Source organism: Kitasatospora sp. NPDC057692, assembly GCF_042799475.1.
Classification (GTDB): Bacteria; Actinomycetota; Actinomycetes; order Streptomycetales; family Streptomycetaceae; genus Kitasatospora.
On sequence record NZ_JBHVIV010000002.1, the window covers coordinates 160,445 to 214,961 of the forward strand.

The following is a 54,517-nucleotide window of genomic DNA, read 5'->3' on the forward strand; positions in this document are numbered from 1 at the left end:
CCCGGGGCGGGGGGCGGCGCCCCGGGGGCGGGGGGGCGCGCCGCCCGGGGGGGGCCCTGTGGGGGGGGGCGTTGGCGGCCCCCCCACCTGTTGCTGTCGGCCGACAACGACCGCCGGTAGCCTGGCGCCATGCTGAAGATCGGACTGACGGGCGGCATCGGCGCGGGCAAGAGCGAGGTGTCGCGGCTGCTCGCGGCCCACGGCGCGGTGATCGTGGACTCCGACGTGATCGCCCGCGAGGTGGTCGCCCCCGGCACGGCGGGCCTGGCGGCCGTGGCCGAGGAGTTCGGCGCGGGCGTGCTCGCGGCGGACGGCTCGCTGGACCGGCCGGCGCTCGGCGGGATCGTCTTCGCCGACCCGGAGCGGCTGCGGGCGCTGAACGCGATCGTCCACCCGCTGGTCCGGGCGCGGTCCGCCGAGCTGGAGGCGGCGGCCGCGCCGGACGCGGTGGTGGTGCACGACGTCCCGCTGCTCGCCGAGAACGGGCTCGGACCGCTCTACGACCAGGTGATCGTGGTCGACGCGGCGGACGAGGTGCGGGTCGAGCGGCTGGTCCGGCTGCGCGGCATGACCGAGGAGGAGGCCCGGGCCCGGATGGCCGCCCAGGCGAGCCGGGCCGACCGGCTGGCGATCGCCGATCTGGTGATCGACAACAGCGGCCCGCTGGAGGAGCTCGCGCCCCGCGTCGCCGAGGTGTGGGACCGGCTCACCGCCGCCCGCCGCTGACCCCGGTGGTCGCCGCCGCGGAGCGGGTGGCCGCGGTGGCGAAGGCGCGGATCATCGGGTGGGCCCGGGTGCCGTCCCCGGCCAGCTCCGGCTGGAACAGCGAGGCCAGGAAGAACGGGTGCACCTCGGTCGGCAGCTCCAGGATCCGCTGCTGCCCGGAGTCGTCCGCGCCGCTGAACCGCAGGCCGCCCGCGCGCAGCCGCGCCAGGTAGGCGTCGTTCAGCCCGTACGCGCAGTGGTAGCGCTCCACCGTGCGGGGCGCGCCGAGCACGCGTTCGGCCAGCGAGCCCGGCGTCAGGCGCACGGCTCCCTCGTGCCCCACCAGGGAGCAGCTGAGCGGGACGATCACCAGGTCCGCCTCGCCGGGCCGGTTCTCGCCGGGCGGGTTCTTGCTGGTCCGGTTCTCGCCGGGCAGGTTCTCCCCGCGCAGGTTCTCGCCGTGCGCGGCGGAGCCGATGCCGCAGACGTTGCGGGCGTACTCCAGCACCGTGTGCTGGAAGCCGGCGCAGGTGCCGAGGAAGGGGATCCGCCGCTCGCGGGCGGTGCGGACGGCGGCCACCGCGCCGTCCTCGCTGCGGTACGGGCTGCCGGGGAGCAGCCAGACGGCGTCGAAGCCGTCCAGCGCGCCGGGGGCGGCGGCGTCCTCGGTGGGGATCCAGTAGGCGTCCAGGACGAGGTGGTCGCGGTCGGCGAGCGCGTCCAGCAGGACGGGGACGCGGGTGTGCGAGCGGACGGCGGCCGAGCGGTCGGCGACCAGGGCGAGGCGGGGAACGGGATGTGTCATGCGGCTATCCTGACCGGCGGCGCGGGATCAGCGCCAACGATGATTCCTTACCCCTCGATCAGTGGAGGTGATGGTGCGTGGAGCCGCAGCAGCTGCGCACCTTCGTGACCGTGGCCCGGCTGGGCTCGTTCTCCGAGGCGGCCCGGGTGCTCGGTTACACCCAGTCCGCGGTCTCCCAGCAGATCGCCGCGCTGGAGGCGGACCTCGGGGCGGCGGTGCTGCACCGCCGTCCGGTCGGTCCGACCGAGGCGGGCGCGCGGCTGCTGGAGCACGCTTCCGGCCTGCTGCTGCGGATCGACGCGGCGCGCGCCGACATCGCGCGCCTGTCCAGTGCGCCCGGGGCCCGCCTCATCGTCGGGGCCACGCCGCTGGCGCTCGGGGCGGAAGTGGGGCGCGCGCTCGCCGAGGTGCGCCGGGTGTTTCCGGCGGTGGACCTGACGGTCCGGGTGCTGGGCCAGGACGCCCTGCCCGCCGAGGTCGCCACCGGCGCCGTCGACCTCGCGCTCGTCGACGGCCCGGCCGCCCCCTCCGATCCGCTCCCGCTGCCCGACGTGGGCCCGCTCGTCACCGTCGTCGTCGCGGAGCAGCCGCTCGCCGTCGCCCTGCCGGACGGCCATCCGCTGGCCGGGCGCCGCGGGCAGGCGCTCGCCGACCTGTCCGCCGCCCGCTGGCTGGATGCCCCCGGTCTCGCCCCGACCGGGGCCCGGCTGCGCGCCGCCACCGCCGTCGACGGCTACCGGCCGACCGTCCGCTACCTGGGAACCGACGTCCGCGGGCTGCTCGCCCTGGTGGCCGCCGGGCACGGGCTGGCCCTGCTGCCCGCCGCGGTCGTGGCCGATGCGCCGGGCGTGGTGGCCGTCCCGGTCCGCGAACCCCGGCTCGTGCACCGCACCGAGCTCGTCCACGGCGCCCTGCCGGAGGGGCCCGCCGCGCTGTTGGCCCGTCTGCTGACGGGGGAGCGGGTGGGGGAGGCGGTCGACGGTGCGGACCGGGGGCCGGGCGGGGATCAGCCGACGATGCGCGCGTCCGGGCAGCAGGGGCCGTCGACCCGGTAGCAGACGTAGCGCAGGCAGCCCAGGCAGATCGAGATGTTCTCCAGCCGCCAGCTCTGGCCGTGGCAGGTGCAGTCGGCCCGTTCCCGCAGCAGCGCGTCCCAGCCGTCCGCGCCCCCGTTGGCGGCGAAGGCCGCGGCGATGTACGCCGTGGTGGCCGGGTCGCCGTCGGCGGTGCCGCGCCGGGCGGCGTCCAGGTGCCAGCAGTAGAGGGCGAGCAGCGCCCGTCCGTCGACCAGGCGGTAGCCGGCCCGGCCGTCGTCCTCCCAGTCCTGGACCAGCCGGGCGACCCGTTCGGTGAACGGGTGCGCGGGGTCGAGGAGACGGCGGTTGCCCTGCAGCCGTGGTGGGTTGGCGGTCATGTGGTCCCCTTTCCGGGGCCCACGGTAGGGCGTCGCGCTGTGAAGTCCCCGACCGGGGTGGGAGGTTGGTGACGGCTTGTTACGTGCACGTGGTGCCGTCGGGCGGCACCACGCCGTCCAGCAGGTAGTGGTCGACGGTCTGCTTGAGGCAGGCGTTGCCGGTGTCGTAGCCGCCGTGGCCCTGACCGCGCAGGGTGACGGTGACGCCGACGCCGGGGCCGAGCTGCCGCGCCATCGCGCGGGCCCCCTCGTACGGGGTGGCCGGGTCGCCGGTGTTGCCGATGACGATGATCGGCGCCGCGCCGGGGGCGTCGACCTCGGGGTGGTCGGTCCGGCCGGCCACCGGCCAGCCGGTGCAGGCGGCCAGCCCCCAGGCGGCGAACTCGCCGAACACCGGGGAGGCCTGGCGGAAGGCCGGAAGCTGCTCCCGCACCTCGGCCTCCGTGTAGCGCTGCCGGTCGTCGACGCAGGTGACGGCCCGGTTGGCGGCGGACAGGTTGCTGTAGCGGCCCTGCGCGTCGCGGCCCAGGTAGGCGTCGGCGAGGGCGAGCAGGGTGGTGCCGGTGCCGCCCTGCATCGCCTCCTGGAGGCCGACGGCGAGGGCGTTCCAGCTCGCCTCGCTGTAGAGCGCGGCGGCGATGCCGGTGACGGCGAGGTCCTGGGTGAGCGTGCGGCCGCCGTCGGCGGGCAGCGGGGCGGCGTCCAGGCCCCGCAGGAGGGTGGCGATCCGCTCGGTGCCCTGCGCGCCGCCCGATCCGGTCGGGCAGTCGGCGCCCGCCTGCTCGGCGCAGGCCGTCATGAAGTTCTCCAGGGCGAGCTGGAAGCCCTTGGCCTGGCCGAGCGCGGTCTGCACCGGGTCCTGGGTCGGGTCGACGACCGCGTCCATCACCATGCGGCCGACGTTCCCCGGGTACAGGTGGGCGTAGACGCCGCCGAGTTCGGTGCCGTAGGAGAGGCCGAAGTAGTGCAGCCGGTCGTCCCCGAGGACCTGGCGCAGCAGGTCGAGGTCGCGGGCGGCCGAGACGGTGTCGACGTACGGCAGGACGCCGCCCGAGTTGGCCTGGCAGGCGGCGGCGTAGGCGGCGACGGCCTCGCCGAGCGCCCGTACCTCGGCCGTGTCGTCGGGCGAGCCGTCGACGGTGGCCGAGGCGTCGGTGGCGGCGTCGTCCAGGCAGCGCACGCCCGCGCTGTCGCCCACCCCGCGGGGGTCGAAACCGACCAGGTCGTAGCGGGTGTTGAGGTCGGCGTAGTCCTGGGCGAGGGCGGGCAGGGTGACCACGCCGGAGGCGCCCGGGCCGCCGAAGTTGTAGACCAGTGAGCCGATCCTCGGCTCGCCGCCGCCGGCGGCCCGGATCCGGATCAGCGCGAGGTCGACGGTCCGGCCGCTCGGCGCGGCGTAGTCCAGCGGGGCCTTCAGGGTGGCGCACTCCCACGGCGCGTCCGGGGCCGGGCCCCTGCCCTGGGCGGCGGACGGCGCGGGGCAGGCCTGCCAGGCGAGCCGCTGGCCGGTGAGCGCGGCGGGCAGGGCCGGGGTGGTCGCGGCGGAGGCCGCGGTGGTGGCCGGTGCGGAGGCGGCGGTGGTCGCGGGGGTGGTCGGGTCGACCTTGGCGGAGCTCGCCGGGGAACCGCTCCGGCACGCGGTGGGGCCGCCGACCAGCGCCACGGCCAGGCCCAGGGCTCCGGCGCCGCGTACGACAGGGTGCATGGGGTTCCGTTCCGAGGCCGCCGGGTGGTTCCGTTCCGGAGCCTAGGCCGGGGCCCGGTGTGCCGCCCGCCGGATTGGTCCGTCCCGGCGGTGCGCTCGACGAGGTCGGCGTCGCGCGGGTGATCGGCCGGCGTCGCGGGTTGCCGAATCGGAGGTGGCTCGTTGTTCCTGCCGTGAGCCCTGACCTTGCCGCCCGTGGCGGTTGTGAAGAAACGATTCTGCGAGCCCGGGGGCGGTCATGACGAAGGAGATCCCGCGCGTTCCCGTCCAGCGCGCCGCCGACGGGGGCTGCGCGGTCGCGTTCCACCTCCGGGTGGTCGTCCACCCCGGCCTGACCCTCGCCGTCCCCGCCCGGCTGCGCTACCGCACCGCCGACCCGTACGCCGTCTTCCTGGACAGCCACACCGACCTCGCCACGCCGATCACCTGGGTGTTCGCCCGCGAGCTGCTCGCCGCCGGCCTGCGCGGGCGGTCCGGCCTCGGCAGCGTCCGCGTCCGGCCCGGCGCCGGCGATCGGGCCGGGTCCGTCCTCATCACCCTGACCGGCGAGGACGGCAGCGTCGACCTGCACGCCCCGGCCGACCGGGTCCGCGCCTTCCTGGCCCGCACCGAGAGCCTGGTGCCGACCGGCCGGGAGCGCACCCGCCTCGACCTGGACGGGCTCCTGCGCCGGCTGCGGGACGGCGGCGCCGCCCCGCCGGGGCCGTGAAGGGTCGGGTCGGGCCGGTTTCTTTCACCTGTCCGTGTGTCGGCGGGTCCTTGGCCCGCCGTAGGCGAACGAATACCGTGGGTACCCGTTTGGCTACGCGCGGGAGGCGATGCCCCCGCCGACATCCGTGAGTGCGGGGCTGCGGCCGCGCACCGACATGCCGGGAGACGAAGTGGCGGACAAGCGGCTCAAGGCCTGGGGCAACAACCGGGCCGGTCAGCTGGGCGACGGCTCCTGGGCGGCCCTGCACACCAGGGCCACCACCGTGCTCGGCCTGACCGGCGTCGACGTGGTCAGGACCGCCGCGGGCGGGGCCGGCCCGGCCACGGGGCACGGGCTGGCGCTGCTGGGCGACGGCAGTGTGCGGTCCTGGGGCGCCAACGCCTCCGGCCAGCTCGGCGACGGCTCGCTCTCCGGGCGCGGTGCGCCCGACTGGGTCGTCAACCTGGGCGACGCCACCGAGATCGCCGCCGGCGGCACGCACAGCCTGGCCCTGTGCGAGGACGGCACCGTGCTCGCCTGGGGCCAGAACACGTACGGGCAGCTCGGCAACGGCGGCACCGCCGACAGCAGCGTCCCGGCCCGGGTCAGACGCCTCGACGAGGTGATCGCGATCGCGGCCGGCCTCAACCACAGCCTGGCGCTGCGCGCGGACGGCACCGTGTGGGCCTGGGGCCACAACGCCAACGGCCAGCTCGGCGACGGGACGTCGACCGTCCGGAGCGCGCCGGTCCGGGTCGCCGGGCTGGACGCGGTCACCCGGATCGCGGCGGGCGCCCACCACAGCCTCGCCGTGGCCGGCGGGTACGCGGTGAAGGCCTGGGGCCTCAACGCCTCCGGCCAGCTCGGCGACAACACCACGATCAACCGCTACACCCCGGTCCGGAGCCGGGGCGGCTGGTCCGGCGGCGTCGCGTGGATCGCGGCCGGCAGCCACCACAGCCTGGCCGTCACCGGGGGCGACCACCGCCTCAGTTCCTGGGGGCAGAACACCTCGGGCCAACTCGGTGACGGCACCACGACCTTCCGGGTCACCCCGGTGGCGGTCCCGGGACTGACCGGGGTGCGGCAGGTGGCCGGCGGTCGCGAGCACACCGTCGTCCTGCTGGCCGGCGGCGAGGTCCACTCCTGGGGGGCCAACGGCTCCGGGCAGCTGGGCGACGGCGGCACGATCGACAGCAGCGCCCCGGTGCGGACCTTCACCGACCTGGTCGCCGCCGACACGATCGCCGCACCCGTCGGCGGCGACTTCAGCCTCGCCGACTGACCCGCCCCGGCGGGGTCCGCTCCGCCCGGTCGGCGGTCAGCGCGCCGACGGGGTCTCCGGGCGCAGGGCGCGGACGGCGAACAGCGTGGTGAGGTGCGGCGAGCCGAAGTACAGCGGGGCCTGCCCGAAGCGGAGGTGGCCGGCGGCGGGCCAGGAGCCGTCCGGGAGCTGGGCGTCGACGAGGCGTCGACGCAGCCCGGGCAGGTCCGCGTCGGCGCCGGTGTACTCGCCGGCGAGCACCAGCAGCGCGAGTTCGAGCGCGGTGTCGGCGAACTGGGTGGTCCCGTGCTCGACCGTCCGCCGGGTCGGCGCGGCGAGCGCGGGCACCAGGGTGGAGGCCCGGGCGGCGGCGTGCAGGAAGGCCTCGGGCGAGGCGTAGTACCGGGTGCCGGTGCGCGGGCCGGCCAGGTGCTGCTGGACGTACCGGACCGTCGCCTCGGCCGCCGGGTGCGGCAACCGGCTCGCCGGGCCCGGGAGGTGGAGCGCGAACAGGACGTCGGCGGCGATGACGGCGTCGTAGCGGCGGCCGTGCGAGGAGGTGCGGTCGGAGTCCTCCCAGTAGGCCGGTACCGGGCCGTTGTCCGGGCCGATCTGGGTGTCCAGCAGCTCGCGGGCCAGCGCGTCCTGCCGGTCCGGCGCGATCAGGCCGTGCCGGGCGAGCCCGGACAGCGCGAGCGCGGTGCTGCCGGTGTCGCCGGCGAACGGCACGCCGGCCGGGAAGATGCTGTACCGCGGCCGCCGCGCGTGGCCGTACCTCCCGATCTGCCCGGCCAGCGCGGCCACCAGCTCGCGCTCCTCGGGCCGTTCGGCGTCGGGCCGCAGCAGGGCGAGGCCGTACATGGCGGAGAGGCCCTCGTGGTCGGGGTCGAACCCGAGGTCCACCCCGTGCGTGACGAGCAGGTGCCGGCGGGCGGCGGCGCCGGTGAGCGGCGTACGCAGCTCCGGGTCGGTGCCGGGTCGGGCGGACGGCAGCCCGCCGGGCCCCAACGAACCGTGCAGGAAGGCCAGTCCGCGCCCTACGGCGGCGTCCCACGGTGTTGCGTCGGCGGACATCGCGTCCCGTCCCCTCTTGTCGCCTGCCCCGCTGACCGGTACGGCCGGCCACCCCCGCCCGTCCTCCTACCCCGCGCCGGCGCGGCTCTCACCCGATGGGCGGCCTGCGGAACAGCGCGGTGGTCAGCACGGGCAGGCCGAACAGCGGTGCGCCGGGCTCCTGCGGCACCATCGGGCGGATCTCCACCTCGGTGAAGTCGCCGAAGATCCAGCGGAGTTCGTCCGGGGTGAAGGCGAGGCCGCCGTCCAGCCGCCCGGTGCGGTACAGCTCGGCGTCGGGCAGTTCGGAGCCCATCGCGCCGGCCGCGAAGCAGGTGAGGCCGAAGTGCCCGCCGGGTGCCAGGACGCGCTCCAGCAGCCCGAGGTAGCTGATCCGGCGGTGCGGCGGCAGGTGGTGCAGGCAGCCCGAGTCGTAGACCAGGTCGTACCGGGGAAGGGGGAGTTCGACGGTGAAGATGTCGCCGTGGTGGAACCGCGGTGCGGCGCCCGCCGCCTGCGCGCGCTCCCGCGCCCAGGCGAGGGCGGTGGCGGAGAGGTCGACGGCGTCCACCTGGTGGCCGCGCGAGGCGAGGTGGACGGCGTTGCGCCCGGCCCCGCAGCCGAGGTCCAGCACCCGGGCGCCGGGGGCGAGCAGGCCGCGGTCGAGGTGGGCGACGAGGTTCTCGTCCGGGGCGTCGACGAAGAACGGCCGCCCCGAGGCGCGGTCGGCGTAGAAGTCGTCCCACCAGTCGGCGGCGCGGTCGGTCCAGCGGTCGGCGGCGGGCGCGAAGAGCCCGTCGAGCAGGGCGAGGACGTCCTCGGTGGAGCGGACGGAGCGGTTCAAGGGCGGCCCTTCCGGCGGGGGTTCGGTACCGTCGATCCTAGGAGTCCGGGGGCGTGCGTTCACCTCCGCACCGACCGCCGCGAACGGCCTGTGCGGGCTGCTCCGGGTGGGGAAGCGGGAGGTCCGGCGGCGTCCCCCGCGGGTAGGGTCGCGGAGCGGCGGCGCCGTCACGAGCGGCCGGGAAGGGGCCCCCTGGCGGTGCGGCGAGGCCGCCGGACGGGGCGTTCGAGGTCAAGGTTCGGTCTCGATCCGCGGACGGTTCACGGATGAGGGGAGTCGGCGGCGTGGCGGACGAGGTGCTGCGGGTGGTGCTGATCGGGGGGACGTCGAACACCGGCAAGTCGGCCGTCGCCGGGCGGGTGGCGGAGCGGCTCGGCTTCGAGTGCCGGTCGACGGACGCGCTGGCACGGCACCCGGGCCGTCCGTGGCCGGCGCCGGGGTGGGAGGTGCCGCTGCATGTCGCCGAGCACTACCGCGCGCTCACGGTCGAGGAGTTGACCGCCTCGGTGCTCGCCCACTACGCGTGGCTGCGGCCCCGGATCGAGGAGATCGTCGCCGAGCGGTCGGCGGGCGGCGGTGGGCCCGGCCTCGTCCTGGAGGGCTCGGCGCTCCGGCCCGCCGACATGGCGCGGCTGGTCGGCCCCGGCACCGCCGCGGTGTGGCTCGCGGCCGACGAGGCGGTGATCCGGGAGCGGATCCGGCGCGGTGGGCGGTACGCGGAGGCGGGTGAGGACGGGCGGTACCTGATGGACAAGTTCCTGGCCCGCAGCGTTCGTTACCAGGAGCTGATGTCGGCCGAGCTGGACCCCCTCGGGCCCGTCCGGTTCGACGCCGGGGACGGCCGGTCCGCCGATGAACTGGCGGACGCCGTCCTGGCGGCGCTCGCGGAGCGGTGGCCCGTCACAGGTGCAGGGTGAACGAACCCTCGCCGTGGCGGCGGCCGTTGACCTGGAGCTCCAGCAGGTGCACGCCCGGGTGGTAGCGCCGGGTGCTGATCGGCTTCACGGCGTGCCGGCGGGTGGCCCGCCAGGTCTCGCCGGGGGCGAGCGAGCGGGTGGTGAGCTTGAAGACCTTGGGCGTGCGGCCGCCGTTGGCCTTGACGTGGTGGACGACGTAGTCGATGACCACGCCGGCGCTCTCGTCGTGGGTGTTGGTCACCGCGTACTCGAACACCAGCTCCTCGCCGAGCGTGATCTCGGCGGTGCGCACGTGCGGTCCCTCGACGGTGACGGGGAGGTCGGGGCGGTGGCCGAGCAGGGCGAGCGCCTCGGGGCGGCCGGCCTTGACCAGGGTGCGCAGGCCGTGCCGGACCAGCGGGAGGGTGGTCGGCGCCGGGTCGGCGAGCCAGCGGGCGGCGGTCCCGACGGCGGTGGCGGGGTGGTCGCGGCTGATGTCGTTGAGGTGGTTGGCGACCGAGCGGCGGACGTACTCCGAGGTGTCCCGGTAAAGGGCGTCGAGGACCGGCACGGCGGGCGCCGGGTCGGCGATCAGGGCCGGGAGCCGCGGAGCCCAGGGCAGGCGCGGCCGGGTGCCCTCGCTGGCGAGGCGGCGGACGTGCGGGTCCGGGTCGGCCGTCCACCGCCGGACCACGGCGAGTGCGCGGTCCTGGTCGGCGCGGAGGAACGGGCGGACGGCGCTCTCGCAGGTCAGCCGCGGGGTGAGCGCGGCGAGCAGGTCGAGCGCCGGTTCGAAGGCGTCCAGGCCGCGGACGGCGACGGCCTCGCCGACGGGGAAGGTCATCCAGCCGGTGAACTCCTCGTCGTCCAGGGCCGCCCGCAGCACCCGCTCGAACGCGGGGTAGTCGGACGGGAGGTCGGCGAGCACGGCGTCGCGGACCGCGGCGACGCGTTCGCTGAAGCCGAGTCCGTCCAGCGCCGCGCCGCACCGGTCGAGGGCCTCCGTGGCGGCGCCCCGGCCGGTGCCGCGGCCGGCGCGGGCCAGGCAGCGGGCGAGTCCGGCGACGGTGTCCGGGGCGATCATCTCGGCTGCTGAGGGCACGGCGGAACTCCTGCGATCGGTGGCGGTCGCCGTGGACGCCTTCCGCTCGCCCCGGCCCGTGTAGCGTGGCACACCCCACTGACAACGAGCGGCCGCCGCGGGGCGGCGCGGTGGCCGCGGCCGGACGGCCGGAAGGGGTGGGGACGGTGCCGTACCGGGGCCTGATCGTCGACTTCGCGGGCGTGCTGACCACCCCGCTCGGAGAGGCCGTGCGCGGCTGGTGCGCGCGCAGCGGACTCGCGCCGGACACCTGGCGGCGCGCCCTGGTGGACGACCCGGCCGGGCGGGCGCTGTACGGGGAGCTGGAGCTGGGCCGGATCACCCAGCGGGAGTGGAACCGCCGTACCGCCGCGCTGATCGGCGTCGACCCGGACGACCTGATGGGCCGGGCGCACGCGGAGGTGCGGGCCGTCCCCGCGATGGTGGAGCTGGTGCGGGCCGCCCGTGCGGCGGGCCTCGCCGTCGCCCTGCTCTCCAACTCCTACGGCTTCGACCCCTACGACCCGTACACCGCCACCGGGGTCTGGGACCTCTTCGACGTCCGGGTGATCAGCGGCGAGGAGGGCCTGGCCAAGCCGGACCCGGACATCTACCGGCTCACCCTGGAGCGGCTCGGCCTGCCGGGCGAGGCCTGCGTCTTCGTCGACGACCGCGCCGTGAACCTCGGCCCGGCCGAGGCGCTGGGCATCACCGCCGTCCACGCGGACGGCCCCGGCACGGCGGGCGCGGTGGCCCGGCTGCTGGGCCTGCCGTAGCGCCCGCGGTCCGCGGCCCGCCCGCCGGAACAGGGGTGACAGCGGGACCGTGGGTGTGCGACGCTTCGCGCGCGTGCTCGAACGCGTGCGCGGGGACCGGGGGTTGCATGACCGAGGATGTGTCGCCGGACAGGCTGCGGCCCCGCCCGACGGGCGGGGGAGCCGCCGGCGGTCGGACGGTTCCGCTGCTGCTGGTCGGCGGCGGACTGCTGCTCGCCGCCGCGGCGCTGCGCCCGGGCGGCGGCGTCCTGGGGACGCCCGGCGACCCGGTGGTCGGCTCGACCGGCCTCGTGGTGCTGCTCGCCCTCGGCTGGGCCGGGCTGGTCGGACGGTTCGCGGCGCGCTTCCGTGCGGAGGTCCGCTCCCTGACCGGGCCGACGCCCCGGGCCGAACGCCTGCGGGAGGCCGCCGTGCTGCTGGTGGCCGGTGCCGCCGCGCTGGTCCCGCTGCTGGCGCTGCTGCTCCACAGCCGGGTGCGGGAACCGGCCGGGCCCGAGGAACGGAGGCCCGGGATCCCGCCGGAGGCGGCCCCGACGGAACCCCCGCAGGACGGCCCGCCGGCCGATGACGGCAATCTGCTCGCCCCGCTGCTGTACGTGCTCGTCGTGGTGCTCGCGGTCCTCCTGCTCGTGGCGCTCGTCCGGATGCTGCTGAGGCGGTACCGCGTCCCGTGGCGGGTGCGCGCGCTCCCCGGCGTCGTCATCGGCGGCGTTCCCGGGGAGGACGCGCTCGCGGCCGCCGTCGCCACCGGCCGGCGCTCGCTGCACGGTGCCGACGCGCGGGCCGCCGTGATCGCCTGCTACGCCGCGATGGAGGGCTCGCTGGCCGCCTCCGGCCTGGAGCGGCGGGTCAGCGACAACCCGGCGGAGCTGCTGGAGCGGGCGGTGGCGGACGACCGGGTCGACCGGGCCCCCGCGTACGCGCTCACCGAGCTGTTCCGGGAGGCCCGGTACTCCTCCCACCCGATGGACGACGGCCATGTGCGCCGGGCCCGCGCCGCCCTGGACGCCATCGCCGCCCGCCTGGCCGCGGCCGGGGAGCAGTCCGCGGCCGGGGATCCCGCCGCGGCCGGGGAGCCCGCCGCGTCCGACCGGACCGGGCGGCCCGCGCCCGACCGTACCGCCGCGCCCCGGAGCCACCGATGAGCAGTGCCCCCGCCCGCCGCCCCGGCGGGACCTCCGAGGAGGGCCGGACGCCGGCCTGGTCCGGCTCCGTCCGGCACAGCCTGCTCGAACTGGCCGTCGTCGCCGTCCTGGCCGAGCTGCTGCTCGCCCTGGTCGGCGGCCGGTCGGCGGCCGTCGCCGGAGCGGTCCTGCTCGGGGTCGCCGCACTGGTCACCGGCCGCTACGTGGCCGGCGCCGGGGCCCTGGACGTGGGCCTGCGCCGCCGGCCGCGGCTGATGGACTCGCACGAGCCCGGCCTCGCCGACTGGCGCTGGACCGTGCGGCAGGGGACGGCGCCGGACGGCGACGCCCAGCCGCTCCGCGGCCGGCTCCAACGGCTGTACGCCGCCCGGCTGTCGGAGGCCCACCAGGTCTCGCTCACCGCCGACCGGGAACGGGCGGCGGAGCTGGTCGGCGCCGGTCTCTGGCCCTGGATCGACCCGATCGGCGAGCCCCCGGCCCCGACCGTCCCGCCGGACGTCCTGCGGGCGCTCGTCGACCGGCTGGAGGCCCTGTAGCCGTCCGGTCGCTCCGCCTACCGCTCGTCGGATCATCGGCTCACCGGCATTGTCGGCCGGGACCGTCCGGTCGGGCGTCCTTCCCCCGGCAAACCCACCGCCGGGCCGCCCGCGCTCACCCGGCCCCACCGTCCCCACCGTCCCGTCAGGAGAACCATGACCTCCGCCGTTCCGGCACCCACCGCCCCCGACGGGCCCGGCGCGCTGACGCCCCAGCAGGCCGGGGAGCGCGCCCGCGCGGTGCTGAAGGAGATCGAACGCGCCGTCGTCGGCAAGCCCGACGCGCTGCGCCTGGTGATGCTGGGCATCGTCGCCGGCGGCCATGTGCTGATCGAGGACCTGCCGGGGCTCGGAAAGACGCTGCTGGCCCGCTCGTTCGCGACCACCCTCGGGCTGGACTTCCGCCGGATCCAGTTCACGCCCGACCTGCTGCCCTCGGACGTCACCGGCGCGCCGTTCTACGACCAGCGCAGCGGCGAGATGGTGTTCCGCCCCGGCCCGCTCTTCACCCAGCTGCTGCTGGCGGACGAGATCAACCGCACCCCGCCGAAGACCCAGGCCGCGCTGCTGGAGGCGATGGCCGAGGGCCAGGTCTCGGTGGACGGCGCCACCCGCCGGCTGCCGCAGCCCTTCGCGGTGATCGCCACCGCCAACCCGATCGAGTACGAGGGCACCTACGCGCTGCCCGAGGCCCAGCTGGACCGCTTCCTGCTCCGGGTGCGGATGGGGTACCTGTCCACCGGCCTGGAGGCCGCGATGCTGCGGGCCCGGCTGGACCGCTCCGCCCCCGAGGCGGTTCTCGACGCCGTCAGCAGCCCCGCCGAACTGCTCGCCGTGCGGGCGGCGGTGGAGCGCGTGGAGGTCGAGGACGACCTCGTCGACTACGTCATCGCGCTGGTCGACGCCACCCGCAACGATCAGCAGATCCAGGTCGGCGCCTCGCCGCGCGGAGGCCTCGCGCTGGTGCAACTCGCCCGCGCGCACGCGATGCTGGAGGGCCGCGACTACCTGATCCCGGAGGACGTCAAGGCGCTCGCCGTTCCCGCGCTCGCCCACCGCATCACGCTGAAGCCGGAGTTGTGGGTGCGCCAGGTCGAGGCGGACGAGGTGCTGGCCCGGGTGGTCGCGGGCGTCCCGGCGCCGCAGACCGTGCCACGGGCGGGGGCGTCCTCCGCCGGGGCGTCCGAGGGCGCCGCGCGGTGACCGTTCCGCCTCCCGCCGTCCCACAGCCCGCCGCCGACCCGGTGACCGCCCGGATCATCGTCCGCAGCACCCGGGCCACCGCGGACGGCCTGCCCAGCACCCCGCCCTCGCCGCACTGGACGGCCACCGAGCGGACCCTGCGGCTGCTCACCGTCGCCACCGTCGCCGCCGCGGCGGCCCTGGTCACCGGCCACGGCTGGCTGCTGGCCCTGGCCGCCGCCCCGGCCGCGCTGCTCGCCCTGGCCGCCCCGGGCGGCAGCCGGCCCGCCGACCTGGCCGCCACCGCCACCGTGGAGCCGCGCCGCTGCTTCGAGGGCGAGCGCATCACCGCCCGCATCGAGATCCGCCACGACGGCCGGACCGGCCCGCTCGACCCCACCATCGCCCTGGGCCCCGGTGTCGCCCTGGAGGGGCTGACCGTGCGCCCCACCGGTGTGGACCTCGCCCTGCGCGCCGACAGCTGGGGCCGCTGGAGCCTGGGCGCCGTCGACATCGACGTCCACGACGCGGGTGCGCTGGCACGCCGCACCGTGCGGACCGACCTCGGGACCGCGGACGTCTTCCCGGTGCCCGCGACGGCCCGCCTCACCCCGATCCCGGTCCGGCTGCCCGAGCGGCTCGGCGAGCACACCACCCGCCACGACGGCACCGGAGTCGAGGTGGTCGGCGTCCGCCCGTACGTCCACGGCGAGCGCCAGCGGCGCATCCACTGGCCCTCCACCACCCGCCGCGGCAGCATCCAGATCAACCAGTTCGCCGCCGAACGCGCCTCCGACGCCGTCGTCCTGCTCGACACCTTCGACGACGTCCACGACCCGGCGACCGGGCTGTCCAGCCTGGACGAGAGCCTGCGCGCCGCCACCGGACTGACCCGCGCCTACCTGCGCCGGCACGACCGGGTCGGGCTGATCGCGGTGGGCGGGCAACTGCGCTGGCTCGCCGCCGGCACCGGCGACCGCCAGCTCCACCGGATGGTCGAGAGCGTGCTGGAGGTCCGCCAGGACCGGGCCCGCCGCGGGCCCGCCGTGCCCCGGCTGCCGCTGTCCGCGCTGCCGGCCCACGCCCTCGTCTACGCGTTCACACCGCTCGCCGACCAGCGGATCCTGGAGGTGCTCGGCCGCATCGGCGACCACGGCAACCCGCTGGTCGTGGTGGAGATCCCGGTCGGCGAGCCCGTCGTCGAAGCGGACGACGAGACCGGCGCGCTGGCCCTGCGGCTCTGGCACGCCGAACGGGAGGCGATGCGCGCGGCCCTGCGCGCCCGCGGCGTCCCGGTCGCCCGCTACACCCCCGGCGAGGCGCTCGACCTCGCCCTCGCGCCGCTGCTGCGCCGCCGGATCGGAGGAGGCTCCCGATGACGGACACCGTGCTGCGGTGGGCCCCGAGGCTGGAGCGGGGACTGCTCCGCCTCGTGGCCGACGCCCTGCTGCTGGCCTCCGCCGGGGTGGGCGCCGAGGGCGGCGCGGCCGCCCGGGTCGGCCCGATCGGGGTGGCCGCCCTGCTCGCCCTGGCGACCTGGGCGGCGGCGCCGCCGCCCGAACCGCCGCGCCGCCCGACCACCTGGCCGGCCCGCCTGGCCACCCGCCGCACCACCCTGCTGGCGACCGGCTGCGTCCTGCTCGCCGCGGTCGGCGAGCCCGGCGCCTGGCGGGGCGCGGCCGTCGCCGTCCTGCTCACCGGCTACCTGCTCCTCCTCGACGCCTTCGGCCCCGAGCGCCGCCGCCCGCGGCCCACCCACGCGCTCGCCGCCCTGACGGCCTCGGCGCTCGTCCTCCCGGCGGCGTTCGCCGACACCGGGGCGGGCGAGTGGTCCCGCCCGGTGGCCCTGCTCGGCGTGCTGACGGCGGCCGTCGGCGTGGGCCTCGCCCTGCGGCCCCGCCGAGGGGAGAACTGATCGCCCCCGCCTGATCCGGCCAAGTTCCCGGTCGGCGGCTCCGGCGCGCCCTGTGCGCGCTCTGCACCCTTCCTCCGGCTTGCACACACCCCGTCCCGGTACCTGGTCATTGGCGCACTTTGTCCAGCGGTGATCGGGAGAATCCCGGGCCGCATCGTCGGAGATACCGGCAGGAATTGTTCCATTCATGTCCGATAAATCCGGATGGACCAATTCCAGGTGGCCGAACCCGGATATATCCGGAGATCCGGAAGTCCGAAGCAAGGGAATCCTTGGATAAGTTCGGAGCCGACCGGTCGAGGGACCGGTCGACACCGGGAGGAAATGCGATGAAGCTCGTCAAGCGCACCGCCGCCCTTGCCGCCACGACGGCCCTGCTGGCCGGCGGGGCGACGTTCCTGACCGCCGGCTCGGCCAGCGCCGCCTCCGGCTACGTCACCCTCACCAACCTCGCCACCAGCCGCGTCCTGGACAGCAACGGCAACGGCGACGTCTACACCCTGGGCGCCAACGGCGGCTCCTACCAGGTCTGGTGGGCCGAAGACCTGGGCGGCAACACCTTCACCTTCAAGAACCTGGCCACCGGTCGATGCCTCGACAGCAACGGCGCCGGCAACGTCTACACCCTCGGCTGCAACGGCGGCAACTACCAGAAGTGGGTCAAGGAGTGGGGTGGCAACGGCTGGTTCTACCGGGACGTCGCCACCGGCGGGTACCTGGACAGCAACGTCAACGGGAACGTCTACACCCTGGCTGGCAACGGCGGGAACTACCAGAAGTGGAACTGATCCCCGCATTCGCGAGGTAAAAGGCACCTGAACGGCCCTCCCCGGCGCCTCAATCGCCGGGGAGGGCGCTCGCGTTTTTCCGGAGAAAATCAGTGCACCCACGGTCGCGGCGGATCGGAAATCCGGATCGGCGCCGTACGCCGCGCGCCTCCGCGGTGCACGGCTCGCCCGATCCGGCCCGCCCGCCCGGCTGCGTCCGCCACGGGGACCGGGCGCTGAACCCTCCTCATGGGCCGTGAGGCTCAGTCATCAACCCTGGGCGGCATCGGTGTTGGCTCAGGTGTAGGGTCTCTAGCTGCGCTGGTGCGGACTCCGTCGACGCCGGAACGCATCGTGGTCGGCTCACTTTGGAGGACAGGTGCCAGCGGTCCAGCGGATTTCCTCTCGGAACGCCCGGTTTCAGCAGTGGGAGGCGCTGCTCACCAACCGGAAGAAGCGGAACCAGCTCCGCGAGTTCCTGGTCCAGGGAGTGCGGCCGATCTCGTTGGCGGTCGAGTACGGCTGGCCGATCAACGCCCTGCTCTACGACGATCGGCGGAAGCTGTCGGGGTGGGCGCAGGACGTGTTGCGGGCGGTCAAGGCCGAGCGGATCGCCATGGCCCCGGAGCTGCTGGCGGACCTCGGCGAGAAGGCCGAGGGTGCACCCGAGATGATCGCCGTGGTCGGTATGCCGGCGGACGACCTGAACCGGATCGCGGTCGGGCTGGACTTTCTGGGAGTCCTGTTCGACCGGCCCACCACTCCGGGCAACATCGGCAGCATCATCCGATCGGCGGACGCCTTCGGCGCGCACGGGATGATCGTCTCGGGGCACGCCGCCGACGTCTACGACTCGAAGGCGGTGCGGGCGACCACGGGCAGCTTGTTCTCGCTGCCCTCCGTCCGCGTCCCGGGGCCCACCGAGGTGGTGGCGTGGGTGGAACAGCAGCGGTCCGTCGGTCACTCGCTGGTCCTGCTGGGCACGGACGAGAAGGGCGATGCGGATGTCTACGACTTCGACCTCACCCAGCCCGTGCTGCTGCTCGTCGGGAACGAGACGACCGGGCTGTCCAGCACCTGGCGCGAGCTGTGCGACTTCACGGTGAGCATCCCGATGACGGGGGCGGCCAGTTCGCTGAACGCGGCGAACGCGGCGACTGCTGTCCTCTACGAGGCTTCCCGTCAGCGGATCGCCGCCGGGAAGCGCGCCCGCTGACTGCGGGCCTTTGAGCGGCTCCGGTTGCCGCAGGCCTGGACGAAGGCGATGCGGGAGGGGCACCTGTGGGTGGGGATTCCTGCTCCGCCTGGCGTTCTGCGCCCCGCCGGATGCATCCGGCGGGGCGCAGAACGGTTCAGGCGTGGTTGGGGAGTTCGCGGGTGCGGATGGCGGTGAGGAAGGACTGCCAGGCGGTGGTGGTGAAGGTCAGGGTGGGGCCGTCGGGGTCTTTGCTGTCGCGGACCGGGACGGTGGCGGCGGGGCCGTCGGCGACTTCGATGCAGTTGCCGCCTTCGCTATTGCTGTAGCTGCTCTTTCGCCATGCCAGGTCAGTTGACACGTCCGTACCCCTCCGTTGCCAGCTTCTGCATCCAGGACAGCGAGTCCTGGGGGTTCATTGCGGATTCCGAGAGCCGAGCGAACGCAAGTTCGTGGTGGGCGATGTCCGATTCCCGCTCCATAAAGAGGCTGCTGGTCAGTGCTTCGACATAGACCACGTCGCCCGGAACATCGGCGAAGGAGAGGATATGGAAAGCCGTGTTCATCGACGCATGCGCTCCTGTGGAGAAGGGCAGGACTTGGATCGTCACCTCGTACCTCTCCACCAGTTCGATGAGATGAAGGACCTGCTCCCTCATGACGTGCGGACCGCCGATCGGGCGGCGAAGCACTGCCTCGTTGAGGATCGTCCGGACGATCGGCGGGTCGGCGCGGTGGAAGATCTCCTGCCGCTGGATCCGAAGCTTGACTCGACGCTCGATCTCGTCCGAACTCGGGGCTGATGGCGAGATCCGGAAGATGGCGCGAGCGTAGTCGGCCGTCTGGAGGAGGCCTGGAACCAACTCGATCTCGTAGGCGCGGATGCGGGCGGCGTCGGACTCCATGCCGACGTAGGTCTGGAACCAGTCGGGGAGTGCATCGCCGTAGTCGTGCCACCAACCGCGCTGTGTGCTGCGGCGGGTGAGGGAGATGAACTGCCGCAGTTCGGCCTCGTCGGTGACGCCGTACAGTTCAAGCAGGGCGCGGACGTCCGATTCCTTGAGGGTGGTCTGACCGGACTCGATGCGCGAGATCTTGGTCGCGCTGAACCGCAGCGCGTCGGCGGCCGCCTTCGCTTGAAGCCCTGTCCGTTCGCGCAGTCGTCGCAGCTCGGAGCCGAGCCTACGCCGCAGCACCGTCGGACTGTCCACTCTGCTCGCTCCCTCTCGGTTGACGTCGAGTCACAGTCTGCCACCTCCCTCGGTGATCACAAGCCCCTTGCGGTGAGACGCAATTGCGCTGGGATGCGCTTGCGAAGTGAGGCCATTGCAGAGCATGCTACACGCGGTAACTCGACGGATCGTCTGAGTGATCGGGCGGCTGGTCGCCGGGCATTCCTATGCCCTCACCGGCCCGCCTCCGGTCGCACCACGCCTTCAACTCCCTGTACCTGGAAGGTGAATCCGCCATGTCCTCCTGCAACCCCCTCCCCTCCTCCCTCTCCATCTGGCTGCCGCGCAGCAGGCGCTCGCCGGGTGAAGCGCGCCGATTGCTCGAACGTCTGCTCGCCGATGCTCCCGGAGGCGAACGCTTCATCGAGGCCGGGCAGTTGCTCGTCAGTGAGCTGGTTACCAACGCTGTTCTGCACGGGACGCCGATGGGGCGGCAGGTTCAGCTCGTCGTCTCCGTCGACCGTCGGCGGCTCCGCATCGAGGTGCACGACGCCCGGGGTGAGCGGGGGTTGGTGCTCCGGGCCGCGAGTGGGGAGGACGAGTCCGGGCGGGGGCTGGCCCTGGTCAAGTTGCTGGCGCACCGGTGGGGTTGCCTCCCCCGGGAGGGCGGCGTGGGCAAGGTCGTATGGGCCGAGGTCGAGTCGCCCGTCGGGCGTGCCCGGTGACGCCGGCGCGGCTCGTCAGCGTCGAGGTCGCCGGCCTCGTCCCGCCCACGACCTACGTCCTCCTCTCCGAGGCCCTGGCCGATCTGTGGGCGGCCGTCCGCTTCCAGCCCATGAGCCGCTCGCAGTGGCAGCAGCTGGAGTGCTGCCTCGCCGGCCCCGGCGCAGAGCGCTTCGTTGCCGAACGCCTCGACAGCGACGGCGTGTTGGAGCTCCCCGCCGGAGAGGCCCGAATCCGGCTGCGCCGGGTCACTCCGTGAAGTCGTCCCCCGCCGGCTCCGGTCCGGTAGCGGGGTCGCGGGTCAGCAGGTAGCGGGCGCCCGGGCCGGCGGCGCCGGCGCGGTCGGCGGCGTTGTAGAGGCCGCAGCGGGTGAGGGACAGGCAGCCGCAGCCGATGCAGCCGGTGAGCTTGGCCTTCAACCGCTCCAGCTCGGCGATCTGCTCGTCGATCCGGCTCTGCCAGGACTGCGCGACGCCGTCCCACTCGGCGCCGCTCGGGGCGCGGTGCTCCGGGAGGCGGTCCAGGGCGACCTTGGCCTCGTCCAGGGACAGGCCGACCCGCTGTGCGGCCCGGACGAAGGCGATCCGGCGCAGCGTGCCACGGGTGTAGCGGCGCTGGTTGCCGGTGGTGCGGGTGGCGTGGATCAGCCCCAGCTTCTCGTAGTACCGCAGCGCCGAGGCGGCCAGACCGCTGCGGTCCGCGAGCTGGCCGATGGTGAGGAGGTCGTGTCGGCCGGGGCTGTGGGCGCTCATGACAGCCACTGTAACGCTTGACTTGAAGTCGACTTCAAGTAGCAGCATCGAGGGCATGACGACGACCACCCCCACTCCTCCCGGCCACGCCGGGCTGCCGGGCCTGATGGCCCTGATGACCGGCGACGAGAAGCACGGCCCGGCCGCCACCTCCACGCTGGACGCGCTGTGGGTGCTGTACGACCGGGTCCTGCGGGTCACCCCGGACACCGCCGACGACCAGGACCGGGACCGCTTCCTGCTCTCCAAGGGCCACGGCCCGATGGCGTACTACGCCGTCCTCGCGGCCAAGGGCTTCATCGACCCGGCGGTGCTGCCCAGCTTCGGCGCGTACGACTCGCCGCTCGGCCACCACCCGGACCGGCTGCTGATCCCCGGGGTGGAGATCAGCTCCGGCTCGCTGGGCCACGGCCTGCCGATCGGGGTCGGTACGGCGCTCGGCCTGCGTGCCCAGGGGCTCACCGGCCCGGCGGTCTGGGTGCTGCTCGGGGACGCCGAGTTCGACGAGGGCTCCAACCACGAGGCGGTGGCCTTCGCCGGTGCCTACGGGCTGGACCGGTTGCACGCCCTGGTGATCGACAACTCCTCCGCCACCCTCGGCTGGCAGGGCGGCATCGCCGCGCGCTTCGCCGCCGAGGGCTGGTCGGCGGAGACGGTGGACGGCCGCGACCACGAGGCGCTGTACGCGGCCTACACCGCCGAACACCCGGGCCGGCCCCGGGCCGTGGTGGCCCGTGTCGAGCCGAAGACCGCCTGAGCCGAAGACCGCCCGAGCCGAAGAGGGGACCGGAGAACCGTGGACACCATGCGCGACCGCTTCATCGAGACCACCGCCCGCCTGCTGGACGAGGACCCGCGCCTCGCCCTCGTCCTCGCCGACATCAGCGCCGCCGGCTTCAAGGAGGCCGCCGAGCGGCACCCGGACCGGCTGATCAACGTCGGCATCCGCGAGCAGCTGCTGATCGGCGCCGCCGCCGGCCTGGCCTTCACCGGGATGCGCCCGATCGCCCACACCTTCGCCAGCTTCCTGGTCGAGCGGCCCTTCGAGCAGGTGAAGCTGGACCTCGGCCACCAAGGCGTCGGCGCCGTGCTGGTGAGCGCGGCCGGCTCCTACGACTGGCCGGCCGGCGGCCGTACCCACATGGCGCCGGGCGACGTCGCGCTGCTGGACACGCTGCCGGACTGGACGGTGCACGTGCCCGGCCACCCGGACGAGGCGGAGCGGCTGCTGCGCCACGCGGTCGCGGACGGTGACCGCAAGGTGTACGTGCGCCTCTCCGTGCACGCCAACGAGAGCGCCGTCCCCGTCGAGCCTGGCCGGTTCACGGTCGTCCGGCGGGGCACCCGGGGCACCGTGATCGCGGTCGGCCCGATGCTGGACGCCGTGCTCGCCGCCACCGGGAACCTGGACGTCACCGTGCTGTACGCGGCCACCGTCCGGCCGTTCGACGGCGCTGCGCTGCGGGCCGTCACCGAGCGCGACGCCGATGTGGTGCTGGTCGAGCCGTACCTGGCCGGGACCTCCGCCAACGAGGCGCACGAGGCGCTCGCCGACCGTCCGCACCGGCTGCTGGCCCTCGGCGTGCCGCGGGCCGAGCACCGGCAGTACGGTTCGATCCCGGAGCACCTGGCCGCCTACGGCCTGGACGCGCACGGACTGCGGGACCGGATCGGGGACTTCCTCAAGTGACGGACCGTCAGAGGTGCAAGATGGCGACCGAGTCGGCTTCGAGGGCGAACCGCCCCCCGGTGGCGGAGTGTCCGCCGAACGCCGCCACCACCTCCCCCTCCATCGGCCATGAAGCGCGCCCCGCGCCGAGGTTGACCGCCACCCGGTAGGGCCCCCGGTGCACCACCAGCCACCCGGCGGCCTCGTCCACCTCGACCCGGACGGCCGCCAGGTCGGGATCCGAGAGCTCCGGGTGTTCCCGCCGCAGCCTGATCAACCGCCGGTGCCAGTCCAGCAGTTCGGAGTGCGGGGCGCGCCGCGGCTCCGTCCAGTCGAGGACGGAGCGCAGTACGGTGGCCGGCTCCTGCGGGTCCGGTACCGCGTCCGCCGACCAGCCGTGCTCGGCGAACTCCCGCCGCCGGCCCCGGCGGACGGCCTCGGCGAGATGGGGGTCGGTGTGGTCGGTGAAGTACTGCCAGGGCGTGGCGGCGGCCCACTCCTCGCCCATGAACAGCATCGGGGTGAACGGCGAGGTGAGCACCAGTGCGGCGCCGCAGGCGAGCCGGCCGGGGGAGAGGCTGGTGGAGATCCGGTCGCCGAGCGCCCGGTTGCCGATCTGGTCGTGGGTCTGCAGGTAGCCGAGCAGCCGGTGCCCGTGGGCGGGTGGGAACGGCCGGCCGTGGTGGCGGTCGCGGAACGAGGACCAGGTGCCGTCGTGGAAGTACCCCCGGGTGAGGGTCTTGGCGACGGCGGCGAGCGGGGCGGCGGCGAAGTCCCCGTAGTAGCCCTGGGACTCGCCGGTGAGGGCGGTGTGCAGGGCGTGGTGGAAGTCGTCGCTCCACTGGGCGGCGATGCCCTGTCCGCCGGCCTCGCGCGGCGCGGTGGTGCGCGGGTCGTTGAGGTCGGATTCGGCGATCAGGAACAGCGGGCGGTTGGTGGCCACCGCCAGCCGGTCGACCTCGCCGGCGAGTTCCTCCAGGAAGTGGACGGCCCGGTCGTCGGCGAGGGCGTGCACCGCGTCCAGCCGCAGGCCGTCGATCCGGTAGTCGCGCAGCCAGGCGAGGGCGCTGCCGATCAGGTAGGCGCGCACCTCGTCCGAGCCGGGCGCGTCGAGGTTGACGGCCGAGCCCCACGGGGTGTGGTGCCGGTCGGTGAAGTAGGGGCCGAACATCGGCAGGTGGTTGCCGGCCGGGCCGAGGTGGTTGTGGACCACGTCGAGGATCACACCGAGGCCCTTGCGGTGCGCGGTGTCGACGAAGCGCTTCAGCCCCTCCGGGCCGCCGTAGGGCTCGTGCACGGCCCAGAGCGAGACGCCGTCGTACCCCCAGCCGTGCTTGCCGGGGAACGGGCAGACCGGCATCAGCTCGACGAAGTCGACGCCCAGCTCCACCAGGTGGTCCAGCCGGGCGGCCGCCGCGTCGAAGGTGCCGGCGGCGGTGAAGGTGCCGATGTGCAGCTCGTACAGGACGGCGCCGGCGAGCGGGCGGCCGCGCCAGCCGGTGTGCGACCACAGGAAGGCGGCGTGGTCGACGGCCCGACTGGGGCCGTCGGGGCCGTGCGGCTGCCGGGGCGAGCGCGGGTCGGGCAGCGGGCGGCCGCCGTCCAGCACGAAGGCGTGGTCCCCGGCGGGCGCCTCGCCGTGCCACCACCCGGCGCGGGCGCCGTCGCGCGCCAGCGGGTGGTGCGCGCCGTCGACGGCCACCTCGACCCGCTCGGCGGCGTACGGCGCCCAGACCTCGTACCTCATGCGCCGCTCCTGGTCAGCAGGGCCACCGGAAGGTCGGCCAGCAGGTCCTTCACCAGCACGGGGCCGGACGGGACGGGGCGGCCGGTCAGTTCGTCGGTCCACCCGCCGCCGTCGGGCAGGTGCAGTTCGGTGCCGCGCCAGCCGCCCTCGCGGGCGAGCCCGTAGGGCAGGCGGGTGACGACGGTGAGGACGTCCGGTCCGCGCCCGAAGGCCAGCAGGTGGCCGGCGGCCGGGCCGACGGCGGTGAGCGGCCGGTGGGCGCCGAGTCGGCGGGTGCGGCGCAGGTGCAGGGCGGTCGTGGTGAGGTGCAGCTTCTCGCGGGCGAGGTCGCCCGGGCGGGCCACCGGCGAGTCGGTGAGCCGCACCGCCAGCGCCCCGAGGTCGACGGCGCGCCGGTTGTCCGGGTCGACCAGGGTGTACAGCGGCTCCTCGCTGCCCTGGTAGAGGTCCGGCACGCCGGGCACGGTGAGGTGCAGCAGCGCGGCGGCCAGCGTGTTGGACCGCGCGTACGGGGCGAGCGCGGCCACGTACCCCTCGATCCGGGGGAGCAGGCCGGGGTTGCCGAAGACGGCGTGGACGCGGTCGGCGAGGGCGCGTTCGAAGCGGACGTTCTGGGTGGTCCAGGAGGTGTGCACCTTGGCCTCCCGGGCGGCCTTGAGCACGGCGGCGACCAGCCGTTCGGGGGTGGCCGGCCAGGCGGCGACCAGGGTCTGCCAGAGCGGCCAGTCGCTGTCGGGGTCGAAGCGGGAGCCGTGTCCGGGCTCGTGCCCGGGCCCGGCCGCGGTGGACCAGGCGGCGGCCTCGGCGGCCCAGGCCTCGGGCTGCTCGGCCAGCACGGCGAGCCGGGCTCGGGCGTCGGCGCTCCGCTTGGTGTCGTGGGTGGAGAGCGCCGTCATGGTGTGCGGCCAGTGCCGTTCGACGTAGTGGCACCAGGCGTGGAAGTCCTCGGGCCGCAGCCCCGGCCGGGCCGGCTCGCCGCCGACCTCGTTGAGGCTCAGCAGCGCGTTCCACCGGTAGAAGGCGGTGTCCTCGACGCCCTTGGCGGCGACCGCGGCGGCGGTCTGGGCGAAGCGGACGGCGAACTCGTCCTGCTCGGGCCCGCGGCCGAGCGCGCCCTCGGCGAGGCCGGCGACGAAGCGGTCGGTGGCGTCGGTGGGCTCGCCGTCGGAGCCGAGCGCCTCGCGCAGCTGCGCGGCGGAGGCCTCCGGCAGCGGCTCCCCGGGCCGCGCGTACGGCCGGTACGCGGGGTAGCCGGTGAGCAGCCGGCGCAGTGCGGTGCGCAGCCGCCACGGCGGGTGGTCGGCGTGCGCGGGCTCGGCGGCGCCGAGCCGGACGGCCAGCCGGACCAGCCGCTCCACCTCGGTGGCCAGCTCGCCCTCGGGCCCGGTCATGTCGGCCCGCCCCCGCCGGGCGGCGGCCTGCGCCGGGTGCGGGTCGGCGCAGGGTTCGCCGCCCGGGGGCGCGCCGGTGAGGAAGGCCTCGTACGCCCCGGCCAGCCGGCAGGCGCCGGCGTGGTCGGTGAGCACCCCGTCGATCCGGCGCAGCGCGTCGTACCCGGTGGTGCCGGCGCACGGCCAGTCGGCGGGCAGCCGCTCGTCGCCGGTGAGGATCTTCTCGACGACCGTGTACGCGCCGCCGGTGGCCTCGGCGAGCCGCTCCAGGTAGCCGCGCGGGTCGGCGAGCCCGTCCGGGTGGTCGATCCGGAAGCCGTCCAGCACGCCCTCGCGGTGCAGCCGCAGCAGCACGCCGTGGGTGGCCTCGAACACCTCGGGGTCCTCGACCCGGACCGCGATCAGCTCGTTGACGGTGAAGAACCGCCGGTAGTTCAGCTCGGTGCGGGCCAGCCGCCACCAGGCCGGCCGGTACCACTGGCGGGCGAGCAGCTCGGGCAGCGGGAGGTGTTCGGTGCCGGGGCGCAGCGGCAGCACGTGGTCGTGGTAGCGGAGCGTGTCGCCGTCGACGGCGAGCTGGTCGAGGACGGCGCCGAGCCGGTCGCCGAGCAGCGGCAGCAGCACCCGGCCGCGGTCGGGGGCGTCCGGTGGGCCGGACAGCGCCTGCCAGTCGATGTCGAACCAGCGGGCGTACGGCGAGTCGGGGCCGTCCCGCAGGACCTGCCAGAGCGGCCGGTTGAGGTGCTCGGGGGCGGGCACGGCCATGTGGTTGGGCACCACGTCGGCGAGCAGCCGCAGGCCGTGCCGGTGCGCCTCGGCGGCCAGCTCGCGCAGGGCGGGCTCGCCGCCGAGCTGCTCGGCGATCCGGCCGTGGTCGACGGTGTCGTAGCCGTGCGCGGAGCCGGGTACGGGTTCCAGCAGCGGGGAGAGGTGCAGATGGGAGACGCCGAGGGCGGCCAGGTAGGGGACGGCGGCGGTGGCGTCGCGCAGGGTGAAGCCGGGCTGGAGCTGGAGCCGGTACGAGGCGGTGGGGTACGTGCCGGGGGCGACGCTCCGGGCGGTGGTCGGGCGGCGGGACGGATCGAACGACGGGACGGAAGCGGCCGGGCGTGGCGGCGCGGGCTCGGCGGCGTGGGTCATGCCTCCATGCCTACCCGGCGGGGCGCGGGGGCAAGACCCGTTGCTGGCCCGAACAGGTGAGCGGGCGGACGTCGGAGGTGCTCAGTGGCCCCGGCGCCGCCACCCTCGGGGCACCGTGAAGTAGCCCGGACGCTGCGGACCGCCGGCCCCCGAACGGCCGAGCCGCAGGATCAGGCCGTGCTCGGCGCGGGCGGCCGCCACCAGGACGGCGGCGCCCGGGTCGTCGGTGTACTGGGAGAACGAGCTGTTGAACATCGTCGGGGTGGGCTCGGGGAGCGGCCGCCCCGGTTCGTCCCAGGTCAGGGTCGCTTCCGGCACGTACAGCCGGGGACTGTCCCGCGGCGAGCCGTCGGGGTGGCGGCCGCCGTGCCGGTAGTACGCCAGCGCGGCGGCGACCGAGCCGGGCGGGTGCGGCTGCCGGGGGTCGTGGTGCAGGCCGGTGCCCCAGTCGGCGACCCCGGCCGCCCCGATCCGGCGCAGCAGGTCCGGGACGTCCGGTCCGGCGGCGAAGTAGGCGGTCGCGGCGAGCTGGCAGACCAGCTCCAGGCGGCGGCCGGGGTCGAGCCCGAGCCCCGGGGTGACGTGCCGGTCGTCGATCCGGGTCACCAGGTGGGTGATCCCGTCGACCGCGCCGAGCCGCGTGATCAGCCCCTCGACCGCGGCGCGCTCGGCGGCCCGGGCCGCCTCCGCCTCCGGGGTGCGGGCGCGCGCGAGCACCCACCGGCGCGGGGGCGGGCGGCGGATCGTCGCGTCCGCGACCCGGCCGGGGACGGACAGCAGCAGCCCCAGCAGCAGTTCCGTCCCGCTCGATCGATCGCCCACCGCGTCCGCCGCCCCTTCGCCGCCGGTTCTCCCGGGGACCACCGTGGCCCGTGCGGCGGCCGGTGCGCAAGGTCCGTCGGCGAACCGGGACGCGGACGTGGCTCAGGCGGGACGCTGCAGCACCATCAGCGAGCGGTCGGTGAGCCAGAGGGCGTCCCCGGCCTTGACCCGGGCCCCGGAGCCCGGCGCGGGCAGCCGGGGCGCGGCGGTGTCCACCACCACCTGCCACTCCTGCCCGTGGCCGGCCGGCACGGTGAACTCCAGCGGCTCGAAGTGCGCGTTGAACATCAGCAGGAAGGAGTCGTCGACGATCCGCCCGCCGCGCCGGTCCGGCTCCGAGATGGCGTAGCCGTTCAGGAACACGGTGAGCGACTTGGCGTAGCTGGCGCCCCAGTTGCGCTTGGTCATCTCCTCCCCGCCGGGGGTGAACCAGGCGATGTCGGTGAGGTCCTCGTACTCGCCGCCGCCCCCGCCCTCCCCGGCCGGCCGGCCCGGGACCGGGCGGCCGTGGAAGAAGCGCCGGCGCCGGAACACCGGGTGGTCGCGGCGCAGCCAGACCATCCGCTGGGTGAACTCCAGCAGTTGGGTCCGCGGCCCCTCGCCCTCGGGCCAGTGCACCCAGGTGAGGTCGTTGTCCTGGCAGTAGGCGTTGTTGTTGCCCTGCTGGGTGCGGCCGAACTCGTCGCCGTGGGCGAGCATCGGCACGCCTTGGGAGAGCATCAGGGTGGCGAGGAAGTTGCGCTGCTGACGGGCCCGCAGCTCCTCGACCGCGGGGTCGTCGGTGGGTCCCTCGACGCCGCAGTTCCACGAGCGGTTGAAGGACTCGCCGTCCCGGTTGCCCTCGCCGTTGGCCTCGTTGTGCTTCTCGTTGTAGGAGACCAGGTCGCGCAGGGTGAAGCCGTCGTGGCAGGTGACGAAGTTGATCGAGGCGATCGGGCGGCGGCCGTCGTCCTGGTAGAGGTCCGAGGAGCCGGTGAGCCGGGAGCCGAACTCGGCGAGGGCGGCGTTCTCGCCGCGCCACAGGTCGCGCACGGTGTCCCGGTACATGCCGTTCCACTCCGTCCACAGCGGCGGGAAGTTGCCGACCTGGTAGCCGCCCTCGCCGAGGTCCCAGGGCTCGGCGATCAGCTTGGCCTGGGAGACCACCGGGTCCTGCTGGACGAGGTCGAAGAACGAGGAGAGCCGGTCCACCTCGTGGAACTGCCGGGCGAGGGTGGCGGCGAGGTCGAAGCGGAAGCCGTCCACGTGCATCTCGGTGACCCAGTAGCGCAGCGAGTCCATGATCAGCTGGAGCACGTGCGGGCTGCGCATCAGCAGGCTGTTGCCGGTACCGGTGGTGTCCTCGTAGAACCGCTGGTCCCGGGCGAGCCGGTAGTAGGACACGTTGTCCAGGCCGCGCAGCGAGAGCGTGGGCCCGAGGTGGTTGCCCTCGGCGGTGTGGTTGTAGACGACGTCGAGGATGACCTCGATGCCGGCCGCGTGCAGCGCCTTCACCATCGACTTGAACTCCTGCACCTGCTGGCCGCGGTCGCCGGTGGAGGAGTAGGAGGAGTGCGGGGCGAAGAAGCCGACGGTGTTGTAGCCCCAGTAGTTGGCCAGGCCGAGGTCGCGCAGCCGGTGGTCGCGGACGAACTGGTGCACCGGCATCAGCTCGATCGCGGTGACCCCGAGCTTGGCGAGGTGCTCGATGACGGCGGGGTGGGAGACGCCCGCGTAGGTGCCGCGGATCTCCTCGGGGATTCCCGGGTGCAGCTTGGTCAGGCCCTTCACATGGGCCTCGTAGAGCACGGTGCGGTGGTAGTCGGTGCGCGGTGGCCGGTCGGTGCCCCAGTCGAAGTACGGGTTGATCACCACGGAGTGCATGGTGTGCGGGGCCGAGTCGAGGTCGTTGCGGCGCTCGGGGGCGCCGAAGTGGTAGCCGTAGACGGACTCGTCCCAGTCGATGTGCCCGCTCATCGCCTTGGCGTACGGGTCCAGCAGCAGCTTGGCGCTGTTGTGCCGCTGGCCGAGGCCCGGGTTGTACGGGCCGTGCACGCGGAAGCCGTAGCGCTGGCCCGGCTGGACGCCGGGGAGGTAGGCGTGCCGGACGAAGGCGTCGGTCTCGCGCAGCTCGACGGCCGTCTCCGAACCGTCCTCGCCGAGCAGGCAGAGCTCGATCCGGTCGGCGCTCTCCGAGAACACCGCGAAGTTGGTGCCGGCCCCGTCGTAGGTGGCGCCGAGCGGGTAGGGGGTCCCTGGCCAGACCTGCATGGTTCCTCGACTTCCTTGCGTAGAACGTCCCTGCTTAGAAGGAGAGTTGGCGGACAGTCCGGTGGTCGGGGCAGGACTGCGGAGCGCGCCGGCCGGGAGCCGTGACGTACGGCGCACCGCCGCGGCACAGTCCGCATACTCCCCGACGCCTTCCCCGTCGGCGGGGCCATTCGCGCCGTGTTCGCCCGAACGGGTGTCCCCACGGGTGACCCCGCGGGGTCCCGGCGGTGTCCCGGGACCGCTCCGGCGCCGCCGCGGGGCCCAGTGGTGCGCGGGGCGGATGGGGCGGCCGGGGCGGTGCGCCGGGGCCGTCCGGCGCCGTGGTCCAACCGGCTGCGGGCGGTTCGCGGCGGGCAGTACCCTTGATCGTCCGGCCGTCCGGGGCTCGTGGCGGTCCATCAGGCGAACCGGCGGCGAACCGCCGGCGCGCCGGCGGCGCACCGTGCGGCCGACCGGCCGGACGGCAGGCAGACACTCCGAGCGGCCCCGGCGGCTCCCAGCAGGAACCAGGTGAGGTGGCGCATGGTGTTCCCCGCCGGCGGCCGTGGCGGTGGGCCCGGCGGCCCCGACCGGGGCGGCGCCCGCAGCGAGGCGCCGACGGTGGTCATGCGGCCCGCCCTGACCGGCGGGCGCTCGCTCCTCCCGGCCCAGGGCGGACCGGTGGAGGTCCCCGCGCTCGCCTGGTCCGGCGCCGAGTGGGAGGACGCCTACCAGCGGGTCCGCCTCTCCGGGCGCGCCTACGTCTGGCTCAACCTGGTCGAACAGCGGCTGCGCTCGCTCGTCGACGAGGTGCTGCACCCGATCTACGCGCCCGCCCACGGCGAGGACTGGGTCACCGCCGCGGCCGGCCCGGCCGGCGAGGAGTGGGCGCACCGGGCCGGCGCCGTGCGCGAGGTCAGCCGGCGCAAGGGCTACCTGCTGGACCCGGCCGACGACGACCCGCTGGTCTTCCTCACCCTGCCGCAGCTGCGCGAGCTGATGGTCCAGCACTGGCCCTGCTTCGAGCCCTACCTGGCGGACCGCCGGGAGATCGAGCTGGCCCTCGACGAGCTGGAGGTCGCCCGGCACGTCGTCTCCCGCAACCGCGTCCTCACCCCGACCGTCCTCGCCCAGACCGAGCGGGCCGCCGCCCGGCTGCTCGCCCTCCTCGACGGGGGCGCCGGCGCGGTGCCCGCGGACGTGGTCGAGTCGCTGGTGGCCGGCCGGTACGCGGACGTCGTCGCCGTCCACCCCGACCGGGTCCGGCTCCAGCGCGACCTGCCGGTCGAGGACCTCCTCGACGGAGCCCGGCGGCTGGACGCGCTCGGCATCGGCCTCGGCATGCTCTGCCAGAACTACACCGGCAAGCGGCTGGTCCGGCTCGCCACCGACGGCTGCCGGGTCCGGCTGCTCTTCCTCAACCCGGCCAGCAGCGCCGTCCGCCGCCGCGAGCGCGAACTGGGCCTCGGGCGCGGCGAGCTGGGCCGCTCCATCCAGATGAACATCCTGCACGTGCGCCGGGTCCGGGCCGCGCTGCGCGACCAGGGCGGCTTCGAGATCCGGGTGTTCGACGAGACCCCGCGCTTCACCGCCTACCTGGTCGAGGGCGTGCCGTCCGCCGCGCCCGCCCCCGGCGGCCGCCGCCAGACCCGCGACCTCGGGGTCGTCCAGCCCTACCTGCGCCGCGCCCGCGGCATGGAGTCGCCCGCCCTCGTCCTGCGCGGCGGCGCCGGCCAGCAGCCGGGCGGCACGGACGCCGGGCTGCTGGAGGTCTACCGCGAGGAGTTCGAGGGCGTCTGGGCCGACTCCCGGCCGGTGTCCTGAGGCCGGGATCCCCCGCGCGGGGGACGCGGCCCCTCCCCGCGGTGGAGGCGGCGTGGCCGCGCCGGCCGGGATCGTGGAGGCAGCGGGCCGGCACCGGTCCGGCCGCCTCCGAGGAACGAGGTCCGACCATGCGCAAGCACCTGCCCGCCGTCGCGGCACTGGCGAGCACCCTGGCACTCGCCGCCCCGACGGTCGCCGCGGCCGCCCCGGCTCCGGCGTCCGCGCGCCTGCACGGATGGGCCGAGCTCGCCCCGCTCGGGCGCGTCCCCGATCCGACCCAGCTGCTCACCCTGGGCGTCGCCGCCCGCGGCGGCCGGGGCCACGCCACCATCCAGCACGTGTTCGACCGGGGCACCGACCGCCAGTTCACCGTCCGGGTGGAGGTCAGGGTGGACTGCCTCACCGAGACGGCCGGCACCGTCGTCCTCACCGGCACCGCCGACTCCACGACCTTCACCACCGGCCCCGCGCTGGACCCGGTGCCGCCCCTGCCGGGCACCTGGCACCCCGAGGTCGCCTTCACCTTCCGCCCCGACGGCGGGGACGGGTTCCGGATCGCCTGGTCGGGCATCCCCCGCGCCGTGGACGGCCCGCCCGTCGCCACCGCCTGCCAGGCCCCGGCCGACCCCGGCCCCGAACTCGGCACCGTCCGGGGCCGCTTCACCCACCGGGGCTGACCGGCCGGAGCAGATGGACGTCGACGGGGTCCTGCGCCTCCACCGTGAAGCCGTGCCGCTCGTACAGCCGGCGGGCGGCGCTGCCCTGGACGACCACCAGCCGCACCGGGACCCGCGCGGCGTCGGCCCGCGCCAGCACGTGCCGCAGGACGGCGGTCCCCAGGCCCCGGCCCTGGTACGCGGGGGAGAGGTAGAAGTGCTCCAGCAGCCGCCCGCCCGACCCGTCCCGTTCGTCCGGCCGGACGGTCACGCAGCCCGCCAGGGCGCCGCCGACCTCGACGACGGAGGTGTACCGGGTGGAGAAGGTGTCCCGCAGCCGCTGGCGGACCCGGTGCTCGTCGTAGCGGCCGAGCCGGACCAGGTCGGCGCGCATCACCTCGGCGCGCAACTCGGCGATCGGTTCGATGTCGGCGGGCCGACCCGGGCGCAGGGCCCACACGGGGGTGTCGCTGGTCACCCCCACAGTGTCCCAGCGGTCCCGGCGGCCCGGCCGGCGGACTTTCCGCCCGCCGGGCCGCAGCGGCTGCTACGGGACCAGGATCCACAGGTCGTACTTGCCGCTGTAGGGCCCGCGGCACTCGGCCCGGCCGGCGTAGGAGTCCCGCAGGTCGACGCAGTCCGACCAGGAGAAGCGGCCGATCTTCTTCCAGTAGCTCGTCACGCTCGCGGTGGACCCCGCGGTGTCGCTCGGAGCGGCCTGGGCGGTGGCGGCGGTGGTGCCCAGCAGGGCGGCGGCCGCGAGGGCCGCGCCGGACAGCAGGAGACGTGTGCGCATGTGCCTGTCCCTTCGTCATCCGCCGGGTGGCGGGATGGATGGCTGGTGCCACCGAATCCGCTCCGCCGCGCCCGCCACAACCCGGCGGCGGCGTCCCGGACGGCCGGACGGCGCCGACCTGCGGCACCGTCCACCGTCCCGGACACCCCCCGGACGGGCCCCGGACATCCCCCGGACGGCCCCATCCCGGCTCGGCCCGCGGCACGTGCGCGGTGGCGCCGTGGGAGTGCCGAAGCGGCGGGGCGGGGACGCCCGGGAGGTGTCCGGTGCGCGGGGGGCGAGGCCCCACCGGCCGGATTGTCGGAGGGGCGGGTGATGATAGGGGCTGTTTCGAGCAGAGGACGGAAGGACACACCCCTATGAGCTGGTGGCAGCAGCCACTGGTCGGCTTCGACCTGGAGACCACGGGCACCGACCCGGCCGTGGACCGCATCGTCACGGCCGCCCTCGTGGACACCGTCGGGGCCCGCCGGCTGAGCGCCACCGGATGGCTGATCGATCCGGGGGTCCCGATCCCGGTCGAGGCCGCGGCGATCCACGGGATCGGCGACGACCTGGCCCGGGCCAAGGGGCGGCCGGCCAAGGAGGCGGTGGAGGAGATAGCCGCCGCGCTGTGCGAGCGGCTGGCCGCCGGGCGGCCGGTGGTCGCCTTCAACGCGCCCTTCGACCTCTCGCTGCTCGACGCCGAGCTGCGCCGGCACGGCCTGCCGGTGCTCGCCGACCGCCTCGGCGGGCCGGTCGCGCCGGTCCTCGACGCGCTGGTCATCGACCGCGCCGTGGACAAGTACCGCAAGGGCTCCCGCACCCTCCAGCGGGTCTGCGAGGTGTACGGGGTCGAGCTGACCGACGCCCACGAGGCCGGCAGCGACGCCCTCGCCGCCGTCCGGGTCGCCGTCGCCCTCGCCGAGCGCTACCCCGACCGGGTCGGCGATGTCCCGGTGGCCGAGCTCCACGCCCGCCAGGTCGAGTGGTTCCGCGCCTGGGCCGAGGACCTCCAGTCCTGGCTGCGCCGCGGCAAGGACCCCGAGGCCGTCATCGACCCCCGCTGGCCCCTGCGCTGAACCCGCTCCCCAGCAGGCGGGCCTTGGCGGCGGTGAACTCGGCGGTGTCGAGGGCCCCGTCGCGGTGGAGTGCGGCGAGGCGTTCCAGGGCGGCGACGACCTCCAGGTCCGGGGCGGGTGCGGGGGGCGGGGTGTCCGCGACGGGCTCGGGGACGAGCGTGGCGAGGACGTTGTCCGGGTCGGCGGGGTCGTAGCGGACCTCGGCGGGGGCGCCCCGGCGGGGGGCGTCGTAGGCGGGGAAGAGGTCGGTGAGGGTGGTCCGGCGCTGCTCGCCGTCGGCGGTGGTGAACTCGACGGTGAGCCGCAGTTCCGGGTGGTCGTTGTAGGAGGTCCCGGTGTGGGTGAGGTCGGTGATCCGGCCGGGGACGGTGATGCCGTGGCGCTCCATCCGCTCCTTCCGCTCGGCCTGGCGCCGGGCGTCCACCCGGAAGGCGCGCCAGCGGCGGGCGCCCCAGCGGTCGAGGACGGCGGTGAGCAGGGCGAGCGGGAGGACGGGGACGAGCGGCCAGGGGTGGAAGGCGCCGTTGGCGAGGGCCGCGCCGAGCAGGCCGAGGGCGAGGCAGCCCAGCAGGACGCCCCGGTCGGAGGTGGCCGAGGGCTCGGTGGTGGGGGCGTCGCCGTGCGCGGTGGTGGCGGTGCCCACCAGGCACACCAGCCAGAGCAGGATCCCGCCGGCCAGGTACCCGGCGGTGCCGAACCCGTTGCACTGCTGCTCGGAACCGCAGGCGTCGGTGCCGAACGCGCGGACGAAGCCGGTGGCGGTGAGCCATCCGCCCGCCGCGGTGACCGCGGAGAGGACGACGAGTCCGATGATCCGACCGCTGTTCAGGCGCGGTCCGAGGGCGGTGGGTTGATCGGTGGCCATGGGGCGGAGTGTAGGGCCTCCTCCCCGGGGTCCGTCGGTCGGGCCGCGGCCGGCGGCCGGGGGCCGGTGGGCCCCCGGCGCCGGGGCGGCGGGAGAGGGGATCAGACCTCGGGGAAGTCGAAGGCGTAGCCCTCGGCCAGCAGCCAGGGGAGGAGCACCTTCAGGGCCTCGACGGTCTGGCTGCGGTCGCCGCCGCCGTCGTGCAGCAGGACGACGTCACCGGGGTGCAGCCTGGTCTGCACGGACTGGATGATCTTGTCGGTGCCGGGGAGGGACCAGTCGCGCGGGTCGACGGCCCAGCCGAGCGGCCGCAGGCCGAGGTCGGCGGCCATCCGCCGGTCCACGGCGTTGAACTGGCCGCCGGGGGCGCGGAACCAGCTGATCGGGGTGCCCGGTCCGGCGGCCTGGAGGATCATGTCCCGGGCGGCGGTGATCTGGTAGTACACCTCGTCGGGGGTGAGCTGGGCGAACGGCTGCGGGTGGTCGACGCTGTGGTCGCAGAGCCGGTGGCCCTCCGCGACGATCCGCCGGACGGCGGCGGGGTCGGCGGTGACCCGGTCGCCCACCACGCAGAAGGTGGCCTTGGCGCCGTACTGGGCGAGCAGGTCGAGGACGAGCGGGGTGGCGGGGCCGGGGCCGTCGTCGAAGGTGAGGGCGACCGTCCGCCCGCCGGAGGCGGTGTGGCGGGCGGTCTCGGAGGAGACGCCGCCGGCGGCGGGGCCGGTGGCGGCCGCGGCGGGGGCGACCGCGGCCAGGGCGAGCGAGGCGGCCAGTGCGGCGCAGGCGGCGAACCGGGCGGCGGAGGTGGACCGGAGGCGGGTGGTGCGCTGGGACATCGGAGGCTCCTGCGGGGATGTGGGGGCAGGTGACACTTGGTCAGATCCTTTGTCCCGCGAGGTGGTTGGCAAACGTACAATCCGAAAATCGGCCCGTTCCTCCGACGACTTTCGGCCGCGCCGGGACCCGCTCCGGCGACACCCGCCCGCGCCGCACGCGTCGGCGCCGGACCCGTCCTCGCGGCACCCGCCCCCGTACCGGTCAGAACGGGTACCAGCGGACCTCCGGGGCGCCCGTCCGCAGCGAGTCCACCCGGCGCCGGAACTCGGCCAGCGCCGCCGGGTTGCCCGGCGCCTGCTGGGCGACCCAGGAGGCGCTGGCCGTCTCGCGGGCGCCGCGCAGCACCGTGAAGCCGGGCCACTCGCGCACGTCCCAGCCGTAGGCCTCGGTGAACGCCCGGTACTCCTCGCCCGGCACCCCGTACCGGTCGTGGCTGAGCGCGAGCACCACCAGGTCGTGCTCGCGCAGGTCGTCGGCGACGAACTCCAGGTCGAGCAGGACGGGCCCGTCCGGGCCGATGTGGACGTTGCGCGGCAGCGCGTCGCCGTGGATCACCCCGGTCGGCAGGTGCGGGACGAGCGCGGCCGCCTCGGCGGCGAAGGCGTCCCGGCGCCGGCGCAGGAAGTCGACGTCGGCCGGGTCGACGTGGCCCTCGGCGGAGGCGAGCCAGCGCGCGACGGGCGCCAGCAGGTCGCGCCGGCCGAGCGCGAACGGCGGCTCGGGCAGCCGGTGCAGGGCGTGCAGCAGCGGGGCGAGGTCGACCGGACGGGCGGGCCGCTCGGCGGGCGCCAGCCGGTGCCAGAACGTGACGGGGTGGCCGTGGGCGAGCTGCGGTTCGACGGGCACCGCGTCGTACGGGCGGACCACCGGGACGCCGTGGCCGGCCAGCCAGTCGGCGACGGCGAGCTCGCGGCGGGCGCGCTCCCGCAGTTCCGGGGCGCGGCCGACCTTGGCGACCACGGCCGGGTCGCCGAGGTCGAAGACGGCGTTCTCGCCGAGGGCGATCAGCCGGGCGTCGGCGGGTCCGGGCAGGCCGGCCGACTCGCAGGCGTGGGCGAGCAGCAGCCGGGCCCGTTCCTCGTCGAAGGGGAGCATGGGGGTGTCCGTTTCCTTGCATGACAGCCGAGTGGGGGTGGGCGATCATTCTGGCAAACGGGTGCCGGGCCCCGCGTCACGCGGGGCCCGGCGGTGGTGTCCGAGGTCTGCGGGTCCGAGGACCGCGGGGAAGGGTCAGACCTCGATCCGGCGGTGCCGGGCCTGGTGCGGCTGCGGCTCCTGCGCGGCCGGCGGAACCGGGGAGGCCTGGCCGGCGCCGGCGCCGAGCGGCGGGACGCTCTCGCCGTGCGACAGGTCGGGCAGCCAGCCGAGCCAGCGCGGCAGGTACCAGTTGCCCTCGCCGAGCAGGGTCATCACGGCGGGCAGCAGCACCGCGCGGATGATCGTCGCGTCGATCAGCACGGCGACCGCGAGGCCGACGCCCATCTGCTTCATGGCCTGCATCGACAGGGTGCCGAAGACCGCGAACACCGCCACCATGATCACCGCGGCGCTGGTGACCACCCCGGCCGTGGAGCGGATGCCGTGGGCGATCGCGGCCCGGGTCGGCAGGCCCCGGTCGCGGCCCTCCTTGATCCGGGAGACCACGAAGACGTGGTAGTCCATCGAGAGGCCGAAGAGGATCACGAAGAGGAACAGCGGGACCCAGGACTCGACCGCGCCGACGCCCTCGGTGCCGAGCAGCGAGGCGCCCACGCCGTGCTGGAAGACCAGCGTCAGCACCCCGTACGCGGCGCCGACCGACAGCAGGTTGAGCACCACGGCGGTGCCGGCGACGGCCAGCGAGCGGAAGGAGGTGAGCATCAGGAGGAAGGCGAAGGCCACCACGAAGCCGAAGACCAGCGGCATCGCGCCGGTCATCTTGGCGTTGAAGTCGTACGAGCCGGCGGTGCGGCCGGTGACCGGGGCCTCGGTGCCGGGCACGGCGAGCACCGTGGCGGGGACCAGCCGCTCGCGCAGGGTCTTCAGCGCGGCGTTGCTGACCTTGTCGTTGCCGGTGCCGTTGAGCGGGATGTCGACGGTGGCGACGTTCTGCTGCGCGTGGACGGTGACGTCGATCGGCCCGTGCATCTCCCCGCTGGCCAGGGCGCGGGCCTTGAGGTCGGCGATCGCGGCCGTCATCGCGGGGGAGTCGATGTCGGCGGCCTTGATCACCACCGAGGCGGGGGCCGGGCTGCCGGGGAAGGCGGCCTCGATCTTCTGCGAGACGGTGACCAGTTCGTTGCCCTTGGGCAGCTGCTGCTGGAAGGTCAGGTTGGCGGTGTGCATGGTGAGCAGCGGGGCGGACAGGCCGATCAGCACGGCCCCGGCGAGCACGGTGGCGGCCAGCGGGCGGCGCAGCACCGGGGTCAGCACGGCGTTCCAGAACCGGCCGCCGGTGGTCGCGGCGTCGGGGCGGCGGAGCCGGCCGAGGAACGGCACCCGGCCCTTGCCGACCTTGTCGCCGAGCATCGAGAGCAGCGCGGGCAGCACGGTGAGCGAGCCGAGCACGGCGGTGACGACGACCACGATGGTGGCGTACGCCATGGACTCGAACTCGGCGATGCCGGTGAGGAACATGCCGGCCATGGCGATCACCACGGTGATGCCGGAGACGAGGACGGCCCGGCCGCTGGTGGCGGCGGCGATCTTCAGGGAGGTCTCCAGGTCCCGCCCGGCGGCGCGCTCCTCGCGCTCGCGGCGCAGGTAGAAGAGGCAGTAGTCGACGCCGACGGCGAGACCGACCAGCAGCATCACCGAGCTGGCGCTGTTGCTGGTGTGCAGCAGGCCGCTGCTGAGCGCGACCAGGCCGCCGGCCGCGATGAAGGCGGTGAGGGCGAGCACGACCGGCAGCACGGCGGCGACCAGCGCGCCGAAGGCGACCAGCAGGATGCCGAGGGCGAGCGGGACGGCCGTCCACTCGGCGCGGGCGAAGTCGTCGGCGAACTGCTCGTCCATCCACTTGCCGGAGCTGGCGTCGCCGAGTTCGACCACGGTGAGGTCGGGGTGCTGCTTCTGGACGCCGGCGACGGCGTCGACCACGGCGCCGACGTTCTTCACCGCCTCGTCGTGCTCGCCCTTCACGGTGAGCTGGACGAGGGCGGAGCGGCCGTCGGCGGAGACCGCCTTGGTGTCGTAGGGGGAGCGGACGTCGGTGGCCTTGCCGGTGCCGTTGACCGCGGCGACGACCTGCTCGACGGCGGTCCGGAAGGCGGGAGCGTCGGCGGTCAGGCCGGTGCTCTGGACCAGCACGGTCTCGGAGGACGGCGGCTTGAGGCCGGCCTGGTCGAGGATCTCGGCGGCCCGGGAGACCTGGCCGGGCATGGCTTCGGCGTCGGTGACCTTGGTGCTGCCGTGCATGCCGCCGAGGACGGCGGCGAGGACGACGAAGAGCAGCCAGCCGAAGACGGCGGTTTTTCTGTGCCGGGCGCTCCACGCGCCCATGGCGGCGGCCATGCCGAGCTTGGTCTTCACGGGTTCCCCCCTGGGAGTGCGGCCGGCGCCGGGATCGGTGGCGGGCGCGGGCCGGGTCTGCGGCGGTGGTCGGCCGCCGGGTTCGTCGCCGCCGGGGTGCGGCCCGGCGTCGCAAATGACAGTAGGGAAGCCGCAGATGGCGGGGTATCCGGCTGGCGGGGGAGTTCGCCCTGTGGTCTTCCTCGGGGGCGGGGTGGGGTTTTCCCTACCCGCCGACCCTGATACCTCCTCCTGGGGATCGGGGAGCAGGCTCCACCCTGAGGGGGAGTGGAATCCACCCGGAGCACGAGGTACGGGGGGTCGTGCGGGGGCGAAGATGGGTCAGGGTCGCTTCGCGGCGTCCCTGAGGGGGTCGGCCTGCGGCAACGGGGTCGTGGGGAAAAACCGTTTGCCGGTCGTCCGGCAAGCGACCGTAGGATGACCTCCTCTTCGTACTTACCTGCCGACCGGCTAGGCCCGTGCCCCCGCACCGGCCGGAGCCGATCCTCGATCCGTCGCCCGGCGTCCCGTCCCCCAAGGGCTGCGGTGAACCATGCCCAGGAGGCATTACGAGCATGTTCCACCGACTTGGACAATTCGTCGTCCGTCGCGCCTGGTGGGTGATCGCCGCGTGGGTCGTAGCGATGATCGCCATCGCGGCGTCGGCGCCGAAGATCACCGCCGCCACCGACGAGGCCGCGTTCCTCCCGAAGCACTACGAGTCCATCCAGGCCGCGCAGTTGCAGGAACAGGCGTTCCCGGCGAGCTTCACGCCCTCCGCGCTCGCCCTGTTCGAGCGCAACGACGGCGCCCCGATGACGGCCGACGACAAGGCCGCCGCGGCGAAGATCGTCAAGGGCCTCACCGACAAGCAGATCGAGCACGTCGAGCAGATCGTCCCGGTCAGCGACCAGTCGACGTCCAAGGACGGCAAGTACGCGCTGGCGCCGATCGCGATCGACAAGGCGACCCAGAACTCGGAGAAGTTCGGCGAGGTCGCCAAGAAGGTCCGTGAGGAGGGCAAGTCGCTCGCCCAGGGCACCGACCTGAAGTTCCAGCTCGGGGGCCAGGCCGCCCAGCAGCTGGACCAGCAGGAGTCCTCCGGCGCGGCCGACGCCGTCATCGGCATCAGCAGTGTCGTCCTGGTCGCGATCATCGTCGGCCTGATCTTCCGCAGCGTGCTGGCCGGCGTGCTGCCGGTGCTGCTCTCGCTGGTGATCGCGATGCCGGCCGCGAACGGCCTGATCGCCCATGCCACCAAGGCCTTCGACCTGAAGTCCACCCCGGTGCTCTCGGCGATCCTGATCGTCGTGGTGCTCGGCGTCGGCACCGACTACTTCCTGTTCCTCGCCTTCCGCTACCGCGAGCGGCTGCGGGCGGGCGACACCCGGCAGGAGGCCGTGGTCAACGCGGTCGGCCGGGTCGGCGAGGCCATCGCCTCCGCGGCCGGCGCGGTCACCGTCGCCTTCGCGGTGCTGGTCCTCTCCAGCCTCGGCATGTTCAAGGCGCTCGGCCCGGCGCTGGCCATCGCGGTCGTCGTCACCGCCTTCGCCTCGCTCACCCTGGCCCCGGCCGTGCTCGCGGTCATCCCGGCCCGCGGGGTGTTCTGGCCCGGCAAGAAGTGGATGCGGGAGCCGAGCGACGCCCGGTTCGCCGCGCTCGGCCGGGTCGTCGAGAAGCGCCCGGCCCTGGTGGCCGTCGCCTCCGGCGGCGTGCTGCTGGCGCTGACCGCCGGCGCCCTCGGCTACAACGGCACCTTCGACCTCGCGGGCAGCTCGATGCCCAAGACCAAGGAGTCGATGGTCGTCCAGGACAAGATGGTCAGCGCCTTCTCGGCCGGCGCCGCCGACCCGACGCACGTCTACCTGACCGCCAACGGCGGCGGCAAGCTCGACCAGTCCGCCTTCGCGGGCTACGCCGCCAAGCTCGGCGCCGTCCCCGGCGTCGCCGAGGCCGAGGCGAAGCCCGAGGTCAGCAAGGACGGCGCGACCGCGGACTTCACCGTCCTGCTCAAGAGCGAGCCGTCCGGCAACGAGGCGATCGACACCGTCACCGAGCTGCGCAAGGTCGCCCACGGCCAGGCGCCGTCCGGCACCGAGGCCAAGGTCGGCGGCATCACCGCGATCTACAAGGACATCAACCTGGCGATGAGCCACGACTACAAGCTGGTGTTCCCGATCGCGGGTCTGCTGATCCTGCTGATCCTGGCCCTCCAGCTGCGCAGCGTGGTCGCCCCCTGGTACCTGATGGCCTCGGTCGGCCTCGGCTTCACCGCCACCCTCGGCTCCTCGACCCTGCTGTTCCAGAACATCAAGGGCGAGCACGGCATGATGTTCATGCTGCCGATCCTGATCTACCTCTTCGTGGTGGCGATCGGCACCGACTACAACATCCTGATCATCGCCCGTCTGCGCGAGGAGGCCCGCGCGGGCCGCAACCCGCGCGAGGCGGCCCGCGAGGCGGTGCGCCACGGCGGCCCGACCGTCGCGGCGGCCGGCTTCATCCTGGCGGTGTCGTTCGCGACCTTCATGCTCGCGGGCAACATCTTCATGCTGGAGTTCGGCTTCGGCATGGCCTTCGGGATCTTCCTGGCGGCCTTCGTGATGGCGATGTTCTTCACCCCGGCGCTCACCGCGCTGGTCGGCAAGGCGGCCTGGTGGCCCGGTCACGGCGGCGACGCCGTGGGCGGTCACGGGGGCCCCGGCGGCCCGGCCGCCGCGCCGGCGAGCCCGTACGGCGCGCACGGCCTGCCGGAGTCGGCCGGACGGCACTGAGACCGTCCGACCACCCCGGTGACAGCAGGGCGGCACCACGGTGCCGCCGGGGACGGCGCCCGCTTCGGCGGGCGCCGTTTGCCCGTTTCCCGGAGCCCGCAAACGTGATCTGTCGGGCAGAAAATCCCCGGTCAATCGGGGTGCGGCCGTGCTACAGTCGAGTCAGTTGCAGTTTTGGTTCCCATGAACGCTTGTGTGCGCCTGCTGGTCCCAACCAACAGGCGCATTTGTTTTGTCCGGTGTTTCAGTCTCCGGATGGGGATCGCGGCTACTTGGGGTCCACGAGGTGTGGGCTCCGATGCCCCAGTTAGAGGAGACGGTTATGGCTACCGGCACCGTGAAGTGGTTCAACAGCGAGAAGGGCTTCGGCTTCATCGAGCAGGAGACCGGCGGCCCCGACGTGTTCGCGCACTACTCGAACATCGTTGCTCAGGGCTTCCGTGAGCTCGTCGAGGGCCAGAAGGTCGAGTTCGACGTCACCCAGGGCCAGAAGGGCCCGCAGGCCGAGAACATCCGCGTCATCTGAGTCCGGCTTCCGAGCTGACTCGCGATCTCGCGTAGCGAGGGCCCGCACCGCCCGGTGCGGGCCCTCGCCCATGCCGCCGAACGGCCGGGGCGGCGCACTCCTTTCCTACGGCCGACCAGCCCCCGACGGGGGCTGCCGCGCTACGGACGGAGAAACCCCGTGACCACCCCTGCCCAGCCTCCCCGCGACGGCGGTCGCACCCGCAAGCCCCGCAGCCGCACCGGCGCCCCGCGCACCGGCGGCGCCGCGCGCTCCGGTTCCGCCCCGCGCACCGGCGCGTCCTCCCGCCCGCCGCGCCGCAACACGCCGCGCGCGGCCGAGCCCGCCGACTTCACCGTCGTCCAGGGCACCCCCTCCCGCCCGCCGGCGGAGAGCTTCGCCGAGCTGGAGCTGCCCAAGGCGATCCTGTCCGCGCTGACCCGCGAGGGCGTCACCGAGCCGTTCCCGATCCAGGCCGCCACCCTGCCGGACTCGATCGCCGGCCGCGACGTGCTCGGCCGCGGCCGCACCGGCTCCGGCAAGACCCTCGCCTTCGGCCTGCCGGTGCTGGCCCGCACCGCCGGCAAGCGCGCCGACGCCCGCCACCCGCTGGCGCTCGTGCTGACGCCCACCCGCGAGCTGGCCCAGCAGGTCACCGAGGCGCTCACCCCGTACGCCACCGCCGTCAACCTGCGGATCGCCACCGTCGTCGGCGGCATGTCGATCACCCGGCAGGCCAACGCGGTGCGGCGCGGCGCCGAGGTCCTGGTCGCCACCCCCGGCCGGCTGGACGACCTGATCGGCCGCGGCGACGTCCGGCTCTCCGACGTCGCGATCACCGTGCTCGACGAGGCCGACCAGATGGCCGACATGGGCTTCCTGCCGCAGGTCACCAAGCTGCTGGAGCAGGTCGCCGAGGGCGGGCAGCGGATGCTGTTCTCCGCCACCCTGGACCGCAACGTCGACCGGCTGGTCAAGCGCTTCCTGACCGACCCGGTGACCCACTCCGTCGACCCCTCGGCCGGCGCGGTCACCACCATGGACCACCACGTGCTCCAGCTGGAGGCGGCCGACAAGGCGTCCACCGCCGCCCACATCGCCTCCCGCGAGGGGCGCGTGATCATGTTCGTGCACACCAAGCACGGCGCCGACCGGCTCGCCAAGCAGCTGCTCGCCAACGGCGTGAAGGCCGCCGCCCTGCACGGCGGAAAGTCCCAGCCGCAGCGCAACCGGGTGCTCGACCAGTTCCGGGACGGCCTCGTCACCGCGCTGATCGCCACCAACGTCGCCGCCCGCGGCATCCACATCGACGGCCTCGACCTGGTCGTCAACGTCGATCCGCCGATCGACCACAAGGACTACCTGCACCGCGGCGGCCGCACCGCCCGGGCCGGCGAGTCCGGCACCGTGGTCACCCTCGTGCTGCCCGACCAGCGGCGCGAGGTCGGCCGGCTGATGACCGTGGCCGGGATCCACCCGACCACCACCAGGATCCGCCCCGGCGACGCCGAGCTCGCCCGGATCACCGGTGCCCGCACCCCCAGCGGCGTGCCGGTCACCCTGGCCGTGCCCGCCCCGGCGGCGCCCGCCGACGCGGAGGCCGGGAAGGCCGCGCCGAAGAGCTCCTCCGGGCCGCGCCGCCGCTCCGGCAAGCGCTCGGGGCTGCCGACCGACGTCGACATGAACGGCAACCCGCGCCGCCCCCGGCCCAAGCAGCGCGTCGGCGGTGCGGGCGGCGGCCAGGGCGGCGGCGCTCCGCGCCAGGCCGCCGGCTTCATCGGCCGCACCGCGGGCCGGGCGAAGCCGGGCAGCGGCTCCAAGTCCGGCTCCAACTACGGCACCGGCCGCCAGCGCCGCCAGGCCGACTGAGCGACCGGCACGACCCCGGCGCCCTCCGGCGTCCGACGGCCCGGCTCCCCCCGCGCGGGGGGAGCCGGGCCGGTTGCTTTCCGGACGGATCGTCCGGCGCCCCGGCCTGCCGCCGCTTCCGGGTGCCCGTCCGTACCGGGCCCCGTCCGTGGACGGACCGTTGGCGTGATCGTCCCCCCGCGCTGTTGACCGTGGCCGTACATCCCCCCGACGCTTTCACGCGGCCCGCACAAGTGGTGCACCGTCATCACGGTTCCGCCGTCCGCGGGTTGTCCGGTTCACCGTCTTCGGAAGGACCTTCCCGATGCGTCGTACCGCCGCCCTCCTCTCCAGCGCCGCCCTGCTCGGCGCGGCCGCCTCGCTCGCCGCCCCGGCCACCGGCGCCCAGGCCGCCGGGGGCTGTTACGCCTACGCCGGCGGCTGGAACGCCTACGGCAACTGTTCCGGCATCGACCCGCTGCAGAGCTGGTACGTGGTCGCCACCTGCCAGTACTGGAACACCGACCACACGGTGCAGTTCTCCCGGCCGGTCTACGGCTTCACGGTGATCGGCGACGGCACGTCGGTCGCCTCCTGCGGGATCAACGACACCGTGGCCTTCCCGCGCGTCGTCTACGGCGCCAAGCTGCCGCCCCAGCCCGCGGGGCCGGTCGGCCCGATCACCGGCTACGCGAGCAAGTGCGTCGACGTGAAGGGCGCCGCCACCTCCGACGGCACCCCCGTCCAGATCTACGACTGCAACGGCACCAACGCCCAGCAGTGGAAGATCGCGGTGGACGGCACCGTCCGCGCCTTCAACAAGTGCATGGACGTCACCGGCGCCGGCACCGCCAACGGCACCAAGATCCAGCTGTACACCTGCAACGGCACCGGCGCCCAGCAGTGGCAGGTCCGGGCCGACGGCTCGATCCTCAACCCGGCCTCCGGCCGCTGCCTGGACGACCTCGGCTTCTCCACCGCCAACGGCAACCAGCTGGGCATCTGGGACTGCAACGGGGCCGCGAACCAGGTCTGGCACGTGCCGGCGTGACCGGCCCGGCACCGCAGTCGTCCGGATCGCCCTCGTCCCCCAGGAGCCCCGCCGTGCGCCGTACCGCCACCCTGTTCGCCGCCGCCCTGCTCGCGGCGGCCGCCGCGCTCACCGCCCCGTCCGCCGCCGGTGCGGCCGGGGGAGTGCCCTCCGCCGCCGAGCCGGCCGCGCCGGTCCCGCCGGCCCCGTCGGCCGGGCAGGCCGCCGGCCCGGCCGACAAGTGCACCGTCACCCCCGAGGGCTTCGGCTCCCGGGCGACCTGCTCGGGCATCGACCCCATGCAGACCTGGGTCCTCGCGGGCACCTGCGTGAGCTACCCGAGTTCCGGGCTCCCGGTCTACTCGCAGGCCTGGAGCAGCGGCTGGGTCACCGGCAACACCACCGCCACGGCGAGCTGCCCTCCCATGTCGTTCCCGTGGTGGATCGACATCACCTTCGGCCCCGCGCCCCCGGCCGGTCCGGTCGGCCCGATCGTCGGCTACGGGAACAAGTGCGTCGGGGTGAAGGACGGCGGCACCGCCAACGGCACCCCCGTCCAGATCTGGGACTGCCTCGGCAACACCGCCCAGACCTGGAAGATCGCCGTCGACGGCACCGTCCGCGCACTCGGCAAGTGCCTGGACGTCAAGGGCGGCAACGGCTCCCTCGGCACCCCGGTGCAGCTCTACGACTGCAACGGCAGCGGGGCCCAGCAGTGGCAGCCCCGGCCCGACGGCTCGCTCTACAACCCGATGTCGGCCCGCTGCCTGGACGACTACGCCTACTCCACCACCAACGGCGGCCAGATCCTCATCTGGGACTGCAACGGCGCCGCCAACCAGGTCTGGCACGTGCCGGCCTGACGGCGCCCGGGGCCCGGCCCCGGGTCAGCCGAGGGCGCCGTGCGCCAGGACGGCGAGGCCCGCCGCGATCCGGTCGGGGGTGAGGCCGCCGTCGCGCTGGTGGCGGAAGAGCTCGGGGGCGAGCGGGGCGAGCAGCTGGTCGGCCAGGACCTCAGGGTCCGGCCGGCCGGCCTCGCGCGCCAGGTGGGTGAGGTGCAGCCGCCAGAACGCGTAGGCGCCGGTCCGGTAGCGGGCGGCGCCGGTCTCCGCGCCGAGCACCAGGGGGAGGTGGGCCTCCAGCAGCCCGACCATCGCCGCGTAGAAGGCGGCCAGCCGTTCGGCCGGGGCCGGTGCCGCTCCGGCCTCGCCCGGGCCGAGCGGCGGGGCGCCGCGCAGCAACCGCTCCTGGAGGGCGCGCTCGTGCTCGTCGAGCAGGGCGCGGGCGATCGAGGCGCGGTCCGGGTAGCGGCGGTAGAGGGTGCCGCGGCCGATGCCGGCGGCCCGGGCGATGTCGTCCATGGTGACGGCGGTCGGATCGCCCTCGGCGAAGAGCCGTTCGGCGGCGGCGAGCACCTTGGCCCGGTTGCGGGCGGCGTCGGCCCGTTCGCGGGGCGGCGGGCCGTCGGCCAGCGGGAGTTCCGTCGTCATGGGAGTCAACGGTAGAGGGAGGCGGGCACCGGAGGGAAGTGGACAGGCTGTCCACTTCCCTCTAGCGTAGGTGCTGCCCGAGGAAAATGGACGCTGTGTCCGCTTGTCTCGGGCGGCACCGTCCTGCCCAGACCGTTTCCGGGGGTTCACCGTGTCCCACCTCCTGCACCTCGACAGCAGCGCGCGCACCGACTCCTTCTCCCGCCGCCTCGGCGGGGCCTTCGCCGAGGCCTGGCGCGCCGGGGGCGGTGAGGTCACCCACCGCGACCTCGCCGCCGAGCCCGTCCCGCCGATCCGCGAGGGCTGGACCCTGATCTGCGACACCCTGCTGCGCGAGGGCATCACCGACATCGCCCGCTACCCCGAGGCGGTCCGCACCGCGCAGGAGCGGGAGGCCTGGGCGGTCGTCGGGCCGCTGCTCGACGAGCTGGTCGCGGCGGACGTGGTGCTGATCGGCGCGCCGATGTACAACTTCGGCGTCCCCGCCGCGCTCAAGGCCTGGATCGACCAGGTGACCTTCCCGAAGATGGTGCTCGCCCCGCGCAGGTTCGTGGTGGCGGCCGCCCACGGCGGCGCCTACGGGCCCGGCACCCCGCGCGAGCCCTACGACCACCACGGCCGCTACCTGCGCGACTTCGTCCGCGGCCACTACGCGGTGGAGGACACCGAGGTGATCGCCGCCGAACTCGTCAACTCGCTGGTCGACCCCGCGCTGGCCGGGCGGCTCGGGCAGCACCGGGAGTCCGTCGCCGACGCGCTGCACCGGGCCGGGAAGCTGGGCGCCGAGCTGGTCGGCCACCGCATCCCGAGGGAGGGCTGAGCGCCGTGCCGTGGATCTGGCTGCTGCTCGCGGGCGTGGTGGAGGTCGCCTGGGCGCAGTCCATCAAGCCGACCGAGGGGTTCACCAGGCTCCCGCAGACCGCCCTGTGCTTCGTCCTCATGCTGGGCGCCGTCTACCTGCTCTCCCGCGCCCTCCAGGACCTCCCGGTCGGCACCTCCTACGCCGTCTTCACCGGCATCGGCACCATCGGCACCGTCCTGACCTCCCTCGCCGTCCGCCACGAGGTCCCGTCCCCGACCGCCCTCACCGGCCTCGCCCTGATCACCGCCGGCCTGATCACCGTCCACTTGGGCACCACCACCCCCTGACCGCGTCGCGCCGGGCCCGCCCGCAATGTTGACGGAAGGCAATGGCTCGGCCCTGGTGCTGCTGCTGTGCGACCCGAAGTTGCAGACCGCCTGGTACGACGCGATCGACGCCGAGTCGATCGCGTCGTGCTATCCGCAGCGCGCCGAATTCCTCTACAGCGCGCGTGACGGCCCGGAGTACGACGAGATCGCCGAGATGTTCGCCGAGCTCTGTCCGGACGTCTCGGTACCCAAGAGCGCGGGGCGCTGGATCGACACGGTGCAGCGCCGGATGGCGCTCGCCGGGCAGCACCGCAGCGCCTCGGCGGTCGACCTGCTGATCGCGGCGACGGCCGCGCACCACGGACTCACGGTGCTCCACGACGACGCCGACTACCGCACGGTGGCCCGTCACACGCCCGATCTCACCGAGCACAGCATCCTGGACCATGCCTGACGGCCGGAGGCCTCAGGCGGTGAGGGCCGGGGCGGCTTCCGCCGTGGTGCGGGCCTCGTCGTAGCGGGTGAGGAGGAGGCGGGCGAGGTCGGGGGTGGGGGCGAGGGTGGCGGCGAGATGGTCGGCGGCGGCCTCGGTGGCGGCCTCGGCGATGCGGTCGGGGAGCAGGCCGGGGGCGAGGAGGTAGGGGGAGACGGCGACCCGGTCGACGGCGGGGGCGCGGCGCAGGGCGGCGACGGCGTCGGGGACGCGCGGGCCGTTCGCGGAGGCGTAGGCGACCTCGACGGCGGCCCAGCCGCGGGTGCGGCGCCATTCGGCGGCGACCGCCCGGGTGGCGGCGTCGGCGGCCGGGTCGGAGGAGCCGGCGGCGGCGAGCACGACGCCGGTACGGGCCCGCGCGGCGGGGGAGGCGAGCTCCGGCGCGGCCTCGGCGAGGCGGCGGTCGAGCGCGGCGAGCAGCAGCGGCGACGGGCCGAGGACGTCCGCCACCGGCAGGTCGGCGCCGGCCGCGCGCAGGGCGGCGGGGATGTCGTGCTTGGCGTGGAAGGCCCGGTTGAGCAGGAGCGGCACGGCCACCGCGGCCGGACCGAGCCGGTCCAGCACCTGCGGGATGCGCGGCGCGCAGTGGTCGAGGTAGGCGGTGGCGACGTCCAGACCGGGCCGCAGCGCCCGCACCTGGGCGACCAGCGCGGCGACGGCCGCGGCGTGCCGGGGGTCGCGGCTGCCGTGGGCGATCAGCAGCAGGGCGGGGCTGCCCGCCGCCACCGGGGTGGCGGGGGCGGCGGACAGCCGTCGGTCGGTCATGCGGAGGGCCTCACTTGCCCGAGGCCAGCAGGCCGCGGTTGCGCAGCACCCGGCGCTCGACCGGGGTGAAGACGAGCAGTTCGATGGCGATGCCGACGAACAGGATGAGGATGATGCCGAGCAGGACGCCCGCCATGTCCGAGAACTCGCGCTGGTTCTCCAGGAACCGGCCCAGGCCCAGGCCCAGGTCGGGGGAGGAGGCGACGAGCTCGGCGGCCATCAGCGAGCGCCAGGAGAACGCCCAGCCCTGCTTGAGCCCGGCCAGGTAGCCGGGCAGGGCGGCGGGCAGCAGGATGTGCCGGGCGCCGGTGAGGCCGGTGGCACCGATGGTGCGCCCGGCCCGCAGGAACAGCGGCGGGACCTGGTCGATGCCCGCGACCAGGCCGTTGGCGATGGACGGCACGGCGCCGAGCAGGATGACCGCGTACATCATCGAGTCGTTGATGCCGAGCCAGATGACGGCGGCGGGCACCCAGGCGACCGAGGGCAGCGACTGGAGGCCGGAGAGGACCGGGCCGAGCGCGGCGCGCACCGGCTTGACCCGGGCGACGATCAGGCCGATCGGGGTGCCGATCACCAGCGCGACCAGGAAGCCGGACAGACCGCGCCAGACGCTGGTCCAGACGATCGAGAACAGCGTGCCCTGGTACCAGAGGTCCTCGGCGGCCCGCCAGACGTCCAGCGGGCTGGGGAGCTTGTACTCGGTGGTGACGTGCAGGCTGTACGCGCCCTGCCAGAGGGCGAGCACCAGGAGCACACCGAGCAGCGGCGGCAGGACCTTCTGCCGGAGCGTCTCGGCGGTGGAGTTGCGCTGGGTGACGACCGCGTCCAGCGCGTCCAGGCCCGACCCGACGCTCGCGAAGTCGGCGACGACGCCGCCGTGGGCCGTCTCCGTCTTGGTGGTGGTGTCAGTGCTGGCCATGGCGGCGGATCTCCCCACGCAGTTCTTCGGTGATCTCGATGGACAGGTCGGCCACGCCGGAGGACTCGATCCGGCGCGGCTGCGGGAGGTCGATGCGCCACTCGCGGTTGACCCGGCCGGGGCGGGAGGAGAGCAGCACCACGCGCTGGGCGAGCCGGACGGCCTCCCGCACGTTGTGGGTGACGAACAGGACGGAGAGCTGCTTCTCCGCCCAGATCCGGGTGATCTCGTCGTGCAGGACGTCGCGGGTGATGGCGTCCAGGGCCGCGAACGGCTCGTCCATGAGCAGCACCTGGCTGCCCTGGGCGAGGGCGCGGGCCATCGCGACGCGCTGGCGCATGCCGCCGGACAGCTCGTGCACCCGCTTGCCGTAGGAGCCCTCCAGCCGGACGAGTTCGAGCAGCCGCTCGGCCTCGGGGCGGCGCTCGGGGCGGGGCACGCCGGCGAGCTTGAGGGCGAGTTCGATGTTCTTGCCGGCCGTGAGCCAGGGGAAGAGCGCGTGTTCCTGGAACATCAGCGCGGGGCGTCCTCCGGGCACCTCGATGCTGCCCGCGCTGGGCTTGTCGAGGCCGGCGACCAGGTTGAGCAGGGTGGACTTGCCGCAGCCCGAGGCGCCGAGGAGCGTGACGAACTCGCCCGGGGCGACATCGAGCGTGATGTCGTCCAGGACGTGCGTCTGCGCGCCGGGGCGGCCGAAGGACTTGTGGACGTGCGAGATCCGGACGGCGGGGGCGCCGTCGCGAGTGCCGACGCCGGGGGCGTCGTCCGAGGTGGTCAGTGCCGGAGTCATTCCGGGCACCTCCTGCGTGGTGTGGTCTGGCGTGCGGTGTCAGGGAGAGGGCCGGGGTCCGGGCCCCCGCCCGGCCCGCGCTCGGGGCATCGAGCGGATATCGGTACGGGCGGGGCGGGGGCCGGACCGCGGGGATCCGAGTGCGGTGGTGCCGTTCTCCGGGCGCTACTTGGCGCCGAGTCCGGCGTCCGCGACGGGGCTCTGCCCCTTCTCCTTCAGCACCTTGTTGAGCAGGGTGAGGTCGTAGATGCCGTTCAGGTTCGGCTTCTTGAGCAGGCCGGCGGTGACGGCGTTGTCGGCCTCGGTCTGCAGGGTGGAGGCCAGCGGGTCGTCCAGGAAGTCGATGTCGGCCCAGGCCGGGTCGAGGATGGCCGCCTCCAGCGCGTTGCCGGCCTCCTTCTTGATGGCCTCGTTGGCGGTGGCCTTGGCCTTGTCCGGGTTGGCCTTGATGTAGGCGTTGGTGTTCACCGAGCCGCGCAGCACGGCCTCGACCACGTCGGGGTGTTCGGCGAGGAACTTCTGCGAGACGATGATGTTGGTGATCACGAACTTCTTGTCCGGCCAGATGTCCTTCTCGTTGAGGAGGACCTTCGCGCCGAGGCTGACCAGCTTGGAGGCGGTCGGCTCGGGCACCCAGGCGGCGTCGATGGAGCCCTGCTTGTAGGCGTCCGGGGTGACCTTGTTGTCCGAGCGCACCACGCTGACGTCGCCGGCGCCGGACTGGGCGTCGACCTTGAAGCCCTTGCCCGCCAGGTAGTTGAGCAGCGCCACGTCCTGGGTGTTGCCCAGCTGCGGGGTGGCGATCTTCTTGCCCTTGAGGTCGTCCAGCGAGGTGACCTTGTCCGGGTTGGCGACCAGCTTGACGCCGCCGGAGGCCGAACCGCCGACGATCTTCAGCGACTTGCCCTCGGACTTGGTGTAGCCGTTGATCGCCGGGGAGGGGCCGATCCAGCCGATGTCGATGGAGCCGGCGTTGAGCGCCTCGATCTCGGCCGGGCCCGCGTTGAAGATCTGGGTCTTGACCTGGGTGGAGCCCAGCTCCTTCTGGATTATGCCTTCCTGGAGGCCGACCAGCGGGGTGCCGTGGGTCAGGTTGGCGAAGTAGCCGATCTTCACCGTGTCGGCGGAGAGCTTGGCGCCGGAGGCGGAATCACCGGCGGGGGCGGCGGTGTTGGACTTCTTGTCGTCGTCCTTGGAGCCGTAGCCGCAGGCGGAGAGCAGCGCGACGGCGGTGAGGCCGGCCACGGCGGCCGCGGCGGAGCGTCTGATCCGGCCGGCGCCGGGGTGTGCGGGGGTATGCGGAAGTGCCTGGTTCGGTGCCATGGTGAGTCCTGTTCGCGGACGGACCGTCAGGAAAGCGGTCTCGGGCGGACGTTCGGTCAAGGTTGTGCTTGCGGCACCGCGGGGTGCCGGGCAAGCCGGGCCGGGGACACCGTTGCGCCTGCTGTGGGGAGGGACAGCGGCGCCGGCCCGGTGACAGGACGTTCTCAGCCCTGTCGGCCCACACATCGCGTCAGGCCGCCCTGGCCACTGCCGAGGACGCCGCTGCCGATGCGGCCGCCTTCCTTGTCCATGCCCGAGAACGCCTCGCTGGGCATCAGACCCAGTCCTCCTCGTCGGGTTCGTTGGCGTCGGTGGTGCGTACGGTCTCGAAGGCCTCGCCCGCCATGCCGGCGGTGAGGGTGGTGCCGTCGGCCGGGTCGATCAGCAGGAACGATCCGGTCCGGCGGTTGTCGCGGTACTCGTCGAGCGCCAGCGGCTCGGCGGTGCGCAGCACCACGTGGCCGATGTCGTTGACGTTCAGGCCCTCGGCGCCGGAGCGCTGCTCCAGCGTGTCGATGTCGATCCGGTAGCCGATCTCCTTGACCAGCGCCCGGACCGTGCGGGTGGTGTGCTTGAGCAGCACCTTGTCGCCCGCCCGCAGCGGCCGCTCGTTGAGGTGGCTGACCGTCGCCTCGATGTCCTTGGTGGGGACGGGCGCCGGGCCGGCCGCGATGAGGTCGCCGCGGGAGATGTCGATGTCGTCGGCGAGCCGCACGGTGACCGACTGGGGGGCCCAGGCGATGTCGGTGCTCCGGCCGAGCGCGTCGATGGCGGTGACGGTGGTGGTGTGGCCCGACGGCAGCACGGTGACGGCGTCGCCGACCCGCAGTACGCCGGAGGCCAGCTGGCCCGCGTAGCCGCGGTAGTCCGGGTGCTCCTCGGTCTGCGGGCGGATCACGTACTGGACCGGGAAGCGGGCCGGCTCGGCGCTCGGGTCGCTGCCGACCGGCACCGTCTCCAGGTGCTCCAGCAGGGTCGGGCCGCCGTACCAGTCCATGTGCGCGGACGGCTCGACGACGTTGTCCCCGGCGAGCGCGGAGATCGGGACGGCGACGACGTCCTTGACGCCGAGCGAGGCCGCGTAGGCGGTGAACTCGGCGGCGATGGCCGCGAAGACCGGCTCGGCGTAGTCGACCAGGTCCATCTTGTTGACGGCCAGCACCACGTGCGGCACCCGCAGCAGGGCGGCGACGGCGGCGTGCCGGCGGGTCTGCTCGACCACGCCGTTGCGGGCGTCGACCAGCACGACGGCCAGCTCGGCGGTGGACGCGCCGGTGACCATGTTCCGGGTGTACTGCACGTGCCCGGGAGTGTCGGCGAGGATGAACCGCCGCCGGGGGGTGGCGAAGTAGCGGTAGGCGACGTCGATGGTGATGCCCTGCTCGCGCTCGGCGCGCAGGCCGTCGGTGAGCAGCGCGAGGTCGGGCGCCTCCTGGCCGCGGTTGCGGGAGGCGTGCTCGACGGCCTCCAGCTGGTCCGCCAGCACCGACTTGGAGTCGTGCAGCAGGCGGCCGACCAGGGTGGACTTGCCGTCGTCGACGGAGCCGGCGGTGGCGAAGCGCAGCAGCGAGGTGGCGTTGGTGTCCTGGGTGGTGCTCATTAGAAGTATCCCTCGCGCTTGCGGTCTTCCATCGCGGCCTCGGAGAGCTTGTCGTCGGCGCGGGTGGCGCCGCGCTCGGTGAGGCGGCTGGCGGCGATCTCGGCGATGACGGCCTGGATGGTGGTGGCGTCGGAGTCGACGGCACCGGTGCAGGACATGTCACCGACGGTGCGGTAGCGGATCAGCCGCCGCTCGACGGGCTCGTTCTCCTTGGGGCCGCCCCACTCGCCGGCGGTCAGCCACATGCCGTTGCGGGCGAAGACGTCGCGCTCGTGGGCGTAGTAGATCTCCGGGAGCTCGATGTTCTCGCGCTCGATGTACTGCCAGACGTCCAGCTCGGTCCAGTTGGAGAGCGGGAAGACGCGCACGTGCTCGCCGACGGCGTGCCGGCCGTTGTAGAGCGACCACAGCTCGGGGCGCTGGCGGCGCGGGTCCCAGGCGCCGAACTCGTCGCGCAGCGAGAAGACGCGCTCCTTGGCGCGGGCCTTCTCCTCGTCGCGGCGGCCGCCGCCGAAGACGGCGTCGAAGCGGCCCTTCTCGATGGCGTCGAGCAGCGGGACGGTCTGCAGCGGGTTGCGGGTGCCGTCCGGGCGCTCGCGCAGCACGCCGCGGTCGATGAAGTCCTGGACCGAGGCGACGTGCAGGCGCAGGTTGTGCCGCTCCGCCGCGCGGTCCCGGTAGTCGATGACCTCGGGGAAG

The 54,517-nt window shown here is 74.6% G+C and carries 54 protein-coding genes (1 of these 54 only partly in view); 28 read left to right on the forward strand and 26 right to left on the reverse strand.

All coding sequences use genetic code 11. The features are described 5' to 3' along the window. Positions 1-129 precede the first annotated feature (129 nt). Entirely contained in the window at positions 130-726 is a 597-nt protein-coding gene (gene coaE / locus ACFVFS_RS01835) for a dephospho-CoA kinase (RefSeq protein ID WP_380618980.1), read from the forward strand. Here coaE and ACFVFS_RS01840 read toward each other — a convergent pair. Next, a complete protein-coding gene (locus ACFVFS_RS01840) occupies positions 707-1,510 on the reverse strand; it encodes a hypothetical protein (RefSeq protein ID WP_380618982.1) in 804 nt (267 codons plus the stop codon). The two genes, coaE and ACFVFS_RS01840, sit on opposite strands and share 20 nt — an antisense overlap. A gap of 77 nt (positions 1,511-1,587) precedes the next feature. Between ACFVFS_RS01840 and ACFVFS_RS01845 the strand changes: the two genes are divergently transcribed. Continuing rightward, positions 1,588-2,565, forward strand: coding sequence for a LysR family transcriptional regulator (locus ACFVFS_RS01845; protein WP_380618984.1), 978 nt, complete (start codon positions 1,588-1,590; stop codon positions 2,563-2,565). On the opposite strand, the gene ACFVFS_RS01850 is transcribed toward ACFVFS_RS01845, so the two are convergent. Together ACFVFS_RS01850 and ACFVFS_RS01855 are read right to left on the reverse strand one after the other, a co-directional pair. Next, positions 2,517-2,924 (reverse strand): hypothetical protein, encoded by a 408-nt coding sequence (locus tag ACFVFS_RS01850; protein ID WP_380618986.1) that lies wholly within the window; start codon positions 2,922-2,924, stop codon positions 2,517-2,519. The two genes, ACFVFS_RS01845 and ACFVFS_RS01850, sit on opposite strands and share 49 nt — an antisense overlap. A 79-nt stretch (positions 2,925-3,003) precedes the next feature. Continuing rightward, positions 3,004-4,629, reverse strand: a complete 1,626-nt coding sequence (locus ACFVFS_RS01855) for an alpha/beta hydrolase (RefSeq protein ID WP_380618988.1) — start codon at positions 4,627-4,629, stop codon at positions 3,004-3,006. Between the two features lie 238 nt (positions 4,630-4,867). Between ACFVFS_RS01855 and ACFVFS_RS01860 the strand changes: the two genes are divergently transcribed. Further along, positions 4,868-5,338 carry an SsgA family sporulation/cell division regulator gene (locus tag ACFVFS_RS01860; RefSeq protein WP_380618990.1) on the forward strand — a complete coding sequence of 157 codons (471 nt, stop codon included), beginning with the start codon at positions 4,868-4,870 and terminating at the stop codon, positions 5,336-5,338. Between the two features lie 172 nt (positions 5,339-5,510). Continuing rightward, positions 5,511-6,605 carry an RCC1 domain-containing protein gene (locus ACFVFS_RS01865; RefSeq protein ID WP_380618992.1) on the forward strand — a complete coding sequence of 365 codons (1,095 nt, stop codon included), beginning with the start codon at positions 5,511-5,513 and terminating at the stop codon, positions 6,603-6,605. A gap of 36 nt (positions 6,606-6,641) precedes the next feature. Here the strand turns inward: ACFVFS_RS01865 and ACFVFS_RS01870 are convergent, their stop codons facing one another. Then, on the reverse strand, positions 6,642-7,658 hold the full coding sequence (locus ACFVFS_RS01870; RefSeq protein ID WP_380618994.1) for a hypothetical protein: 1,017 nt from the start codon (positions 7,656-7,658) through the stop codon (positions 6,642-6,644). 88 nt (positions 7,659-7,746) lie between these two features. Beyond that, positions 7,747-8,481 (reverse strand): class I SAM-dependent methyltransferase, encoded by a 735-nt coding sequence (locus tag ACFVFS_RS01875; protein WP_380618996.1) that lies wholly within the window; start codon positions 8,479-8,481, stop codon positions 7,747-7,749. A 266-nt stretch (positions 8,482-8,747) separates the two neighbouring features. Here ACFVFS_RS01875 and ACFVFS_RS01880 point away from each other — a divergent pair, with 266 nt between their 5' ends. Further along, positions 8,748-9,398, forward strand: coding sequence for a hypothetical protein (locus ACFVFS_RS01880; RefSeq protein WP_380618998.1), 651 nt, complete (start codon positions 8,748-8,750; stop codon positions 9,396-9,398). Here the strand turns inward: ACFVFS_RS01880 and ACFVFS_RS01885 are convergent. After that, the gene (locus tag ACFVFS_RS01885) at positions 9,382-10,479 is read right to left on the reverse strand and encodes a DNA alkylation repair protein (protein WP_380619000.1); all 1,098 of its coding nucleotides are present in this window, start codon (positions 10,477-10,479) and stop codon (positions 9,382-9,384) included. The two genes, ACFVFS_RS01880 and ACFVFS_RS01885, sit on opposite strands and share 17 nt — an antisense overlap. 146 nt (positions 10,480-10,625) lie before the next feature. On the opposite strand from ACFVFS_RS01885, the gene ACFVFS_RS01890 reads away from it, so the two are divergent. The 8 genes from ACFVFS_RS01890 to ACFVFS_RS01925 all read left to right on the forward strand — a co-directional run bounded on the left by ACFVFS_RS01890 (position 10,626) and on the right by ACFVFS_RS01925 (position 17,995). Further along, positions 10,626-11,234 carry an HAD-IA family hydrolase gene (locus tag ACFVFS_RS01890; RefSeq protein ID WP_380619002.1) on the forward strand — a complete coding sequence of 203 codons (609 nt, stop codon included), beginning with the start codon at positions 10,626-10,628 and terminating at the stop codon, positions 11,232-11,234. A gap of 107 nt (positions 11,235-11,341) precedes the next feature. After that, positions 11,342-12,379 carry a DUF4129 domain-containing protein gene (locus ACFVFS_RS01895; protein WP_380619004.1) on the forward strand — a complete coding sequence of 346 codons (1,038 nt, stop codon included), beginning with the start codon at positions 11,342-11,344 and terminating at the stop codon, positions 12,377-12,379. Then, positions 12,376-12,915, forward strand: coding sequence for a hypothetical protein (locus ACFVFS_RS01900; protein ID WP_380619006.1), 540 nt, complete (start codon positions 12,376-12,378; stop codon positions 12,913-12,915). The genes ACFVFS_RS01895 and ACFVFS_RS01900 overlap by 4 nt, the downstream gene beginning before the upstream one ends. Positions 12,916-13,071: 156 nt before the next feature. Beyond that, positions 13,072-14,118, forward strand: coding sequence for an AAA family ATPase (locus ACFVFS_RS01905; protein WP_380619008.1), 1,047 nt, complete (start codon positions 13,072-13,074; stop codon positions 14,116-14,118). Continuing rightward, complete coding sequence (locus ACFVFS_RS01910; protein WP_380619010.1) at positions 14,115-15,476, forward strand: DUF58 domain-containing protein; 1,362 nt, start codon at positions 14,115-14,117, stop codon at positions 15,474-15,476. Before ACFVFS_RS01905 ends, ACFVFS_RS01910 begins: the two co-directional genes overlap by 4 nt. Next, complete coding sequence (locus ACFVFS_RS01915; protein WP_380619012.1) at positions 15,473-16,012, forward strand: hypothetical protein; 540 nt, start codon at positions 15,473-15,475, stop codon at positions 16,010-16,012. The genes ACFVFS_RS01910 and ACFVFS_RS01915 overlap by 4 nt, the downstream gene beginning before the upstream one ends. Positions 16,013-16,341: 329 nt before the next feature. Continuing rightward, a complete protein-coding gene (locus tag ACFVFS_RS01920; RefSeq protein WP_380619014.1) occupies positions 16,342-16,800 on the forward strand; it encodes an RICIN domain-containing protein in 459 nt (152 codons plus the stop codon). Between the two features lie 358 nt (positions 16,801-17,158). Further along, positions 17,159-17,995, forward strand: a complete 837-nt coding sequence (locus tag ACFVFS_RS01925; protein ID WP_380619016.1) for a TrmH family RNA methyltransferase — start codon at positions 17,159-17,161, stop codon at positions 17,993-17,995. A 136-nt stretch (positions 17,996-18,131) separates the two neighbouring features. Here the strand turns inward: ACFVFS_RS01925 and ACFVFS_RS01930 are convergent, their stop codons facing one another. Both ACFVFS_RS01930 and ACFVFS_RS01935 read right to left on the reverse strand, forming a co-directional pair. Beyond that, on the reverse strand, positions 18,132-18,335 hold the full coding sequence (locus tag ACFVFS_RS01930) for a DUF397 domain-containing protein (protein WP_380619018.1): 204 nt from the start codon (positions 18,333-18,335) through the stop codon (positions 18,132-18,134). After that, on the reverse strand, positions 18,325-19,185 hold the full coding sequence (locus ACFVFS_RS01935) for a helix-turn-helix domain-containing protein (protein WP_380619020.1): 861 nt from the start codon (positions 19,183-19,185) through the stop codon (positions 18,325-18,327). Before ACFVFS_RS01935 ends, ACFVFS_RS01930 begins: the two co-directional genes overlap by 11 nt. 257 nt (positions 19,186-19,442) lie before the next feature. Between ACFVFS_RS01935 and ACFVFS_RS01940 the strand changes: the two genes are divergently transcribed. Together ACFVFS_RS01940 and ACFVFS_RS01945 are read left to right on the forward strand one after the other, a co-directional pair. After that, entirely contained in the window at positions 19,443-19,871 is a 429-nt protein-coding gene (locus ACFVFS_RS01940) for an ATP-binding protein (protein WP_380619022.1), read from the forward strand. Beyond that, on the forward strand, positions 19,868-20,128 hold the full coding sequence (locus ACFVFS_RS01945; RefSeq protein WP_380619024.1) for a hypothetical protein: 261 nt from the start codon (positions 19,868-19,870) through the stop codon (positions 20,126-20,128). The genes ACFVFS_RS01940 and ACFVFS_RS01945 overlap by 4 nt, the downstream gene beginning before the upstream one ends. On the opposite strand, the gene soxR is transcribed toward ACFVFS_RS01945, so the two are convergent. Continuing rightward, positions 20,118-20,621, reverse strand: coding sequence for a redox-sensitive transcriptional activator SoxR (soxR, locus tag ACFVFS_RS01950; protein ID WP_380619026.1), 504 nt, complete (start codon positions 20,619-20,621; stop codon positions 20,118-20,120). The two genes, ACFVFS_RS01945 and soxR, sit on opposite strands and share 11 nt — an antisense overlap. Before the next feature lie 55 nt (positions 20,622-20,676). Here soxR and ACFVFS_RS01955 point away from each other — a divergent pair, with 55 nt between their 5' ends. Both ACFVFS_RS01955 and ACFVFS_RS01960 read left to right on the forward strand, forming a co-directional pair. After that, the gene (locus ACFVFS_RS01955) at positions 20,677-21,378 is read left to right on the forward strand and encodes a transketolase (protein ID WP_380619028.1); all 702 of its coding nucleotides are present in this window, start codon (positions 20,677-20,679) and stop codon (positions 21,376-21,378) included. A 39-nt stretch (positions 21,379-21,417) separates the two neighbouring features. Beyond that, a complete protein-coding gene (locus ACFVFS_RS01960; protein WP_380619030.1) occupies positions 21,418-22,311 on the forward strand; it encodes a transketolase family protein in 894 nt (297 codons plus the stop codon). A 7-nt stretch (positions 22,312-22,318) separates the two neighbouring features. On the opposite strand, the gene treZ is transcribed toward ACFVFS_RS01960, so the two are convergent. From treZ to glgX, 4 genes are all read right to left on the reverse strand, one after another. Next, complete coding sequence (gene treZ, locus ACFVFS_RS01965) at positions 22,319-24,037, reverse strand: malto-oligosyltrehalose trehalohydrolase (RefSeq protein ID WP_380619032.1); 1,719 nt, start codon at positions 24,035-24,037, stop codon at positions 22,319-22,321. Further along, positions 24,034-26,568 (reverse strand): malto-oligosyltrehalose synthase, encoded by a 2,535-nt coding sequence (gene treY / locus ACFVFS_RS01970; protein WP_380619034.1) that lies wholly within the window; start codon positions 26,566-26,568, stop codon positions 24,034-24,036. The genes treZ and treY overlap by 4 nt, the downstream gene beginning before the upstream one ends. 81 nt (positions 26,569-26,649) lie before the next feature. Beyond that, a complete protein-coding gene (locus ACFVFS_RS01975) occupies positions 26,650-27,390 on the reverse strand; it encodes a hypothetical protein (RefSeq protein ID WP_380619036.1) in 741 nt (246 codons plus the stop codon). 102 nt (positions 27,391-27,492) lie between these two features. Next, the gene (gene glgX, locus ACFVFS_RS01980; RefSeq protein WP_380619038.1) at positions 27,493-29,640 is read right to left on the reverse strand and encodes a glycogen debranching protein GlgX; all 2,148 of its coding nucleotides are present in this window, start codon (positions 29,638-29,640) and stop codon (positions 27,493-27,495) included. Positions 29,641-30,162: 522 nt separating this feature from the next. On the opposite strand from glgX, the gene ACFVFS_RS01985 reads away from it, so the two are divergent. Beyond that, positions 30,163-31,443 (forward strand): SAV2148 family HEPN domain-containing protein, encoded by a 1,281-nt coding sequence (locus ACFVFS_RS01985; RefSeq protein ID WP_380619040.1) that lies wholly within the window; start codon positions 30,163-30,165, stop codon positions 31,441-31,443. A gap of 128 nt (positions 31,444-31,571) precedes the next feature. Then, positions 31,572-32,120, forward strand: a complete 549-nt coding sequence (locus ACFVFS_RS01990; protein ID WP_380619042.1) for a hypothetical protein — start codon at positions 31,572-31,574, stop codon at positions 32,118-32,120. On the opposite strand, the gene ACFVFS_RS01995 is transcribed toward ACFVFS_RS01990, so the two are convergent. Continuing rightward, positions 32,104-32,577: a GNAT family N-acetyltransferase gene (locus tag ACFVFS_RS01995; protein WP_380619044.1), complete on the reverse strand. Its 474-nt coding sequence runs from the start codon at positions 32,575-32,577 to the stop codon at positions 32,104-32,106. The two genes, ACFVFS_RS01990 and ACFVFS_RS01995, sit on opposite strands and share 17 nt — an antisense overlap. A gap of 69 nt (positions 32,578-32,646) precedes the next feature. Then, positions 32,647-32,895 carry a hypothetical protein gene (locus ACFVFS_RS02000; RefSeq protein WP_380619046.1) on the reverse strand — a complete coding sequence of 83 codons (249 nt, stop codon included), beginning with the start codon at positions 32,893-32,895 and terminating at the stop codon, positions 32,647-32,649. A gap of 359 nt (positions 32,896-33,254) precedes the next feature. Here ACFVFS_RS02000 and ACFVFS_RS02005 point away from each other — a divergent pair, with 359 nt between their 5' ends. Then, on the forward strand, positions 33,255-33,956 hold the full coding sequence (locus ACFVFS_RS02005) for an exonuclease domain-containing protein (RefSeq protein ID WP_380619048.1): 702 nt from the start codon (positions 33,255-33,257) through the stop codon (positions 33,954-33,956). On the opposite strand, the gene ACFVFS_RS02010 is transcribed toward ACFVFS_RS02005, so the two are convergent. The 4 genes from ACFVFS_RS02010 to ACFVFS_RS02025 form a co-directional block, all read right to left on the reverse strand. After that, a complete protein-coding gene (locus ACFVFS_RS02010) occupies positions 33,928-34,821 on the reverse strand; it encodes a DUF3592 domain-containing protein (RefSeq protein WP_380619050.1) in 894 nt (297 codons plus the stop codon). The two genes, ACFVFS_RS02005 and ACFVFS_RS02010, sit on opposite strands and share 29 nt — an antisense overlap. Before the next feature lie 101 nt (positions 34,822-34,922). Beyond that, complete coding sequence (locus ACFVFS_RS02015) at positions 34,923-35,657, reverse strand: polysaccharide deacetylase family protein (RefSeq protein WP_380619052.1); 735 nt, start codon at positions 35,655-35,657, stop codon at positions 34,923-34,925. Between the two features lie 202 nt (positions 35,658-35,859). After that, positions 35,860-36,753: a phosphotransferase enzyme family protein gene (locus ACFVFS_RS02020; RefSeq protein WP_380619054.1), complete on the reverse strand. Its 894-nt coding sequence runs from the start codon at positions 36,751-36,753 to the stop codon at positions 35,860-35,862. A 135-nt stretch (positions 36,754-36,888) separates the two neighbouring features. Continuing rightward, a complete protein-coding gene (locus ACFVFS_RS02025; protein ID WP_380619138.1) occupies positions 36,889-39,150 on the reverse strand; it encodes an MMPL family transporter in 2,262 nt (753 codons plus the stop codon). Between the two features lie 572 nt (positions 39,151-39,722). Here ACFVFS_RS02025 and ACFVFS_RS02030 point away from each other — a divergent pair. The 5 genes from ACFVFS_RS02030 to ACFVFS_RS02050 all read left to right on the forward strand — a co-directional run bounded on the left by ACFVFS_RS02030 (position 39,723) and on the right by ACFVFS_RS02050 (position 46,167). Next, the gene (locus ACFVFS_RS02030) at positions 39,723-41,921 is read left to right on the forward strand and encodes an MMPL family transporter (RefSeq protein ID WP_380619056.1); all 2,199 of its coding nucleotides are present in this window, start codon (positions 39,723-39,725) and stop codon (positions 41,919-41,921) included. Between the two features lie 322 nt (positions 41,922-42,243). Further along, complete coding sequence (locus tag ACFVFS_RS02035) at positions 42,244-42,447, forward strand: cold-shock protein (protein WP_327676217.1); 204 nt, start codon at positions 42,244-42,246, stop codon at positions 42,445-42,447. Between the two features lie 159 nt (positions 42,448-42,606). After that, positions 42,607-44,295 (forward strand): DEAD/DEAH box helicase, encoded by a 1,689-nt coding sequence (locus tag ACFVFS_RS02040; RefSeq protein ID WP_380619057.1) that lies wholly within the window; start codon positions 42,607-42,609, stop codon positions 44,293-44,295. A gap of 304 nt (positions 44,296-44,599) precedes the next feature. Then, entirely contained in the window at positions 44,600-45,325 is a 726-nt protein-coding gene (locus ACFVFS_RS02045; RefSeq protein ID WP_380619059.1) for a ricin-type beta-trefoil lectin domain protein, read from the forward strand. A gap of 53 nt (positions 45,326-45,378) precedes the next feature. Beyond that, complete coding sequence (locus ACFVFS_RS02050) at positions 45,379-46,167, forward strand: ricin-type beta-trefoil lectin domain protein (protein WP_380619061.1); 789 nt, start codon at positions 45,379-45,381, stop codon at positions 46,165-46,167. Positions 46,168-46,191: 24 nt separating this feature from the next. Here ACFVFS_RS02050 and ACFVFS_RS02055 read toward each other — a convergent pair whose 3' ends face one another. Next, complete coding sequence (locus ACFVFS_RS02055) at positions 46,192-46,794, reverse strand: TetR/AcrR family transcriptional regulator (RefSeq protein WP_380619063.1); 603 nt, start codon at positions 46,792-46,794, stop codon at positions 46,192-46,194. A gap of 151 nt (positions 46,795-46,945) precedes the next feature. Between ACFVFS_RS02055 and ACFVFS_RS02060 the strand changes: the two genes are divergently transcribed. Genes ACFVFS_RS02060 through ACFVFS_RS02070 form a run of 3 tightly spaced genes read left to right on the forward strand, consistent with a single transcriptional unit; the run spans position 46,946 to position 48,379 of the window. After that, on the forward strand, positions 46,946-47,614 hold the full coding sequence (locus ACFVFS_RS02060; protein ID WP_380619065.1) for an FMN-dependent NADH-azoreductase: 669 nt from the start codon (positions 46,946-46,948) through the stop codon (positions 47,612-47,614). Positions 47,615-47,619: 5 nt separating this feature from the next. Further along, positions 47,620-47,943 carry a DMT family transporter gene (locus tag ACFVFS_RS02065; RefSeq protein WP_380619067.1) on the forward strand — a complete coding sequence of 108 codons (324 nt, stop codon included), beginning with the start codon at positions 47,620-47,622 and terminating at the stop codon, positions 47,941-47,943. A 28-nt stretch (positions 47,944-47,971) separates the two neighbouring features. Next, positions 47,972-48,379 carry a PIN domain-containing protein gene (locus ACFVFS_RS02070; RefSeq protein WP_380619069.1) on the forward strand — a complete coding sequence of 136 codons (408 nt, stop codon included), beginning with the start codon at positions 47,972-47,974 and terminating at the stop codon, positions 48,377-48,379. Positions 48,380-48,391: 12 nt separating this feature from the next. On the opposite strand, the gene ACFVFS_RS02075 is transcribed toward ACFVFS_RS02070, so the two are convergent. From ACFVFS_RS02075 to cysD, 6 genes are all read right to left on the reverse strand, one after another. Then, a complete protein-coding gene (locus ACFVFS_RS02075; RefSeq protein WP_380619071.1) occupies positions 48,392-49,183 on the reverse strand; it encodes a sirohydrochlorin chelatase in 792 nt (263 codons plus the stop codon). Between the two features lie 10 nt (positions 49,184-49,193). Beyond that, positions 49,194-50,105: an ABC transporter permease gene (locus ACFVFS_RS02080; protein WP_380619073.1), complete on the reverse strand. Its 912-nt coding sequence runs from the start codon at positions 50,103-50,105 to the stop codon at positions 49,194-49,196. Continuing rightward, complete coding sequence (locus tag ACFVFS_RS02085) at positions 50,092-50,895, reverse strand: ABC transporter ATP-binding protein (protein ID WP_380619075.1); 804 nt, start codon at positions 50,893-50,895, stop codon at positions 50,092-50,094. The genes ACFVFS_RS02080 and ACFVFS_RS02085 overlap by 14 nt, the downstream gene beginning before the upstream one ends. A gap of 165 nt (positions 50,896-51,060) precedes the next feature. Continuing rightward, positions 51,061-52,218, reverse strand: coding sequence for an aliphatic sulfonate ABC transporter substrate-binding protein (locus tag ACFVFS_RS02090; protein ID WP_380619077.1), 1,158 nt, complete (start codon positions 52,216-52,218; stop codon positions 51,061-51,063). A 274-nt stretch (positions 52,219-52,492) separates the two neighbouring features. Next, on the reverse strand, positions 52,493-53,818 hold the full coding sequence (locus ACFVFS_RS02095; RefSeq protein WP_380619079.1) for a sulfate adenylyltransferase subunit 1: 1,326 nt from the start codon (positions 53,816-53,818) through the stop codon (positions 52,493-52,495). Next, positions 53,818-54,517, reverse strand: partial view of a sulfate adenylyltransferase subunit CysD gene (cysD, locus tag ACFVFS_RS02100; protein ID WP_380619081.1) — the 3' portion only. It continues 239 nt past the right edge of the window; only the last 700 of its 939 coding nucleotides appear in the window; its start codon lies beyond the right edge, outside the window; its stop codon occupies positions 53,818-53,820. The genes ACFVFS_RS02095 and cysD overlap by 1 nt, the downstream gene beginning before the upstream one ends.

What these genes read in the sequence shown, in the direction of transcription:
- coaE (WP_380618980.1), top strand. Translation starts at nt 130, where the DNA reads ATGCTGAAGATCGGACTGACGGGCGGCATCGGCGCGGGCAAGAGCGAG.
- ACFVFS_RS01840 (WP_380618982.1), bottom strand. Translation starts at nt 1,510, where the DNA reads ATGACACATCCCGTTCCCCGCCTCGCCCTGGTCGCCGACCGCTCGGCC.
- ACFVFS_RS01850 (WP_380618986.1), bottom strand. Translation starts at nt 2,924, where the DNA reads ATGACCGCCAACCCACCACGGCTGCAGGGCAACCGCCGTCTCCTCGAC.
- ACFVFS_RS01855 (WP_380618988.1), bottom strand. Translation starts at nt 4,629, where the DNA reads ATGCACCCTGTCGTACGCGGCGCCGGAGCCCTGGGCCTGGCCGTGGCG.
- ACFVFS_RS01860 (WP_380618990.1), top strand. Translation starts at nt 4,868, where the DNA reads ATGACGAAGGAGATCCCGCGCGTTCCCGTCCAGCGCGCCGCCGACGGG.
- ACFVFS_RS01870 (WP_380618994.1), bottom strand. Translation starts at nt 7,658, where the DNA reads ATGTCCGCCGACGCAACACCGTGGGACGCCGCCGTAGGGCGCGGACTG.
- ACFVFS_RS01880 (WP_380618998.1), top strand. Translation starts at nt 8,748, where the DNA reads ATGAGGGGAGTCGGCGGCGTGGCGGACGAGGTGCTGCGGGTGGTGCTG.
- ACFVFS_RS01895 (WP_380619004.1), top strand. Translation starts at nt 11,342, where the DNA reads ATGACCGAGGATGTGTCGCCGGACAGGCTGCGGCCCCGCCCGACGGGC.
- ACFVFS_RS01900 (WP_380619006.1), top strand. Translation starts at nt 12,376, where the DNA reads ATGAGCAGTGCCCCCGCCCGCCGCCCCGGCGGGACCTCCGAGGAGGGC.
- ACFVFS_RS01905 (WP_380619008.1), top strand. Translation starts at nt 13,072, where the DNA reads ATGACCTCCGCCGTTCCGGCACCCACCGCCCCCGACGGGCCCGGCGCG.
- ACFVFS_RS01915 (WP_380619012.1), top strand. Translation starts at nt 15,473, where the DNA reads ATGACGGACACCGTGCTGCGGTGGGCCCCGAGGCTGGAGCGGGGACTG.
- ACFVFS_RS01920 (WP_380619014.1), top strand. Translation starts at nt 16,342, where the DNA reads ATGAAGCTCGTCAAGCGCACCGCCGCCCTTGCCGCCACGACGGCCCTG.
- ACFVFS_RS01940 (WP_380619022.1), top strand. Translation starts at nt 19,443, where the DNA reads ATGTCCTCCTGCAACCCCCTCCCCTCCTCCCTCTCCATCTGGCTGCCG.
- soxR (WP_380619026.1), bottom strand. Translation starts at nt 20,621, where the DNA reads ATGAGCGCCCACAGCCCCGGCCGACACGACCTCCTCACCATCGGCCAG.
- ACFVFS_RS01955 (WP_380619028.1), top strand. Translation starts at nt 20,677, where the DNA reads ATGACGACGACCACCCCCACTCCTCCCGGCCACGCCGGGCTGCCGGGC.
- treZ (WP_380619032.1), bottom strand. Translation starts at nt 24,037, where the DNA reads ATGAGGTACGAGGTCTGGGCGCCGTACGCCGCCGAGCGGGTCGAGGTG.
- treY (WP_380619034.1), bottom strand. Translation starts at nt 26,568, where the DNA reads ATGACCCACGCCGCCGAGCCCGCGCCGCCACGCCCGGCCGCTTCCGTC.
- glgX (WP_380619038.1), bottom strand. Translation starts at nt 29,640, where the DNA reads ATGCAGGTCTGGCCAGGGACCCCCTACCCGCTCGGCGCCACCTACGAC.
- ACFVFS_RS01985 (WP_380619040.1), top strand. Translation starts at nt 30,163, where the DNA reads ATGGTGTTCCCCGCCGGCGGCCGTGGCGGTGGGCCCGGCGGCCCCGAC.
- ACFVFS_RS01990 (WP_380619042.1), top strand. Translation starts at nt 31,572, where the DNA reads ATGCGCAAGCACCTGCCCGCCGTCGCGGCACTGGCGAGCACCCTGGCA.
- ACFVFS_RS02000 (WP_380619046.1), bottom strand. Translation starts at nt 32,895, where the DNA reads ATGCGCACACGTCTCCTGCTGTCCGGCGCGGCCCTCGCGGCCGCCGCC.
- ACFVFS_RS02005 (WP_380619048.1), top strand. Translation starts at nt 33,255, where the DNA reads ATGAGCTGGTGGCAGCAGCCACTGGTCGGCTTCGACCTGGAGACCACG.
- ACFVFS_RS02010 (WP_380619050.1), bottom strand. Translation starts at nt 34,821, where the DNA reads ATGGCCACCGATCAACCCACCGCCCTCGGACCGCGCCTGAACAGCGGT.
- ACFVFS_RS02015 (WP_380619052.1), bottom strand. Translation starts at nt 35,657, where the DNA reads ATGTCCCAGCGCACCACCCGCCTCCGGTCCACCTCCGCCGCCCGGTTC.
- ACFVFS_RS02020 (WP_380619054.1), bottom strand. Translation starts at nt 36,753, where the DNA reads ATGCTCCCCTTCGACGAGGAACGGGCCCGGCTGCTGCTCGCCCACGCC.
- ACFVFS_RS02025 (WP_380619138.1), bottom strand. Translation starts at nt 39,150, where the DNA reads ATGGCCGCCGCCATGGGCGCGTGGAGCGCCCGGCACAGAAAAACCGCC.
- ACFVFS_RS02030 (WP_380619056.1), top strand. Translation starts at nt 39,723, where the DNA reads ATGTTCCACCGACTTGGACAATTCGTCGTCCGTCGCGCCTGGTGGGTG.
- ACFVFS_RS02035 (WP_327676217.1), top strand. Translation starts at nt 42,244, where the DNA reads ATGGCTACCGGCACCGTGAAGTGGTTCAACAGCGAGAAGGGCTTCGGC.
- ACFVFS_RS02045 (WP_380619059.1), top strand. Translation starts at nt 44,600, where the DNA reads ATGCGTCGTACCGCCGCCCTCCTCTCCAGCGCCGCCCTGCTCGGCGCG.
- ACFVFS_RS02055 (WP_380619063.1), bottom strand. Translation starts at nt 46,794, where the DNA reads ATGACGACGGAACTCCCGCTGGCCGACGGCCCGCCGCCCCGCGAACGG.
- ACFVFS_RS02075 (WP_380619071.1), bottom strand. Translation starts at nt 49,183, where the DNA reads ATGACCGACCGACGGCTGTCCGCCGCCCCCGCCACCCCGGTGGCGGCG.
- ACFVFS_RS02080 (WP_380619073.1), bottom strand. Translation starts at nt 50,105, where the DNA reads ATGGCCAGCACTGACACCACCACCAAGACGGAGACGGCCCACGGCGGC.
- ACFVFS_RS02085 (WP_380619075.1), bottom strand. Translation starts at nt 50,895, where the DNA reads ATGACTCCGGCACTGACCACCTCGGACGACGCCCCCGGCGTCGGCACT.
- ACFVFS_RS02090 (WP_380619077.1), bottom strand. Translation starts at nt 52,218, where the DNA reads ATGGCACCGAACCAGGCACTTCCGCATACCCCCGCACACCCCGGCGCC.
- ACFVFS_RS02095 (WP_380619079.1), bottom strand. Translation starts at nt 53,818, where the DNA reads ATGAGCACCACCCAGGACACCAACGCCACCTCGCTGCTGCGCTTCGCC.